Here is a 57,671-nt window from a genome sequence, read left to right as displayed (position 1 = left end):
ATTTCAGTCAGCTGACGCCGCGTGTGATGCTGGAAGCGGTCGGCCAGGCGTTTTTCTCAGTGACCGTCGGCACGGGCGTGATGCTGACCTATGCGGCGTACCTGCCGAAGGAGGTCCCGCTGGCCCGATCGGCCACGATTGCGGCCGGTGCCGACACGCTGGTGGCACTGCTGGCGGGGCTGGCGATCTTTCCTATCGTATTTGCTTACGGGCTGGACCCGGGCGAGGGCGCCGGCCTGATATTTGTCACGCTGTCGGCGGCATTTGCGCAGATGAGTGGCGGGGCCGTACTGGGCACCGTGTTTTTCCTGCTGGTCTTCGTGGCGGCACTGACATCCTGCATAGCGATACTGGAACCAATGGTCGCGCGGGCCGAAGAGATCGGTCACATCAATCGCCCGAAGGCAACTTTGCTGGTCGGCGGGGCAATCACCCTGTTCGGGCTGTCGACAATTTTTTCATTCAACGTCTGGCAGGACTTTCGTCCGGTGGCTGGCCGCAACCTGTTCGAACTGTTTGACTACTTTGTGTCCAATATCTGCCTGCCACTGGGCGGTATGCTCTACGCAATATTCGCCGGCTGGAAACTAACTGCTGAGACCACGCGACAGAGCCTTTCAATGAGTGACGGGTTGCTGTTCCAGACCTGGCGCTTTCTCACCCGTTACGTTGCTCCACTGGTTATCGCTGTCCTGCTTGTTTTTTCACTGACCGGCTGACTGTATGGTTAGCAGGATAATTTCGGGCAAACAGCCCGGAAGCTGCTATGCTTCCCGGATGCGGATCATCACTGGCTTTTGGCTGGCTGTGATGACGCTGGCACCTGCAACAGGGGCCGGCGCGCCCGACTACCTCTCGATAACGGCAAATGGCTGCGGCGGAGTTGTCCGCCTGGTAGCCGATGACGTCCACCTTTCTGCAGTATTTAAGGGTCTCGCCGAAGAATTGGGGTTTGAACTTCACTTCAAGGGGGCAGACAGGCCGATCAGTGCAGATATCGAGCAGTTGCCCGTCGAGCTCATCGAGTCTCTTACCCGCGAGGACAATATTATCGTCAGCACGGTGGCCGACCCCGACTGCGACGGAGGTCGGCGCATCAGCAAGGTGCGGTTTCTGGCCACTGGCGATCCGATTGTCTATCACCCGGTGCGCTCATCCCGCGTCGACTCGCCGGCCCCGACTCCAACCCCGGCAGTAAATAACGGTCAGCCAGAGCTCGATTACGATGAGGGCAAACGTGGCAGACGGCGCTTTATGACGCCGGATGAACGTCGCCTCGACCGAGAGCGTCAGCGTCACAGGGGCGGGTCATGACAAGGTTCATATTGCTGCTTTGCCTGCTTATTCCGCTGCAACTGCTGGCAGAACCGCCACAACGACGTCCGGGACGATTGCCCTGCGACGGAATGGTAAAGCTGTATTACGGCGATGAATTGCTCTGGACCAAGGGGTCCGGCGAAATCCGGCAACTGGAAGGGCTGGTCAAACTCAAGGAACACAAGGGCAAAAGCGGTTTGCAGCTGCGCTCGCTGCTGGCGCTGCAGCCGGATATCGTGGCCGTCGTGCTCGAATCGTGCAAGCCGCGGCAACGCCGCTTCGAGAGAGCCGAACTGGAATCTCAGCGTAGTAGTGGCCTTTATCTGGTTGCAACCAATTATCGTGGATTCAAGTTACGCAATATCGCCGGCGGCCAGAGAGGCCGGGGAATGAAGAATATCGGGCGCATCGTGCTTGTTCCTGCATCACAGGATGAAGGCACGCTGCGCTCTGGCAAGCGTTCGAAATCAGTTCAGCCGGCATCGTGAGCCGGAATACGTGTTGGCAAGAAAGGGAGAAAACAGATGAGCATTCGATGGCTAAGTAGAGCACTGACTGGCGGGCTTGCGCTGCTAATCGCCGGACCGGTGTTGGCCGATCACATCAATTTTACAAATGGCGATGGCGTCCTTTACGAGGTCGATCCCAGCGAAGGAAACATAACCGACTGCGAACCGCCGGGAGTCCAGGATGGATGCAACGACGTCTTTTTCTTGCGCGTCGACGGAATAAATTTCAATGGCGACAGTTCATCAGTCGGATTGAATGGCCGCGAGGCGCTGTCGGGCGTTGATGCCAATCTGACAACGGCGCTGACGGTAACCCGGCGTACCTACGTTCCGGTTGAAGCCAACTGGGTGCGCAGTCTGACAATCCTGGAGAACACCACCGGCGCAGATGTCGCCGTAAACATTCTTCTTGATAACCAGTTTTTTGACAGCACTAACTCGCTAACTTCCGTCGCGAGTTCAAGTGGTGATGACATCGTAGCCCTGGACGACCTGTGGGCAACCTGGCAGACGAACCCGGAGCACGCCCGCCACGGCATGGTGTGGGGCAATGCCGGTGGCACTGCTGTGGACCAGCTCACTTTTGAGGGCGCACCGGCAACGAACCGCGGCGGCGATACGTCGCTGGAACTGGGCTGGTCTGCCGTTACGGTTCCCGCTGGTGAGACGTACATCTTCATGGCGTTTTACACTGCTGAAGTTGACGATGCCGCCGCCCAGGCAACTACAGAAGACCTGTTCAACCTTGTCGATTTTATTGAGCAGTTTGCCGGGATAAGTGATGCTGAGATCCAGCAGATTCAGAACTGGTCATTCCCGGATACGGACAGCGACGGCATGCCGGATTATTTCGAGACCAATTTTGGTCTCGACCTCAATGATCCATCTGATGCGGCAACCGACCTGGACGGTGATGGCCTGACCAACCTGGCCGAGTTCGACAACTCGTCTGACCCGACTGACACCGATACTGACGACGACGGTCTGAGCGATGGCGACGAGGTCAATACCCATGGCACTGATCCGAACAATTCCGACACGGACGGCGATGGCCTCGGTGACGGCGGCGAAATCAACACCGGCGGTGACCCGCTGGATCCTGGCGATGTTTCTGCAACCCTGGCGCAAATCAGCATGGGCGAAGATGCCTGGCTGCCACGTGCTGCGGTGGATTCCCTGGGTAATACCCACGTGGTCTGGATGCAGGATCCGGGGGCTAGCTTCGACGAGGGCGACTTCGAAATCTATTACAGTTTGTTAGGTCCGACGGGTGAGGCACTAATTGGTCCGACCCGGCTTACCGAGAATGTGAGTAGTGATGTCAGACCGCGCATCGTAACTGACGCCTCCAACCGGGCATTTGTTCTGTGGGTACAGGACGGCAATATTTCCAAGCTGGCTCGTTTGGACCCTGAGACGGACGACCAGAATGGTGATGCTGCTGATCCTTTGACGCTGATGGCCGTGGCCGAGACAACAGTGTTGGCCAGCGCGGGCGGTCATTCGGGAATCGCCATTGATGCCGACGGCAACCTGCATTTTGCCGGTCACAACCCCTGTGGCGCTCCGCTGAATTACTCCAAGTTTGATGGCGATGGTAACGAGTTGATCGCCGAGACGACCCTGGTGGCATCCTTCAATGACTGTCACGCTAACCCGGATCTCTCGATCGACAGCGACGGGAACGTGCATATCGTTTACACCCGCGACCCCGTCACCGCACCGATTCGTGGCGGCACCGACGAGGAAGTGCACTACATGATGATCGATGGCGCGACGGGTGCGAAGCTGATCGACGAGACGCTGATTGCGATCAACGACGGGTTCCGATCCAAGCACCCCACGGGTAACTTCGATGCCAGCGGCATCCTGCATGTTGTGTATGGCAGTGCGGTCCCCGAGGGCGGCAGCAACAACGGCAACTGTCAGGATGGTGAAGTTTATCGGTTGGCACTCGATCCGTCGCTCGATGACCAGAGCGGTGACGCAGCCGATCCCGGTGTGATCCGGGTGGTTGGCGAAACAGCAGTCAGCGTCGACGACAGCCGGCACAGCTGGTACACGTGGTCCGGGCTGAATGACGATGGCAACCTGGAAATAACCTGGAACGATGGCGCAACCTGCCGCGACGGTTTTCGTGATCGCGGTCGCTTCGACGAGCTGAAGCGCATGGTCCTGGACACCTCCGGCAATGTCGTCGAGCCTGTGTCGACACTGACTGATGTTGCCACCGGCGGTACCGGTAATCGCTATACCGCCATCGCCGGCGGCCAGGTTTTCTGGTCGGAGTTTATCGACGGCTTTGACACCATAGTAGGGCGCTCGCTGGGTCTGACCAGCGTTATGACCGCGACGGGAACCGGAACGGCAACATTCGAGAACGATATCGGCACTGCCGCTGCGATCGATGTGGCGCTTGTGGCTGATTTGCCCACTGGCGCGCAGGCGACTGCTCCGCGGAACGTCGATTTTGCCGATGGGCTGTTCAGGCTGGTGATCGACAGCGCGCCAGGCGCCACGGTTACAGTCTCTGTCGAGCTGCCCACTGCGCTTGATGCCAGCGCAGTCTACTTCCTGTGGGATGCAGTCAATGGCTGGCAGCTGTTCGACTTCACGGCAGGCACCGATCCGGAGGCAGTCCTTACCCTGGTTGATGGTGGTGCCGGCGATGCCGATGGCATCGTTAATGGCCAGATTGTTCTGCTGGGAGGCCCTGCTGCTGACACCAACACTGCGCCGAGCGTGACCAGCAGCCCGGTTACGGCAGCGACCGAAGACAGTGCTTACAGTTACACGGTCCAGGCAACGGATGCCAATGGCGACACCCTGACGATTTCAGCACCAACGCTGCCATCCTGGCTGACGCTGGTGGACAACGGTGACGGCACCGCAACGCTGAGCGGAACACCCACTGCCGGTGATATCGGAAGCAGTCAGGTTGTCATTATGATCACTGACAACAGTGGCGTTGCAAAGTCGCAGATGCAGAGTTTCAGCATCAACGTGGCCGCGTCGGCAGTGCGGGTGAATATCAGCGGTGACGGCGGCGGCAACGGCGCCACCACACCATGGCTGTTATTGCTCGGTGTCGGGCTGTTCTGGGCCCGTGCGCGCCGGGAGGTGCAATCATGAGGCTGCGTAAAATTCTGTTGGCTTTTTTACCCATGCTCCTGGCGTCAGGGCATGTCAGCGCCGACGTCGAGTTCTATACCGGGCTCGCCATTGGCCAATCCGACTCTGAGGCAAGGGGTTCCGATGTTGCGGCCAGGCTCAGTAGCTACGATGTCGATAGTGTCAGCGTCGATGGTGATGACACCGGCTGGCGCTTTTACGTCGGCCTGACGTTCACGGACATTCTTGCTATCGAGTTTGGCTATGCGGACCTGGGCGACGTGTCGACTAATGTCGCCGCGGATATATCGCCATCAGAAACGGCGCAGTTTGCCACTGATGTGGCCAATGCATTGCCAGTGATGCCCGCCGGGCTGACACTGGCCGGCGTTGCACGCTTTGGTTTTGCCGATATGGGCGCAACTGGGCCATTAGCGCAGAAGCTCAGTGTGGCGCTGAGGCTGGGAATGATCGATGCAGATTCCGATCGCGATGCGACCGGTGCCTCCGGCCGCGATGAGTCGGATGCCTCACCGTACTACGGCGTTTCGTTGGGCATGGATTTCAACGACAACTGGCGTGGCTCGGTGGGTTACGAGGTGTTCAACATGGACGACCGGGCTGGTTTCTGGTCGGCCGGGGTAGAATACCGGATCCCGAAAAACCAGTGATGCAGTAAAGACAATCCCTCCCTCGCTTGCGGGGGAGGGATTTTTTATTGGGTGTTTTCTCTGCCGGGCACAATCGATGTATGATCCGCCGATGTTGATTATCAGGTTCAAGCCCGGTTTTTCGGCCGCGCCATCGCGGGGTGCCCGGAAGAGCGGTGGCCATTGTTGTCTCAGCACGGCAGACCACTCATGGCGGCAGCAGAGAGGTGGCTCGTAATGCGCCTGCTGGTTGTGCTGCTGTTGATGGCTGTGTCGCACGGCGTGCTGGCGGAGTCGAAGGAAGACGCGGATAACCGGCTGGCATGCGATGGCACCGTGGCTCTGTTCTACGGCGAAGAGCTGATATGGCACAAGACCAGCAGTGAGATTCGCGAAATGGACGGGCTCGTGCAACTGCCCGGGATCAGGGGATTTGGTGCGCTGCCGCTGCGATCGCTGCTGCATCTGCGGCCCGATATCGTAGCGATAGAGTTTGAATCATGCCGGCCTCGGCACAAGCGCTTTGAACGCGCCGAACTCGAATCCGGAAAAAACGAGCTATATTTTATCGCGACGAACTATCGTGGTTTCAAGCTGGGTAGCGCATCCGGTCAGGTAGAGCGTGGCAAGGGTATGAAGAACATCGGGCGAATTGTGCTGGTTCCTGCATCGCAGGATGACGGCTCAGCACGACCGTCCCGATCCCGGCGGACCGACAAGCGCGACAAGGCTGGTCGAAAAGACAAGTGATTCCCTTCCATATTGGCGGTTCAGCCGGTGCGTGGTTTTTGCCGCGATACCTGCGACACTGATTGTTTCGAACAACTGCGTTCGCCAGCACCCATGAATCGGAACGTGTGGCTGATGTGACCAGGAACCTCACGGTTGTCTACGAGACCGGCTCATACCCGGTTTGCCACGAGCATGCCCTGGTACTGCATGCACTGAACCTGCCTTACGAAATTATTCAGCTGGATGGCTTTTACGCGCTTGCTGTGGATTCATCGCTTGCCGATGAAGCACGCCGGCAGCTGGCACTGTACGAAAAGGAAAACCGTGGCTGGCCGCCGGTACTGAAACAGCTTCCACGAGTGTCTGGCGGTGTTGTTGGCGCGATGTGCTACATGACGCTCCTGCTGGTGCTGCACTGGATGTCTAATGCGCCGGCGTTTGGCTTCGACTGGTATGTCGAGGGACGGGTGGACGGCCGGCTGATGCGTGCCGGCGAGTGGTTTCGGGCAGTCACCGCATTGATGCTGCACGCCGATGCTGCACACCTGGCCGGTAATGCGGTGATCGGCGCCATCTTTGGCATGTTCCTGGGTCAGCTGATCGGGCAGGGCTTTGGCTGGGGCCTGATCCTTGCTGGTGGTGCGCTGGGTAACATCGTCAATGTCCTTCTGCAGCACCCGATACATCGCGCCGTCGGTGCCTCGACCGCGGTGTTTGCCGCACTGGGAGTGCTGACGGCTTATACCTGGATGCATCGCCGCGATTCGCGGTTCCATGCGGCCTATCGAATTGCACCGCTCATCAGCGGGGCGGTGCTGCTGGCGTACCTGGGCACCGGCGATGAGCGCACCGACATCGTGGCGCACCTGACCGGGTTTGCCGCCGGCATGGGTGGCGGCATTATCGCCGCGCAGCTGCCGCAGGACTGGCTGCATGACGATCGCCGCCAGCTCATTGCGGGCCTGGTAACGCCGGGCGTGTGCCTGCTTGCCTGGATGCTGGCCTTTGCCTGATCAGGCGCGGATCACGCTGCCGACCTGTTCACCATTCAGCGCCGCGGTTACCTGACCGGGTTTCAGCCCGTTGATGATCCGGATTTCCTTAACCTTCTCGGCGCGTGTCATGTATTCCAGCACCACCCGTTCGACGATCAGGTCATCCTGGCCGCTGGCCAGCAGTTCGGCCGCATTGGCTTCGGGTATCAGTTTTGCGTCCGGGTTCTTTTTGGGATCGTCCGTATAAAGACCATCTTCATCCTTGATAAACAGCACACCCTTTGCGCCAAGGAATTCCGCCATCAGGTAGACGCCGGCGTCGGTGCGGTTGGTGGGCAGCAGCCCGACTGATGCAGATTTTTCCCAGAACTCGTTTGGTGGCATACCCGACATGATCGGGATACAGCCGGCATTGAGGAAAAATGGCAGTTTTTCGAAGTCATCCGGGTACATCATGATGCCACCGTCTTTTGCCATCAGCATCTGCAGCATACGGGCGTTTTGCACCGGCACCGAGCTGCCGAGTCGGGCCAGCATCCCGGTGGGCATTTCCAGGTCCAGCCCCAGTGCGTAGACGTGCCGTGCACGCGTGCCGCCACCGGCGCCAATGACAAACTTGGTGCCGTTTTTCTGTGCGGTGCGCAGTTCTTCCAGAATCGGATGAACGGCCTCACCGCCGCGGTCCATGATGCTCTGGCCGCCGATTTTCAGCACCCATACATCAGGTAGTACGTCGACGCTGTGCCTGTCACCGAGCCGCTCGCGGATATCGGTTGCCGCCAGTGTTTCACCGGCCAGCACGTTCTGCATGCCGTCAATCCAGATCTTGCCTTCACGCTTGTTCATGAGCGGTCACCGTCACGGCTTGAATAAATTATGGTCCCGACGGGTTCGCCATCGAGCGCCCGGCCAATGTTTCCTGGCACGAGGCCATTGATTACCTGAACAGAGGTCAGCGAACGGGCGTTTTCCAGTGTCCGCAGCAGCTCGCGTTCTACCGGCATGTCAGGCAGCTTGCGTTCCAGCAGTTCGGCAGCGCCGATTTTTTCAATCAGCGTCGCGCTGTCGTCTTTATGCGGATCGTTGGTGAATACACCGTCTACGTCCTTGACGTAAACCATTCGCTCGGCACCAATTACTTCGGCCTGCAGGAACAGGCCTACGTCGGGGCCGTTGTCCGGGAGCCGGCCGGGTTCTTTCGACGGTGGCTCCCAGAAATGATAGGGCGGCTGCCCGATACAGATCGGGATCATGCCGTTGGCCAGGAACAACTGCAGGTCCTGGAAGTGATCCTTGATAAACGTAATGCCGCCGTGCGGTGCCAGCAAAAACTGCAGGATGTCGCGGTTGTTTTCTTCGACGCCGCCGACGATGCGTGCCAGCCCGCCAAGCGGCAGGCCAAGGTCCAGTCCGATCGCGTAGGTGTGCCGCGCGCGGGCGCCGCCACCGACACCCATGACAATCTTGTGCCGTTCCTTCAGGCCGGCAATTTCGTCAACCAGCGGCAAAATTGCCTCGCGCCCGCGATCCATGATGCTGCGCCCGCCTATGGCGACCATGCAGACATCAGGCACCATGCGCCGCACTTTTTTTGCATCGGTTTCTGCGATCAGCTTGCTGCTGACCAGGCTCTCGCGCATCAATCCGCTGCGCACGTGGGTGCGGCCATCGCCGCTCAATAAATCACTCACTCGGTACTCTCCCCGGAATGACGGTTTTCAATATGTTTGTCGCCCGGGGCTGCATCCGGTAGTCCGCGGTCGACAACCAGCGGGCTGACCAGGCAGCTCAGGGCACCAAAGCCGATCTGCGAAAACAGCATCGGCAGGTAAATCACGAATGCCGTCCATGGCGCGCCGGCAAGCACGATGACCAGGAAGTTCGCTGCAAAGCGACCCAGCCCCAGCACGGCGCCGATGGCGGCGTACTGTACCAGTTGTCCCGGCCGGCTGCGCGCCCGGGCCAGTGGCATCAACAGGTCGGCCAGCAGCCCCGGCACCACGAAATGGCTGATCTCCAGCACGCCGAACTTGCCGTAGCCGAGCAGGAAGGACACGATGCCGGTCGTCAGGCCAGCCGCGGTCGCGCCAAGCGGCATGTGGGTGGCCCGTGCCGCGAACAGCAGCAGCGGCACGATGAGCAAATTCTTGTGCCCGGGTGCAACCGGCAGACCGGGCATGACCTGCAGCACCTTCAATCCCATCACGACGAGGCCAACGGTAAGCACCACCGTAATATCGTGGATACGTCGTTCCGGGAGTTCCGGGTACGACGCCCCTATACGCTGCCGGGCTGCGGCAAACTTCTGGTCCAGCAGCCGGGTAAAAGAGGACAGGTCCCCGGACCGGATACTGGCGAAAGACAATGACGCGGTCTTTTTTCGCCGCTTGCCGCCACCACTGCCATCGCCGCGGCCACCACCGCTACTGACCATGTCCAGCGTGGCATCAACACCGACAGCAACCGTTTGTGGAATGCCTATATGGCGCATTGCCACGACAAAAGCCCCTTTGGGCGAGGTCTCACGTACCCAGGCACTGGTGATCACCATGATCAGCACGCGGATAGACATGAGTGCGGCCAGCTGCAGACCGGCCAGGTTGATTGCCGGCTGCCACGGACCAATTGTGAAGCGGTACCAGTCGGGCTCCGCGGTGCTGATGAACGCGTAGGAAACGAAAATAACCAGAATGAACCAGCGCAGCCGGCGCACCGCACGCCACAGTCCCGACACCGACAATCCGGACATCAACCACAGCAGCACGTGCGCGCCCAGCAGCAGCGCAAGCACCAGCGGGTCACGGGGGATGAACAATGCGACCGCGAGCGCGATGAGATATATTATTTTCAGCGTCACCATCGGCGCGTCGCCCGTATACGGTAAATGCGAATACTAACAAATGCGGTTTTCTGGGCCGTGCTGCTGGGCTGGGCCCAGCTCTCGTACGCAGAACTCGCATCCGTGGCCGTTGCCAGTAATTTCAGCGAAACCGCTAACCTGCTGGCAAAGGAATTCAACCAGAAGACGGGCCACAGTATCCGGGTCAGCGCAGGTTCCTCCGGCAAGCTGTATGCGCAGATCATCAATGGTGCACCATTTGATGTGTTTCTGTCCGCCGACGCAGAGCGGCCCGAGCGCATCGAGCATGAGGGGCTGGCCGTGCCGGGAACCCGCATCAGTTATGCCGAGGGCACGCTGGTGCTGTGGTCAAGGAACAGCAGGTATGCCGGGAAGGACTGCCTGGCGGTGCTGAAGGACCTCGATTTTCGCCACCTGGCTATCGCCAATCCGCTTACCGCTCCCTACGGGGCGGCGGCAAGGCAGTGGCTGCGGAGCCTCGGCCTGTGGGAAAAGCTGCGGAAGAAGATCGTTACCGGCGAAAACATCGGCCAGGCATTTCATTTCACAGCGACCCGCAACGCCGATCTCGGTCTGATAGCGGCCGCGCAGCTTGTCGACGAACGGATCCCTGAGGGAACCTGCAGCTACGCGGTGCCGCCTGCCGGACATGCGCCGATTCTGCAGCAGGGTCTTTTGTTACAACGGGCTGAGACTAATAAGGCAGCGCGGGCGTTTCTCGCCAGCCTGCGTACCGATGCTGCGCTGGAGATCATCCGACAGCGCGGTTACCAGCTGCCCAGGTGAGCGAGCGGGTAGGCAGTAATGACTGACGGCGTCGGGCTCGATGGCTGGCTGCCGCATTTCCCCGGTGCCGGCCCGTTATGGCTGACGGCGCAGCTGGCCGGTATCACGACAGTCATTCTGATCGTGCTGGGTACGCCTCTGGCCTGGTGGCTGGCGCGCACCCGCGGTGCGTGGCGCGCACCGGTTGAAGCCGTCGTGGCCATGCCGATCGTGCTCCCGCCCACAGTGATGGGTTTCTACCTGCTGATACTGCTGGGGCCGGCGGGCCCGGTGGGTCGCTTCTGGGTCTCGCTCACCGGCGAGGCGCTGAGTTTTTCGTTTACCGGACTGGTGATCGCATCATGTGTGTACAGCCTGCCGTTCGTGGTGCAGCCGCTGCAGAATGCGTTCCAGTCGGTGGGCGAGGGTACGCTGGAGGCCGCCGCAACGCTCGGTGCCCGGCCGCTGGATGTGTTTTTCTCCGTGGCGGTACCGCAATCCGTGCGTGGGTACCTGACGGCCGCAGTGATGGGTTTCGCACACACCCTGGGCGAGTTTGGTGTGGTGCTGATGGTCGGCGGCAACATTCCGGGTGAAACGCGGGTGATATCGATTGCCATTTACGATCATGTCGAGAGCCTCAACTACGAAAGCGCCCACGTGCTGTCAGGGATCCTGCTGTCATTCGCTTTCGTGGCGCTGCTGTCGCTTTACCTGATCAACCGGCCGCGCCGTCATGCCTGAGCGTCTCGGCCGTTGCGATATCGAACTGAAGCGGCCGGGCTTCCGGCTGCAGGCCGGATTTGACCTGCCGGCACGGGGCATCACCGGCCTGTTCGGGGCCTCCGGCAGTGGCAAGACCACGGTGCTGCGTTGTCTGGCGGGCCTTGAGCGACACGCAGGCGGCCGCATCGAAGTTGGCAGTGCTACCTGGCAGGACAGCAGCGCGAAGATTTTCGTTCCGCCACATCACCGGGAAGTAGGTTACGTGTTCCAGCATGCACGGCTGTTTCCGCATCTGGATGTGGCAGGCAATATCGACTACGGGTTGAAGCGGGCGTCACAGCGACCTGAACCGGGCCGTGAACAGGTCTGTGAACTGCTCGGCATCAACCGGCTGGTCGGGCGGCCGACTGCCCAGCTGTCGGGTGGCGAGCGCCAGCGGGTGGCAATCGCGCGGGCGCTGTTGCGAGCACCGCGGCTGCTGCTGATGGATGAGCCGCTGGCGGCGCTGGATAGCGACAGTCGACGCCAGATCCTGCCATTCCTTGATCGGCTGCATTCGGAGCTGGCCATTCCGATCCTGTATGTCAGTCACAGCGTGGACGAGATCACCCACCTCTGTGACCATCTGATCGTGATGCGTGACGGCGTCATCACTGCGGCAGGCAGCGTCGCGGCACTGCTGAGCGACCCGGCCATTTTCGGCAGCGATGAGACGGGCGTATTTATCGACGCAATGGTGGAAAGCCACGATCCATCAAGCCAGGTAACAACGTTAACCTTTGAGGGCGGTACGCTACGCGTGCCCGGCGACCTGGTTGCCGCAAACGGCCGGGTCCGGGTTCGTGTGCTGGCCCGTGATGTCAGCCTGTCATTGCAGCAGCCCGGGAGCAGTTCGATTCTCAACCAGCTCCGGGCAACTGTGAACTGTGTCACAGACACTGGCGGGCCGTACGTACAGATTGAACTTATTGTCGGGGGAAAAGCTCGCCTGTTGGCGAATATCTCCCGTATGTCACTTCATGAACTCGCGCTGGCCGAGGGCAGACAGGTTACGGCTCAGATAAAAGGCGTCGCCGTGAAACCTTTCGGGCAGGTTCGTGAAACGTTGTGATATCTGTATAACTTAATTATGGTTACGTCCGTCCGAGACAGGTCAGCGGCAATGACGCGCGCGTCCAGGCGCGCTGACCAGGCAACCAGGAGAACTTGAATATGCCGATCTCTCGCCTCTTCAGAACCTTTGTTCTGTTTCCGTTTTTTGCGCTGGCCGCATTTCCCGCCTTCGCCGATATCGATCTCGTTAACGACGCTGGGTTCACCTACGATATTAATGAGAACGAAGGCGGTCTTGATGATGGTCGGTGGACCGATGGTGTCGACTCACTGAGTGATGCCTGCGATGACTGCTGGGACATGCGTATCGACGGGACCCGGTACGACCCACCCGGTACACCGGAATTCGACGAGAGTGGTCGGGAAATTACGTTTCCTGTGCAGTCCATGTCGGGGCTTGATGTGGTTCGCAGGGTCTTTGTGCCGCAGGAAGTCAATTTCGTCCGATACATCAACACGCTGACGAATCCCGGGACGGAAGCGATCACGGTGGCCGTGTCTAATGAAACCGACCTCGGGTCAGACAGCCGTACAACCATCGTTACCAGCTCGAGTGGCGACGCGTTAGCGACTACTGAAGATTCGTGGATAGTCACTAACGGTGACACCAATGACCCGATCGTGACGCATGTCTGGGACGGTACCGGCGGCGCGGATACGGCGGATGTCGTTTCAGTACCACTGGGCGGCAACGATGATGTCGACTGGACCTGGGACAGCGTAACGGTGCAGCCGGGTGAAACCATCACTTATATGACGCTGGGGGCGATGGATGTAACTGCGGAAGACGCAACAACCTCGGCAAATGCGTTGGCCAATCTGGACTATCCGCAGATCTATCTTGGCCTTGGTGCGGTTCTCGGGCAGATTCAGAACTGGAATTTTGCAGATGACGACGAGGATGGTCTGCCTAACGTTTACGAGACGCTATTCGGCCTCGACCCGAATAACATGGCCGATGCCGCAGGCGACCTCGACGGCGACGGTCTCACCAACCTGGAAGAATATAATCTTGGCACGGATCCCACCGAGACCGACACCGACGGTGACACTCTCGGTGATGGAGATGAAGTCGCATTGGGGACAAATCCAGCCAAGTCCGATACAGATGGGGACGGTGTGTCCGATTCGGGCGAGGTTAATAGTGGCCTGGATCCACTGGTGGCGAATGCGGGCCTTGCACCGCTGCTGCTAAGCGAGGGGCTCGACAACGCACAAATACCGGAAGTCTGGGAAGACGCTGCCGGCAAATTGCACATTGTGTATACCGCACGGGAATTGAGCCCGGAGCGTGGCGGTTCAGGCGAAGAGGTTTACTACACGCTGCTCGACAGTAATGGCAGCATGCTTATTGCGCCAACACAGGTCAGCGCGACGGGCGTTGGCGGCCCCGGCACGGGTCAGAACGTCCGGGCGCAGGTGGCGGCCACAGATGCCGGTGTTGTTTATGTCGTGTGGCAGGAGAATGGTAGCAGTGTTCCGAAGTTGCACCTGAAGGTCCTGGATATTACTGCTGATGACCAGGATGGTAGTGCGGCTGACCTGATGGTCATTGGCCCCATCGCCGAGCGCCCGCTCAATTCATCACTGTTTCTGGCCCACAGCGCGATGACGCTCGATGCCGACGGTAACGCGCACATCATGGCTGGCGAGAGATGCAATGGCACGCGCACTATCAGTTATTTCAAGGTTGGCCCTGACGGCGCGGACATTTTTCCGGAGGTTTCCGTTATCAACGACCTGGACTCCTGTCACCCGACAATTGGCCTGGGCGTAGACAGCGCTGGTGACGTGCATTACGTCTACAGCAGCGACTACGATGATTTCCCGGTACGCTTCCGGCTGTACTACGGCATGCTGAGCGGTGCAGATGGCTCGACCCTGATCGCGCCGACTCCCGTGACGCCGGAAGGCAGTCTCAGCGGTGCCAAGCACAGCACCTTGTCGGTTGACGCCAATGATATCGTGCATATTGTTTTCGGTTTTGGCGACGACACGCCCCCGGAAACCCGTGGTGGCAGCAACTACCGCTCTTTCGCCGCAATAACCTACATGGCGCTGGATCCATCACTTGACGACCAGAGTGGCGATGCGGCATCGGCCGAAGCGATTACCGCAACCCCGATAACCATGCTTACCGAGCCTGATGGCAGTCATCCCTGGTATGTGGAGTCACGCATGAGCGCCACGCCGGGTGTTATTGATATCACCTGGAACGAGGGTGGTGGCTATGGCTCGGCGCCGGTGTATTTCATGTCCTACGATACGAGCACTGGCACAGCATCGGAGCCGATCCTCGTCTCGGAAACCGCCGAGAGCCGAACGGGTAATAACTACGTGCCACTGGACGGCGGGCGGGCTCTGCTGCAGGAGCGAGCCGACCATGAGGAGGCGACTGGCGTCCGTAGTATCGTTGCGAAACGCGTTTCCGCGGCGCCGGTCCAGACTGCGACCGACACCGGCATCGCCACGATTGGCGCTGCGGGCGGCGTTGCATTTTTCCTTGAGGCGCTCGGGGTAGACCAGTTGCCGGCATCGGCACAACCGGGCGTACCCGCAGGTGTTGATTTCATAGACGGCTTTTTCCGCGCCATCATCAATGGTGTCGAAACCGGCGGTGCAACGACGTTAACCTTGACGCTGCCGTCTGAATACGATCCTGCGATGGACTTCCTGTTCGTCTGGAATGCCGCCGATGGATGGGTGTCGCTACCCTTTACCTTGGGCGGGACACCAAATGAGGTGATCATCATGCTGGAGGATGGTAATCCCGGTGATGCCGATTTCGCCGCTAATGGCCAGATCGTAGTGCCTCTGGGTTTGGCAAAGAATTCGAACATTAGCGCGCCGGCATTTACCAGTTCGCCGCCGGCAGCTGATGCAATTGTCGGTCAGCCGTTCAGCTTTACCATCACCACCACCGATGCCGATGGTGGCAGCATCAGCTTTGAGGCATTAATGCTGCCGTCGTGGCTGACCCTGACTGACAATGGCGATGGCACTGCCACTATCAGCGGTACCCCCGGTGAAGGTGATATCGGTTCCAACCAGGTCAGCGTCCAGGCTGCGGATAACGGCTTTGTACCGCAGCAGTCGGTGCAGAGCTTCGCAATCACAGTAGATCCGGGTACCGTCGTTACCAACCTCGTCGGTGATGGCGGTGGCAACGGTGCCACGGCGCCGTGGCTGCTCATCTTCGCCAGTTGGCTGTGGTTTATGCGCGGCCGTCGTATCCAGAAAGGAGCCTGAGTGATGAAGAAACTGTATGGTTTAGTAATCTTGCTGGCGTCAGTTGTTATTGCCGGGCCGGCCGCGGCTGAACATGAGTGGTATGGCGGCATCAGCGGCGGTGAATCCGATGCCGATTCGAACGCCGCTGCACTGGTCAGCGGGTTGGTGGCGAAGGGTTATGACGTAACCAGCGCCACCATTGACGCCGAGGACAGCGGCTGGCGCTTTCATGTTGGTCTCAGGTTTACCAGCCTGTTTGCTGTAGAGCTGGGCTGGGTCGACCTGGGCGAAGTGAATTCGTCTGTGACGGGAAACATCGCACCGACTAGCGCGGCCCAGTTCACGCAGGACGTCGCGGACAGCCTGCCCGTAATGCCGCGCGGCATCACCCTGGCGGCTGTTGCCCGCGGTACGCTGGCCAGCATGGGCATGCAGGGGCCGGCTGCCGAGAAGTTCAGCGTTGCTGCCAAGCTCGGCATGATCGATGCCGATTCAGAACGCAAGGTCAACGGCGTTCGCGGCAAGGATGAAGTCGAGGCCGATCCGTACTACGGTTTTGCCGTCGGCTGGGACTTCACTCCGCAATGGCGCGGCGTTCTCGGTTTTGAAGTGTTCAACCTGGCCGACTCAACAAGCTACTGGTCAGCCGGTGTGGAGTATCGCTTCGCAGCGGGCCACCAGTAAACGTAAGCTGATGCATCAGAGGCCTGCGTAGCAATACGCAGGCCTTTTTTTATATGCGTGCAGGAAACAGCACACGGCGCACAGCGACTTCGTGGCCAGGACATCCCGGTCAGGAAATGAAAACGAGGGCATGGATTGCTTATGGCCGGTGTTGGTAGCGCCGCTTTGCCAACGTTCGATCTATGAAGCTGCACCACTCCTGAGAGCCGCGAGCGGGTACGCCCGGGTTTTCCCGGATCCCGAGCCTGAACTCCACAACGGAGCGCCATTCCATGGATCCGACATCCGGACCGTGCCCCTGACCATCACCGGTTCCCAACAGAGTCTCCACTTCGCGATTCCACTCGGACGAACAGGGTGTCGACTTTGTCCACTCGTTGACAGCGCAACCGCTCAGCAGGGCCAGGCCAGTGGCAAGCCATGCCAGAGGCGCCACTAGTGACCGCGGTCTGCCTGCGGTAGTACGAACCTGCCGTTGTCGTTGTTCCATTCGCTGCATGGCCAAACCGATGCTGTGCAGACTATTCGGGCAGGCCCGCAATAGAGTCGGGCCTACCGGCCGGATTTGTCGGCGCCCATCATGCGGGCGGCCTGCGGGCCCAGGATTTTGAAAAAAAGCTCGGGGGCGAAGCGCTTGAAGCGGTAAAACCAGCGCGCCTCGGCATGCGGAATGATCATGAATCGGTTCTTCTGCACGCCTTTGAAGATATCTTTGGCCACGTCGTCAGCCGTTACAGAGGCCCGGTTGACCAGCTTGTCGGCCACATCACGCAGCCTGGGATCGGGGCTGCGGAACTGCTCAAGAATATTGGTCTTGAAAAACGACGGACAGACCGCCGATACGCCTACCCCGTGTGGCTGCATCTCGGCCCGCAGGCTCTCTGACAGGCCGATGACGCCGATTTTCGCCACGTTGTAGCCAGCCATGGCGGGTGCCTGCGCTATGCCTGCAAACGAGGCGATGTTGACGATATGGCCGCTGCGCTGCGCGGCGAGGAGTGGGGCGAACAGATGGCAGCCACGGACCACCCCCATCAGGTTGATATCGAGTACCCATTCCCAGTCTTCCAGCGGGGTATCGATAACGGTGCCGGCGCTGCCCACGCCGGCGTTATTGACAATAACGTCGACACCGGCCCATTCCTGCTGCAGCCGCTCCCGGGCTTGCTCCATGTGGTCAGCGGAGCGCACGTCACACTCAGCCCAGAAGCCGTCGCCGCCACAAGAGCGTACTTCTTCCAGCGCCGTGCGAGCCCGGGCAGGGTCAACGTCCGTGACCGCCACGCGCCAACCATTGGTGGCGAACTGTCGTGCTATGGCCAGGCCCAGGCCGCTGCCGGCACCGGTAATGAATACGCGTTTTTGCGGGAAGCGCTCAGCCATAACTGGCCGGCAGTGTAGCGCGACGGCAGAGGTTTGACACGATCACGGCAGGTCTCTACCGTGCGGTTTTTGCCCCGGGAGCAATATATGGCCGGCCTGTTTGATCTTAACGGACGTGTTGCCGTGGTTTCAGGCGGCAGCCGCGGAATCGGCCAGGCCATTGCCGGGCTGCTTGCGGCCCACGGCGCCCACGTCGTAGTCAGCAGCCGCCGCCAGGAAGGCGTAGAAGCCGTTGCCGCGGCAATTCGCGCCGACGGTGGTTCAGCCGAGGCTGCTGTCTGCCATGCCGGCAGCACCGACGACATCGACCGGCTCGTGGGCGAAGTAACTTCGCAACACGGCAGGCTCGATATTCTGGTGAACAATGCCGCCGCCAACCCGTACTTCGGACCGGTGCTGGACACCGACATGGGTTCGGTAGACAAAACCATCGAGGTCAACCTGCGCGGTTTTTTCTATTTCAGCCGTCAGGCCGGCTGCTGGATGCGGGAACACGGTGGTGGCGCGATCGTGAATATCGCGTCAATCAATGGCGTGCGCCCGGCGCCCTGGCAGGGCATCTACTCGGTGACAAAGGCAGCCATCATCAACATGACGCAGTCCTTCGCCAGGGAGTGCGCAGCCGATGGTATCCGCGTTAATGCCGTGTTACCCGGCCTGACCGACACCAAATTCGCGTCTGCCATCACGCGCAATGAACAGGTTCTGAAAACAGTGCTGCCGCTGATCCCGTTGGGCCGCATCGCCAGACCGGAGGAAATTGCGCCGGCCGTGCTGTTCCTGGTATCCGATGCTGCATCTTACGTGACCGGGGCCAGTCTGCCTGTCGACGGAGGCTTCCTGGCGTGAAGCCGCTCGTGGCATTGTGCTTTTTACTTTCCCTGGCCGGATGCAATGGGTCAGCGCCTGAAAGTGCGTCACGACCCACCGTGCTGGTAACGCTGGCACCGGTCGCGTTCCTGGTTCAGCAGATTGCCGGTGACCGGCTCGATGTGGTGACCATGGTCGGCGCCAACCAGAACGCTGAACACTACCAGCCGCAGCCACGTCAGCTTGCCGATGCCGATCGCGCCGCCATTTATTTCAGCCTGGGAATGCCATTCGAGAGTGTCTGGCTGCCCAAACTGACCGGTCTGTTGCCGGATGTAAAAATCGTCACGCTGCACCCGGCCGGGGACGACGGCGATCCTCACCGCTGGACAGACCCGCAGCAGGCCATTGTGATGAGTGACATCATTCATGCGGAACTGGTGCAGTTGCTGCCTGCTGCGAGGGCCAGGCTGGATGAAAATCACGCGATCCTGGTAGCCAGTCTCACCGCGTTGGACAACAGTATCAGCCTGCTGATGGCCGAACAGGAACGGCGCCGGTTTCTTGTCTACCATCCGGCCTGGAGTCATTTTGCCGCGCGTTATGGATTGCAGCAGGTGGCGGTCGAGCACGACGGCAAGGAGCCTGGCGCCCGTTCGCTCGCCGGACTGCGCGAACTGGTTGCCACCGGTGGCGGCCGCTTTATGCTCGTGCAGCCGCAAAGTTCGGCCGAGCATGCGCGCCGCTTTGCCGCTGATCTCGGCGTGGAGCTGGTAACAGTTGACCCACTGAACGGTGATTACATAAACAACCTGCGCCAGGCGGCGCAGGCGATTGCCGGAGTATTGTGGTGACCGAAGTGCTGGTTTCATTGCGCAACGTTTCGGTTTCGTTGTCCGGCGCGGCCGTGCTGCGGGATGTCGATCTGGATATCCATGCCGGCGAGTTTCTCGGGGTCGTTGGACCGAACGGCAGCGGCAAGACCACGCTGCTGCGTGTAATCCTCGGGCTGGTGACTCCTGTCGCCGGCAAGGTCAGCGTGATGGGGCAATCACCCGGCCAGGCGCACGGAGCTATCGGCTACGTGGCGCAATTCGCGACGTTTCGTCGGGATTTCCCTATTTCGGTCGAGCAGACTGTATTGCTGGGCCGGCTGCAGCCGGGCATGACGCCTGGCCGTTACTCGGCAGTGGACCGCGCAGCTGCACAGCAGGCGCTCACGCAGGTTGGCGTCTGGGGCCTGCGGGCAAAACCGATCGGCGATCTGTCCGGAGGCGAGCTGCAGCGAGTGCTGATTGCACGAGCCCTGGCAGGCCAGCCGCGTATCCTGTTGCTTGACGAGCCGACGTCTAATGTCGATGTGGCGGCAGAAGAGGGCATATTCGGACTCCTGCGCGAGCTGAGCGAAACCATGGCAGTCGTCCTGGTGTCGCACGATCTGGGCTTTGTTTCCGCCTATGTCTCGCGAGTGGCCTGCGTCAACCAGACGGTGGCCTGTCATCATACTGCCGAAATTACGCCGGAAGTGCTGCATGATCTATACGGGCACGGTGTGCGCGTTATTGATCACAGTGCTGCTGGCGGAGACCTCGTATGAGCGACTTTGCCGCCGCACTGGTAAATCACAGCTTTCTGCAGTACGCGCTGGCGGGCGGGCTGCTCGCCAGCCTGGCATGCGGCATCATCGGCCCCTATGTTCTGGTCAAGCGTCTCGGTTTGCTGGCCGGCGGTATCGCTCACGCGCTGCTGGGTGGCATGGGGGTGGCGTACTTTTTCGGCCAGAGCCCGCTGCTGGGCGCACTGGTGGCCGCGGTAATTGCCGCACTGATCATTGGCTGGGTACGGCTGCGCTTTGGCGAGGAAGAGGACACAATAATTGCTGCCCTGTGGGCTGTAGGAATGGCTGTCGGTGTGTTGTTTATTTCGCAAACGCCGGGTTATACAGCCGATCTCATGGGCTATCTGTTCGGCAATATCCTGCTGATCAATCGCGCCGATCTGATTTTCCTGGCTGCGCTCAACGCAATTATTGTTGTAGTGGTTCTGCTGTTCTACCGGCAATTTCTCGCGGTAGCTTTCGATGAGGAATTCGCGCGGGCGCGCGGGTTGAACGTGTCGTTCTACTACCTGCTGCTGCTGGTGCTTGTCGCGCTCACCATCGTGGTGCTGATACGAGTAGTGGGGCTGATCCTGGTTATTGCCCTGTTGACGCTGCCGGCGGCAATCGCACGCCAGTTCAGTTCGACCCTGTCGGGAATGATGGTGCGGGCCTCGATCATCGGGGCGCTGCTCACAATTGCCGGGCTGGCCTTGTCGTATGGCCCGGACCTGCCGGCAGGTGCGACAATTATTGTGCTGGCGGGGCTGGGTTACCTTGGAGTACTGTTAGTTGGCCGCCAGCGGGACAGGTAGAATGACAACGGAAGACAAAAAAAACGACGGTACTGACGAGCCCCGGGGCGACGAAGACGTACAAATCGGTGCACTGGTGACAGCGGTTGCCGCTGCCATGACCCAGAGCGCGCTGCAGCTCGCTTCACGCACCAGCGAGGTGCCACTGCGTGTGGCGCGGGCAGTGCTGGCGGAAAAGCGCGAACCCGGTGAGTTCCAGCCTGATCATCTGAAAATGATGTACGACGCAGGCCGCTATCTGCGTGACCTGCGCGAGGTTGCCGGGCTGACCGTCAAGGACCTGGCCAGTGCGCTGGATATGCGCGATGCCAGCCTGCTCGAGGCGGTAGAGTCGGGCACCGCAACGCTGCCTTTCGAGACGATCCTGCGCATGGCTTCCCTGGTCGCGCGCAACGACCCGGTACCGTTTGTGCTGCGGATGTTGCGTACCTACAACCCTGAGGCCTGGGGCGTGCTGCAGAACTGGGGCATAGGTCGTCTGCCGCTGCAGCTTGAGCGGGAACGCCAGTTCATCAACGTCTATCGCAGCAATGATGATGCACGCGAGCTGAGCGATGAAGCCTACGCAAGAGTGCTCGAGTTTACCCGAGGGGCCTTTGAAACAGCGCTGCAGTTTGCCCGCGAAAACGGCGGGCTGAAGTCAGGGGACTAGCCGCACTCCGCAGCCATCTCGTAGCGCGCGCCGTCATCAGAGGTCTCCAGGCGTACCGGAAAGCCCCACAGACGGTGCATGTGGCGCATCATTTCTGCCAGCGTGTCGTCGTTCAGCGGGCGGCGCTGGTACTGGTCGTGACGTAGCGTCAGGGAGCGGTCACCGCGATGCTGTACTTCGTACACCTGCACGTTTGGTTCGAGGCTGTGCAGGTTGTGCTGGTCAGCCAGTGCGGCGCGCAGGCGGCGATAGCCTTGCTCGTTGTGTATTGCCGAAATCTCCAGTTCCTCTCGCTGATCATTGTCGAGCACGGCGAAAAGCTTCAGGTCGCGGATTACCTTTGGCGACAGAAACTGGGCAATAAAGCTCTCATCCTTGAAATTGCGCATGGCGAAATCGAGTGTTTCGTTCCAGTTGGTGCCGGCGATATCGGGAAACCAGTATCGGTCTTCGTCTGTCGGGTCTTCACAGATACGACGAATATCCATCATCATGTGAAAGCCCAGTGTGTAGGGGTTCAATCCACTGTAGAACGGGCTGTCAAAGCCGGGCTGCGATAACACATTTGTATGTGACTGCAGAAATTCCAGCATGAAACCTTCGTCGACCAGGTCGCGATCGTACAGTTCGTTCAGCAACGTGTAGTGCCAGAAACAGGCCCAGCCCTCGTTCATGACTTTTGTCTGGCGCTGCGGATAGAAGTATTGCGCCACTTTGCGCACGATGCGGACAATCTCACGCTGCCACGGTTCCAGCAGCGGTGCGTGCTTTTCAACAAAATAGAGCAGGTTTTCCTGTGGTTCCGCCGGGAAGCGTGCTTCCTCGGCCAGCTCTTCATCCCGCATCCGCTGTGGCACGGTGCGCCACAGCTCATTGACTTGCGACTGCAGGTACTCTGCCCGGTCACGCTGTTGCTGCTGTTCCTCGCCCAGCGACAGCGGGGCAGGCCGCTTGTAGCGGTCAACGCCCTGGTTCATCAGCGCGTGGCATGAATCAAGCAGCTTCTCGACCTCGTCAGTGCCATAACGCTCCTCGCACTGCCTGATGTAGTTGCGGGCAAAGACCAGGTAATCGATGATCGCATCCGCCGAAGTCCAGGTGCGGAACATGTAGTTGCCCTTGAAAAAAGAATTGTGGCCGTAGCAGGCGTGCGCTATCACCAGCGCCTGCATCGCCATCGTGTTTTCCTCCATCAGGTAGGCAATACACGGGTTGGAATTGATGACTATTTCAAAAGCCAGGCCCATACGGCCGCGCCGATAGGTCTTCTCTACGTTCATGAACTGCTTGCCGTACGACCAGTGATGGTAGCCAATCGGCATACCTGATGACGCGTAAGCATCCATCATCTGCTCGGCAGTGATTATTTCGATCTGGTTCGGGTAGGTATCCAGACCGAACTCCGCGGCGATTTCGCCCAGCTTTTCGTCATAGGCCATCAGCAGCGGAAATGTCCACTCGGAGCTGGTGGAAATGTAGCTGTCCCGGCTCACGATTCGACCCGCTTGAACAGCTCGCGAAATACCGGGTAAATATCGCCGGCGCCGTCGATTTGCTGCATGGCGAAATTCGGGAACGCGTCAGCAATTTTCTGATACTCGTGCCACAGCAGCTGGTGCCGGAGCGGTTTTATCTCGACATACGAGAAATACTGCACCAGCGGCATCAGGTCGCTGACCAGAAGATTGCGGCAGCCGCGACAATCGTCGCGCCAGTTGTCGCCGTCGGACGCCTGTGCGGCATAGATGTTCCACTGCGAGCTGGGGTAGCGTTCACGCACGATGTCATGCATCAGGTGCAGCGCACTGGACACCACCGTGCCACCGGTCTCACGGGCGTAAAAGAACTCTTCCTCATCGACCTCGTACGCCACGGTATGGTGGCGCACAAAGACCACATCGATCCGCTCGTAGTTTCGCTGGAGGAACAGGTAGAGGAGAGTAAAGAATCGCTTGGCGAGATCCTTGCGTTCCTGGTCCATTGAGCCGGAAACATCCATCAGGCAGAACATTACTGCCTGCGTGCTGGGCTGCGGCTGCTGGATCCGATGGTTGTAGCGCAGGTCATACGTATCGATAAACGGCACCGCCCGAATGCGGCGCTTGAGCGTATCTACCTCTGCCCGCAGCGTGGCTGTATCCTCGTCTTCGCTGTCTTCGCCGGCTATGACCAGCTTTGCTTCAAGCTCTCGTTCAGCCTGGCGCAGCCGTGCCGTTGGCCCAGCCGTCAGCGCGATGCGCCGGGCCAGGGATTGCTGCAGTGAGCGCACAACATTGATATTGCATGGCATGCCGTCGCTGGTGTAGCCGGCTCGTACTCGCTTGAACTCCGGGTCACGTGCCAGCTGGCGTTTTACCAGGTTTGGCAACTCCAGGTCCTCGAACAACAGATCGAGAAACTCGTCGCGTGACAGTTCAAAGACAAACTCATCTTCGCCCTCACCGGAGTCGCTCGCCTCGCCGTCACCACCGGAACCTCCGCCACCCTGTGGCCGCGCGACCCGATCGCCCTGGATAAACTCCTTATTGCCCGGGTGGATGTTTTCGCGGCTGCCACCACGCCCGTGGCTGAAAATAGGCTCGGATATGTCGTCGGCAGGAATCGTAATCTGCTCACCGCGATCCATGTCGGTAATACTCCGCTTCGCGGACGCATCAGCCACGGCCTGCTTGAGCTGCTTCTTGAACCGGCGCAGAAAGCGCTGCCGGTTTGCAGCACTCTTGTTGCGCCCATCGAGACGCCTGTCGACAACGTGTGTCACCCGGTGCTTACCACTCAGGATGCTTTACGGACGCGCAGGTACCATTCGGACAGCAGCCGAACCTGTTTGGGTGTATAGCCTTTCTCAACCATCCGATCGACAAAGTCGCGATGTTTCTTCTGGTCGTCTTCAGACGACTTCGGGTTGAATGAGATAACCGGCAGCAGGTCTTCGGTCTTCGAGAACATCTTCTTCTCGATGACTACCCGCAGTTTCTCGTAGCTGGTCCAGTTGGGGTTCTTGCCGGAATTCTTGGCACGGGCACGCAAAACAAAATTGACAACCTCGTTGCGGAAGTCTTTGGGATTGCTGATGCCGGCTGGTTTCTCGATCTTCTCGAGATCCTCGTTGAGAGCCTTGCGATCGAGCAGCTCGCCGGTATCCGGATCGCGATACTGCTGGTCCTGGATCCAGAAATCCGCGTAGGTCACATACCGGTCGAACAGGTTCTGGCCGTACTCGTGGTATGACTCGAGATAAGCGGTTTGCAGCTCCTTGCCGATGAATTCCGCATAGTTGGGCGCAAGGAATTCCTTCATATAGCTCAGGTACCGTTCCTCGACCTCTGGAGGAAACTGCTCGTTGGCAATGCGTGTCTCCAGGACGTACAGCAGATGCACGGGGTTGGCCGCCACTTCGGAATGATCGAAGTTGAAAACCTTGGAAAGCACCTTGAAGGCAAAGCGGGTGGACAGACCATTCATACCTTCGTCGACGCCGGCATAGTCGCGGTATTCACGAATAGACTTGGCTTTTGGATCGGTGTCTTTCAGGTTCTCGCCGTCATACACACGCATCTTTGAGTAGATGCTGGAGTTTTCTGGTTCCTTGAGCCGTGAAAGGACCATGAACTGCGACAACATCTTGAGTGTATCGGGAGCGCACGGTGCCTCGCACAGGGAGCTCTCACGCAGCAATTTCTCGTAAATATGAATTTCATCTGTCGTACGCAGGCAGTAGGGCACCTTGACGATGCAGACACGGTCGAGAAAAGCCTCGTTATTCTTGTTGCCCTTGAATGCCTGCCACTCTGATTCGTTGGAGTGGGCAAGAATTATTCCGTCAAACGGTATGGCGCCCATGCCCTCGGTGCCGCAGTAGTTGCTTTCCTGCGTTGCGGTGAGCAACGGGTGCAGAACCTTGATCGGGGCCTTGAACATCTCGACGAATTCCAGCAGGCCCTGGTTGGCGAGGCACAGGCCGCCCGAATAGCTGTAGGCGTCGGGGTCATGCTGGGCAAAATGCTCGAGCTGGCGGATATCCACCTTGCCGACCAGCGAGGAGATATCCTGGTTGTTTTCGTCTCCAGGCTCGGTTTTCGCAATGGCAACCTGCTGCAGCCGTGACGGATAGCGCCGCACGACCTTGAATTTTGTCACGTCCCCGTTGTGCTCCTGCAGGCGCTTGACGGCCCACGGCGACATGATCGATGTGAGATAGCGACGCGGTATACCGTAGTCTTCCTCGAGGATCGCGCCGTCTTCATCGGGGTCAAACAGCGCCAGCGGCGTTTCATTTACCGGTGATCCCTGCAGCGCATAAAAGGGCATTTCTTCCATGAGCGCTTTGAGTTTTTCTGCGAGGGAAGACTTGCCGCCGCCTACCGGGCCAAGGAGGTAGAGAATCTGCTTGTTTTCTTCCAGGCCCTGGGCCGAATGACGCAGGTACGACACAATCTGTTCGATCGTGTCTTCCATACCATAAAAATCCTTGAACGCAGGGTAGAGCTTTATGATCTTGTTCGAAAAAATGCGACTCAGGCGGGGGTCTTCACGCGTGTCGACCAGCTCAGGTTCGCCGATCGCAGCGAGTAATCGTTCGGCAGCGTGCGCATACACCATGCGATCGTCGCGACAGATGTCGAGATATTCCTGCAGCGAGATGACATCTTCCTGCGTCCGTTCATAGCGTGCCAGATGGCGGCTGAAAATATCCTTTGCCGATGATTTTGCCGTTGGTGCGTCAGTCAACATGCCTGGTTACCCCTGCGTCTGCTACGTAGCTGCGGACGACACGGCCCGTGTGTCATCCATCAGGCCAGAGAGGTTCTCTGGCTTTACATAAATTACCGTCCGGCTGCGGCTGCATTCCGTGACCAGAGTCACGGTTTAACCACCGGAAAAAGCTGCTTTGGCAGCACGATTCCACCGGCCTGAAGGCTGTCTGGCACCGCAGAAGGCGCCTGCAGCGGGCCTTACCGGATTAGAACGGGAAAAGCGGACCCGTGTTCCGGCGTCATTGCGCCAGAAAGCCGACACTTCTGTGACACGGTGGGGTCGAACCGGGCAGGTTCAGAAATGGTTCAGGCGGGCGGTTGATCCAGCTGGCTGTCGATCCATTGACCAGCTTGTGTGGCGAGTTCCGCCAGCGCATCGGCATTACTGCGACCCGACCGTTTCAGCATGGCGAACGAATGATCCGCATCTTCGATCACGTGCAGTGTGGCAAAGGAGCCCAGGTCTGTAACGACGTTTCGCATCAGTCCGATATCAGCCAGCCGGTCGCGGCTGCCCTGCAGAAACAGCATGGGTGTATGGACCTGTGCGAGATGATCTGCCCGGGTTTTTCCGGGCTTGCCCGGCGGGTGCAGCGGAAAGCCAAAGAACACCAGTCCCTGAACGCCTTCCAGACCGTCCTCCGCCAGCTGTAACGAGGTCATGCGCCCGCCCATGGACTTGCCGCCCGCAAAAAGCGGCAATGCACCTGCGTGTTCGCGTGCCGCGGATACGGCCGCTTTTACCGTATCGGTCAGGACGCGGGTGCGGTCGGGGCGCTTGCCGCCGTGTTCTTTGTACGGGAAGTTGTAGCGCAGGCTTGCAACGTCTGCTGCTGCCAGCAACTGAGTGAGAGAGTCGAGGAATGCATGAGTCATCCCCGCGCCCGCCCCATGCCCGATTACCAGCATTGATCGGGCGTTCTCCGGCCGCAACACCAGGCCGCTTACATCCACTTCCTGTTCGGGTAAGTGGATCTTTATGTCGTGCACGGGCAGCTGCATGGATCCGGTCCTTGCGGAGACAATCAGGCTGGCAGAGCCTACGGCAAAGCAGGATGGATTTCATGCTGCCATGCACGCTGCTACAGCGGTGTGTAAGCTATGACGCTCGGAGCAATCGCTGGAAGTACCCTTGTTGCCACGCACGCCTGATTTCCTGATCGCCGGTGCCGCCAAGTGCGGCACGACTTCGCTGCACCGATACCTGAGTGAACACCCGCGGGTGTTCGCAACCCGGCACAAGGAGCTGAACTACTTTGCGCTCGACGATCCGGTTGTTGCGGCGGGCTGGCCAGACCTGCCGTTCCCGATTCGATCGTGGGAGGAATATTGCGAGTGTTTCGCTGCAGCCGGCGATGATCAGCTGGCATTCGAAGCATCACCAATTTATTTTGATAGCCCGATGGCGCCGGCCAGGATCGCCGAGAAATTACCGAGCGCAAAGATCCTTGTTTCGCTGCGGGACCCACGCGAACGCGCCTGGTCCGGCTACCTGATGCACATCCGTGAGGGGGAAAAACCGGTCGCTGAGAAGGATTTCGTTGATCCAGCAGCACGCTATATTTCCGGTGGCTTTTACGCTGACAAGCTAGGCGCTTACCAAAGCGTATTCGGCGATCGACTGAAAGTTGTGTTTTTTGATGACATCAAGTCCGATATTGAAAACGTAATGCGTTCGATTTTCGATTTTATCGGTATTGAGCATTTTGTTTCGGAAAGTTATGCCCGGCGTCACAACGTAGCGAGCTATCCACGCTTCAGGCCACTCAATATTGTATTGACCAGCAAACTCATGCGCCATCGCGTGTCGGCCTTTGTCCCGCGACCTGTACGCCGGCTTGGGCACTGGATGTTGGCGGCCAACAGCCGGCGGGCTCCGGTTATGCAGCCGGAGCTGCGCGCCAGGCTGGGAGAATTGTATTGCGATGATATTGAGCGGGTCGCGGCGATGACCGGACGCGACCTGTCCGGATGGCTCGGCTAGTCTGCAGTCTGTGGAACGTAATCCAGAAAGCGCCGCGCGCGATAGTTTTTCAGATAAATCATCGTCGCCTTGGTCATGTTGCGCAAACCATGCTGGCGCTTGTATAAATCCCGGAAGTAAATCTGCTTCAGGTCTTCGATACTGATACTGGTGCCGATGTATTGATTGAGCTTGTCGATCGTGTCCTCCGGGTGCACGATCAGGTCCTCGTAAATGATAGGCAGGTGAGATAATCCGTGCCGGTCAAAAAACGCCTGAATGGCACGCCTGACGCGATCGTTGTAAACGGCGTGGTAGCGGTAGGTCTGGATTTGCCGGCGCAGGGTCGAAGAGATCCAGCTCTGACCCAGCTCCCGGCTTATCATGAGAAAGCGCATGTTTTCCAGATCGAGCCATCGTGCCCAGGTTTGCATGGTCAGGTTGAGGCGCGGATCCTTCCAGATCCACGGCCCGTTGCGATCACATTCTGCGATGAACTCCAGGAACGGTCCTGCGTCTATCTTGTCTGCCTTGTGCTGCAGGGCGTCGATCACCCAGCCGGGAAAAATTTCAGTGTAATTGCCATCAAATCCAACTTCCTTGAATAACGACTGGTTCAGCTCGATCAGCCGATGATTTTCGTAGGTGTTGTAGTCGGCCTTCCTGAAAGTCTCGCGACCGGTCCAGTAGCCTGCCCGGGCTACCAGCCCGGTAAGGACAGAGCTGCCCGCCAGACCGGCGGTCATGATAATGACGTTGGACACACTGTCTCCCTGCTTCTCGGCAGCCACACTATGCCCGTGCCGTAGCCGCTTTTGAAGGACCTGGTTCGCGCCTCAGGGGCGGGCACTGAGAGACGACATATTTACCCCGAGGGGGCCGCGCGGCAGGTAAATTACCTCGGTTTGTCCGTTGCGCAGCACCTCGACAGGGACCACGCTGCCGGCATCGCCGCGGCTGGTTTCACGGCGAATTTCGGACGGCGAGTAAACCCTGTTGCCGTTGTAGCTGAGAATCGCGTCCCCCGGCTGCAGCCCGGACGTATCGGCAGGCGATCCCGATAGAACCGAGCTGATCACGATCCGGTTGGGGCGACCGAGCGCGTAGAGGTAACGATCGTAGTCTGCCGGACTGAGGTCCTTGCGCAGGTCCTCCTGCCGCTGGTTGAGCGCGCGAAGCTGTTCGCGGTAGCGGCTGGAATTGAGCCAGCCTTCACGCACAGCCTGGTCGCGAAGAAACAGCCGGTCCAGCGCAATCTGGTCCATATCACGCTTCAGACGCTGCGCCACATCCGGGGCAAATCCGGCCGCCTCGAACCGCGCTGCATCGACTTCCCCGGGGACCCGACGCTCGACGGGTTTCGGGGCGGCGGACCGGGTGGTGGAAGTTTCCGTTTTCGCCGCCGCCTGGCGACGCTCCGCGCTTTCACCCACCAGGCCGGCAACCTTGTCATTCAGGTTCGACAGTTGTTCCTCCAGCCGGCGTCTCTCCGCGACTTCGAGGTTAACGATCTCGGTGAGCGATGTGATCATCGTTTCCAGCCGCTGGTAGTCGGCTGCGTGATCGAAATCACGTGCGGACTGCGGGACCGGTTCAGCGGGCTCACGTGCCCACGCGCCCAGGACAATTCCCGCAACGAAAACGGGCAGAAAAAAGGCTAATTGTCGCAACATCGATGCCTCCCGGCTGGCGAGGTATCAATGATAGAGCGTTTCAGCCGGATTTGGTTCGCTACAGCAGCTTTCAGACCGGCGGGTTACTCAGCAGGAATAGCTCCCAGCCGATAAGCGTCACGTAGCCGACGAGGATCCATTGCAGCAGCGTCTTGACGCTCATTCCCATGAATACACGGAAATTTTTGTGTATCACCAGCAGCGTGACGCACAGGCAGGTCAGGGCGATTTTCGCGTTGACGAAATTCTGGATATCGGTCTCGATCAGGCGGGCCATGAGGACGTTCAGTTCCACAGCGCCTGCCTGCATCAGGTTGATGGTGAAAAAGGCATCCAGGCAGGAGCACAGGATGATGGCGATACCGAGCAGCGCCAGCTGCGGCTCATACCAGTCGACGTAGCCGCCGCCGTTTTCCTCGGCCCGACGCGGTGACTGGCGCCGTCCCTGCAGCCCAAGATGCCGCAGATTAACCGCCTGGAGGGATAGACGGCGATCATCGGCAAAGCGTCGCCCCGAAGCTAAGTCACTGGCTTGTGGTCTGTTCATGCCCTGAATGGAGCAACAAACGTGCCAGCAAGCTTTATAAGCCCGTTAATTCAGAGGCTTATATAACTTTCTTAAAGTCAGCTTTATAGCGTGCTGTAAGATTTCCCGACGTCAGAACAGACGGCTGGCGACCGCGCCGGTGATTATGACAAGGACCCCGAAGCAGACCGCCCAGGCCGTGGCGGGCTGCTGCCAGCGAACCAGTCGCAGGCTCGCCAGGGAGCCCGCCAGCGGAGGTAACACTGCAACCACGAGCGCGGTTCCGGTCAGGGCGCCAAAAGAGGCCCCGTCCCATACCCGCTGCAGGTACAGCATCAGCACCGAGCTGCACAGAAGGGCCAGGGCGATTGCGAAGAAAAACAGGATGCTGTGGGTGTAGCGCGTCATCGGGCAATTATGCCACTACGGCCTGAATCCCGTCAGCGTCCGCATTCTGCGGTAAATGGGCTTGAGCCGGCTGTACAGCGGCAGGTAGGTTTCGCTGTACAGTGCCTGGTACAGCTCGCTGGTATTGGGCTGTGGGTCGAAAACATCACCCGTCCGGGTCATCGCGGCAACAGCCTGGCGAAAATCCGGGTAAATGCCTGCACCAACCGCGGCAATGATTGCCGCTCCAAGCGCTGATGTTTCACTGGTATGCGGACGGGCAGCCGGCAGGCCAAAAATATCAGCAGTCAGCTGCATAACGCTGTCGCCGCGAGACCCGCCGCCGGCAACATGCAGGCGATCGATCCGGCAACTGGCGCGACGCTCGATGCGTTCCTTGCCCTCGCGCAGCGCATACATTACGCCTTCCAGCAGCGCACGATAAATATCGGCGCGCGTATGAACCGCAGAGAATCCGACAATTGCGCCACGTGCTTCCGGACCGGGCGAGCGCAGGCCCGGCGACCAGTACGGCTGTGCCAGCAGCCCCATGGCACCGGGCACCGATTTGTGGAGCAAATCGTCCATCAACACTTCGGGTGCGACCCCAATTTGCGCCGCCCGCTCTGTTTCCGGTTGCCCGAATTCAGATTTGAACCAGCTCACCAGCCAGAAGCCACGACTGATCTGGATTTCCAGGTTCCAGGCGTCAGGTAATGCAGCCGGATAAGGGGGTACCAGTGGTATCGGCTCAACGTACCTGGTCGATACAACATTTACGGTCGCGGCAGTGCCATAGGACAGGCAGGCAACATCGCCTTCAATCGCGCCGGTGCCAAGCACTTCGCATGCCTTGTCACCGGCCGCTGCGATCAGCGGCGTGTCCTGCGGAATCCCGGTGGCGGCGGCTGCGATGGCATTGACCGGTCCAATCGTTTGCCCCGGATGAACCAGTTCCGGCAGCAGGTCCGGGTTTAACCATGGCAATGCGCGCCATTTCCAGCTTGAGCTGCGTGCCCAGCGGCGCTGGCGAAAATCGAATGGGACATAGCCGACCTGCGCCGCGCTTGAGTCACGAAACTCGCCGGTCAACCGACGCACGAAGTAACCGGACAACATCAGGTAGCGCGCCGTGCGCCGCCAGTTATCGGGCTCATGAGTTGCGAGCCAGTTTGCCTCCGCTTCGGCCTGGAAATAGGCAACCGTATCGGCCACGCCGGCCAGTCGCAGCCCAAGCCCCTGCAGCCCGCCGACCGGTGGCACGCCGCGGGTGCGTCGCTGGTCGGGCCAGGCGATGACTGGCCGCAAAGCGGTCCCGTTAGCATCAACCGGTACCATGCTGGCACGCATGGTGGCCAGGGCGACGGCTGCGACACGGCTTTTGTACGACGGCTCCTGCCATACCCCCTGGCAGGCGCTGCACAGTGCATCCCACAGATAGTCGGCATCCTGTTCGGCGTAACCGGGTTGCGGTGCATCCGGCTCCTTGATCGCTACGGCAGAAGTGGCATGTTCGTGTCCGTGGGGGTCGAACAGGATGGCACGGACGCTCTGGGTGCCGAAATCAATCGCGAGCAGCAGCGGTTCAGTGCTGGTCAATTCGGTGCCTGGTAGATGCACACGCCATTGACCCAGGTTTCGCTGACCCGGGCCTGCCAGATCTGCGCTGCGGGCAGCGCAAATATATCGCGATCCAGCAGCACAAAGTCAGCGCGCTTGCCGGGTTCGAGTGAGCCCAGGTGTTGTTCCTGGTGTGCGGCATAGGCAGCATCGAGGGTAAACGCGCGTAGTGCTTCTTCCAGGGTCAGGGCCTGCTCCTTGTACCAGCCACCCGGCGGCTGGTCGTCACGGTCCTGGCGGGTGACTGCAGCATGCAGCCCGTAAAGGGGTTGCTCCGGTTCAACAGGAAAATCAGATCCGGCTGCAATGCGTGCGCCGGCATCGAGCAGGCGGCGCCACGCATACGAACCAAGTATGCGTTTGCTGCCAACCCGATCCTCGGCCATGTTCTTGTCACTTGTTGCATGTGTCGGTTGCACTGACGCAATAATGCCAAGCCCGGCAAACCTGGGGATATCCGACAGCGCGATCACCTGCGCATGCTCAATGCGATGGCGCAGGGCGGTGGCAGCGGGTGCCGCGGCAAACCCGTCCAGCGCAACGCGGTTTGCTGCATCGCCGATGGCGTGAACGTTTACCTGGAAACCCCGCTCTTGGGCCGCGATGACCAGCCCGGCAAATTTGTCTGTCTGACGGAACAACAGTCCGGTATTGTCATTGGCATCAGAGTAGGGTGCGAGCAGGGCAGCACCGCGACTGCCCAGGGCGCCATCGAGGTAGACCTTTATGCTGCGTATCGTCAGGAATCCACGTCCATCGTCGACCAGTGGCGCGCCAAAACCCTCAGATACCTGCTCACTCAACATGGCATAAACACGTATCGGCAGTTCTCCCGCCGCTGCCATCTTTCGGTACAGTCTGGCGGTTGAAAGATCTATCCCGGCGTCGTGTACTCCGGTCAGTCCGACACTGGCTAACTGCTGCAAGGCCACCTGCAGCGCCTTGCGTTGCTGCGCTGGCGTCGGGGCGGGAACCGCTGCATCGACCAGGGCCTCGGCGTTATCGATGAATATGCCCGTTGCGCGTCGCCGGCTGTCACGCAGGATGCGGCCGCCATGCGGGTCAGGGGTACGTTTCGTAATGCCTGCGGTTTTCATCGCCAGGCTGTCAGCCCAGGCGGCATGACCGTCGATCCGCTGCAACCAGATCGGTCGGCCCAGCTGCAATTGATCGAGGTCGCCGGCATTGGGGAACTTCCGCTCCGGCCACAGCTCCTGGTTCCAGCCGCGGCCGAGAATCCAGGGAACATCGGGATGCTGCCTGGCATAGGCGGCAATGCGCTGGAGCGCTTCAGACAGTGACTTTGAACCGGTCAGGTCGACCCGGCTGCGCAGCAGACCAAGGTTGAGTACGTGCCCGTGTGCATCAATGAGCCCTGGTATCAGCGTGCGTCCGCCTCCGTCCAGCATTGCCGCACCGGTGTCGGCCGGATGCTGGCCGGCAGCGTAAGTGGCGGTTACCGCACCGTCAGCGTCAAAGCGCAATGCGCCAAAGCGCTGCAAAGCGCCGTCGGCACTCCAGGTATACCCATTAACGTTTACCAGCAGGCTGTCGGCCAGCGCCGGGATTGCGGCCAGCATCAGCGTCGCCAGGAGCAGTATCGAGCGGGGTCTGCCTGTCATGTCGTTGTGACTCCAGCCGGGTAGCGTAACCATAACAGGCAACTCGCCGGTGAAAAACGGCGGGAAAAGCACACATTTATGCCAAACCGCCTGCGAATCGACCGCCTTGCCCTGCTAATATAGATGCAGCGGCGACAAGACAACAAACCCGCGAGGATCATGTACCTGGAACACTTCAATTTGAGGGACCATCCGTTCCGGCTGACTCCGGATGCGGAATTCCTGTATCTGTCGGAGCAGCACGGCCGTGCAAAAGCGGCTATGGAACAGGCATGGGCCAGACGTGACGCACTTGTTGTTGTCACCGGCGACGTCGGTTGCGGCAAGACGACGTTGGTAAATCGCGTGCTTGCAGGAATGCCCGATGACGCGGCGGTCGCCCGGCTCACGCTGACAAATCTTGATTCGCAGGAGTTTCTGCAGTCGGTATTGTCACAGTATGGTTTTGAACCGTTCGAACGAAGTCGCGACCGGCTGATGGGGTTACTCGATAACTTCCTGTTTGCACAAAATGTGCGCGAGCGTCCGGTCGTACTGATCATCGAGGAAGCGCAGAACCTGAGCAAGGCTGTGCTCGATATTGTTCTTGACCTTGTCGATGTTGATGCTGACAGCGAAAAGCTGATCAGTGTCATCCTCGTCGGGCAACCTTCGCTGACTGAACGGCTGCGGGACAGGGAGCTGAAGCTGCTGGCAAAGCGCGTTACGTGCAGCGCGCACCTCGAGCCGCTGGACCAGAAAAGCACCATACGGATGATCCGTCATCGGCTGGAGGAGGCCGGCTGCCCCGAGTCGCCGTTCGATGATGCTGTTTATCCCCTGATCTACAGCCACACCGGTGGCGTGCCACGACTGATCGTCAATCTTTGCGACACCGCGATGACGGCAGCCTACGTCGAGGACAGTTTACGTATCACGCCCGAAATACTGGCAACGGCTATCGAGGAGCTGAAGCTGGAGCACGTGGCGGAAGCCGACCCGGATCTGGTCGACATTGACGAACAGGCTGACGATACTGCTGGTGTCCGGCTGAGCCTGTATGAAAGAGGCCAGCCTGCCGGCGAGATCGCCCTGGAAGATACACGCGTGATGATCGGGCGTGATTCGGATAACGACATCACCATCGTCAGCGAGTACATCAGTCGTCATCATGCGCAGGTTGTGATGGACCATGACAGCCGCTATTGGGTTAAGGACCTCAACAGTACCAACGGCGTATACGTCAACCGGCACAAGATCCAGCGCTGCATGCTCAACGACGGTGATCGCATTGCGCTTGGCTATCATGAGCTGGTATTCCACGACCGCAACAGCCGCGTTGAGGCTCATGAACCAGCGGAACTTTCCGAGTGGCGGGATACCACGGTGCTGGACCAGCCTGTTGAGGACGACCAGGCAGACTCGGCCTGATTGAGAACCAGCTAGCTGTCTATCGGCCAGTCGCTTACCGGCAGGCCGCTGTGTGACAGATCCACATAGCGTGAAAGCATAACGGCCAGAGCGTCGCGCCGTTCCATATTACTGTCCAGTTTTTGCAGTGTGCGTTTTTGCCACCGCGATGCTGTCTGCCCGCTACGCACCCGTTCCTCGATTACCGCAATCAGGGTTTCGGCTTCCTGCGAGTCGACGCCCAGTTGCGACAGCCCCTCCAGGGCAACTGGCAGCATTTCCATGACCAGGTCTCCCGCGCCGATCTGTCGTGGTGAAATTCCGTGTTCCTTCGGCCACAACAGCTGTGCCTTCAGCCCGTCCTGCGAGGCACGATAGAAATTGTACTCGGCGTAACGGAACGGGAAGGCGGGCAGCAACGATTCGATCTGGCCGGACAGCCCAGCGGTCAGGCCGACAATAAAGGCGGTATTCGCCATCATATCGAGAGGCGTGGGTCCGGACGGCAGCGCGCGAAACTCGATGCGCAGGTGGCCGCCTGAGGCCGGATCGTAAACGGCCCGATTCCACTGCCATACGGTGCCCTGCTGCAGCCGCAATTCAGCCAGTCGCGGTATGCGCCCGGCTTTCACTGCCTCCAATGGGTCTTCGTCGTCGCAGACAGGCAGGATTGGCGGATAAAGCCGCACTGCCTCGGCGAGCAATTCAAAGGCACCAGATCTAACCCAGCCGTGCCCGAATGGAACCCGTGCTGCACGACGCCATTCGCCGGTGCTCGCACTGCGGGCGTCAACGGCCTGTTTGAACAGGGCAACACGAGATTCCTCCCACAGTCGATGCTCGAGAAATATCGGCGAGTTTCCGCTGACCGCGACAGCCAGCGCAGTAGCCAGCTGGGCAGCGTTGTAATAGTCGGCAAAATCAGCCGGGTTGACCCGCAGATGAACCTGGAAGGACGTGTTGGCGCCTTCCACAGTGACGTCATCACAGGTGACATCGAGTGGCTCGTCACCATCGATGCGGATTCGGAATGGTGCCCGGCGTATTCGCCGCAAGCCCGAAGACAATGCCCGGTAGCGTGGCAGGTCGGTGAGGGCGGAACTCTGCAACTGTTCGAGACGCAGTGTTGGCAGTATGCCTATGGTCACTACGCGACCGCCGTGCTCAGCTACCGGCCGGTCGAGCGAGCTCAGTGCGAGCTCCATTTCCTGTTGAATGGCGCCAAAGGGTTTGCCAGCGGAAGGCACGGGCGAGAGGTTGTACTCCAGGTTAAAGCGGGTGAGCTCCAGCTGCAGCCGCTCGTCTATATGTTCAGACAAGACTGCGCGATTGACTGTCAGCGGCGCGCCGTCGGAATCAATAAGGTGCAGCTCCAGCTCAGCACCGATCGATGATTCGCCCTCGCCGAAGCCATCGCGCTGCAGCAACAATTCGAGGGCTTCGAGGTTCTCGTACAGCCGACGCTCGAAACGGTCAAACTCCCATTCCTCGAAACTGTCTTTTTCTATTGCCAGTCCCATAAGCGCCCAACTTTACTGTCGTGTTGCAGCTGTGGCCAGCTTACCGATGGCCCCCCAATCGCCGGTCGCAACCAGGTCACGCGGCGCCAGCCATGATCCACCGACACATACGACATTGTCCAGTGCCAGGTAATCCTCCATGTTCGCAGGCTTGATGCCACCGGTCGGGCAGAACCTGCTGTAAGGAAATACAGCCGCATGACCGCGTAGCAGCCTGGCGCCACCCGCGGCTTCGGCGGGAACGAACTTGAGGTATTCGAAGCTCTGTTCGCTGGTTTCCATAAGCCTGCTCGTTTACTGCCTCATCCGACTGATGGGTACATATCTTCGAGAACAGATAATGCACCACTTTCGGCATCACTGGTGGCACTGCGGAAAACCTGGAACAGCTCGCGGCCAAGGCCGCCGGCCGGCTGCGGCACCGTTGCAGGCTCGCGCTGTTCCAGTTCGGCATCGCTGACCCGTACTTCCAGACTGTCGTTGCGGGCATCAACGCGAATGACGTCACCGTCACGGACGCGCTGCAGCGGGCCACCGGCTGCGCACTCGGGAGTCAGGTGAATCGCGGCGGGGAATTTTCCGGAGGCGCCAGACATGCGCCCGTCGGTAACCAGTGCAACCCGCAACCCGCGTTCCTGTAGCGCGCCGAGTGGCGGCGACAGCTTGTGCAATTCCGGCATGCCGTTGGCAGCGGGGCCCTGAAAGCGAACGACGATGACTACATCCTCGGTAAATTCACCGGCGGTAAATGCCGCAATGACATCTTCCTGACGATCGAATACCCGCGCGGGTGCTTCAACAACGTTTCGGTCCGGCGGAATGGCCGACGTCTTGAAAATCGCGCGGCCCAGGTTTCCGGTCAGCAATCGGATACCCCCGGTGGAATCAAAAGGTGTTGTGATGCTACCTATAATATTGTCATCCAGCCCCCTGGCCGGGGACTCTCGCCATGCTAGCGTTTCATTGTCCAGCACCGGTTCACGGGCATAGTAGTCGAGCCCTTCACCCATGACCGTGTTTACATTGGCATGCAGCATGCCCGCATCCAGCAGCTGGCGAATGATGCAGCCGAGTCCGCCGGCAGCGTGAAAGTGGTTTACGTCGGCCTTGCCATTCGGGTAGACACGGGCCAGTAACGGGACGGTGTCTGACAGCTGTGCAAAGTCGTTCCAGTCAATGCGGATGCCGGCGGCTCGCGCTATAGCTATGAGGTGCAGCGTGTGGTTAGTCGACCCGCCCGTTGCAAGTAGTCCGACAATGGCATTAACAATGCTACGTTCGTCAATTATCTTCCCGACCGGACGGTATTCATCGCCGAGAGCAGTAATCTCGATGACGCGCTTTGCAGCCGCTGCATTCAGCGCTGACCGCATTGGCGTATGTGGGTTGAAAAAGGCCGCGCCTGGAATATGCAGCCCCATAATTTCCATCAGCATCTGATTGCTGTTTGCGGTGCCATAGAACGTGCATGTGCCGGCACTGTGGTAGGACTTTTCTTCTGACCTCAGCAGTTCCTCGCGGTCGATTTTGCCCTCTGCATATAACTCGCGGGTATGCGCTTTCTCGCTGTTGGATATTCCGGAAGTCATCGGCCCGGCCGGCAGAAATATCACGGGCAAATGGCCGAAGCGAAGTGCAGCAATCAGCAGGCCCGGCACGATCTTGTCGCACACGCCCAACATCAGAGCGCCGTCGAACATCTCGTGCGACAGCGCTACCGCGGTTGCCATTGCAATGACATCACGACTGAATAATGACAACTCCATTCCCGGCTGACCCTGGGTCACACCATCGCACATCGCCGGCACGCCACCGGCAAACTGCGCCGTTGCGCCATTTTCCAGCAGCGTCTGCTTTATCTGCTCGGGGTAATCTCGCAGCGGTTGGTGCGCCGAGAGCATGTCGTTGTAAGCCGATACGATGGCAACATTAGGATGCTGCCTGAGTTTGCGTAGCAGCTCCTTGCTGCCGGCATCTTCTGCTGCATAGCCATGTGCAAGATTGGTGCAGCCGAGGATGGCACGGCGCGGACCACGTCGGCGCCAGCCATCGATATGCTCGAGATAGCTGGTACGCGCCTTCTCGCTACGCCTGCAGATTCGGGTCGTCACCTCCGCAACGGCGGGATTCAGCGATGCCATAGTCGGGATCTCCAGCTCAGGGGATGTGCATCATGATACCTGCTGCGGCCTCGCCGTTGCTGGCGGGATTGCCAGCAGTCGGTATACTTGCGCCACCACCACGGCAGGGGATACCGGTTTGAACGAATCTTTGCAGGAATTTGACATGGTCATATTTGGCGCTACGGGCGACCTGGCCATGCGCAAGTTGCTTAAAGCCCTGTATTACCGCTGCCGCGATGGCGAGCTGCCAGCCGGCCGCATTTTGGGTGCCTCGAGATCAGAGCTCGATCGCGACGGATTTATCGGCATGGTCGAGGCAGCTGCTGAACGATTCATCCCCGCAGCGGACCGGGCGGGTCCTGAGTGGCGGGAATTTCTCGAGCGTATCGACTACTTTACAATTGATGCTTTCAAGAAGGACACCTACGCCGGTCTGGCAGAAAAGCTGGCGGAGTACCCGGACCGGGTACGAATTTATTACCTGTCGACCGGTTCACGAATTTTCGCTCCCATCTGCGAGACGCTGAGGGACGGCGGCCTGATTACAGACCAGTCACGCGTTGTGCTGGAAAAACCGCTGGGTCATGATCTGGAAAGCGCGCGGGCTATTAACGAACAGGTGTTGACCTGCTTCGATGAAAGCCAGGTATTTCGTATCGACCACTATCTGGGCAAGGAGCCGGTGCAAAACCTCATGGTGCTGCGATTCGGCAACACCATGTTTGAATCGCTGTGGCATTCGACTTATGTCGATCATATCCAGATAACTGTCGCTGAAAATATCGGAGTCGGCACGCGGGCCGGCACCTATGACAATACCGGCGCCCTGAGAGATATGGTGCAAAGTCACCTGCTGCAGTTGCTGTGCATTATCGCGATGGAGCCGCCGCCGAGCATCGAGCCCAACGTGGTGCGTGACGAAAAGCTCAAAGTGATTCGTTCGTTACGCCCTATAACAGGTCGTGATGTCGACAAGTACGTTATTCGTGGCCAGTACCAGGCGGGCGCCGTTGACGGGCAGCCGGTGCCGTCATATGTCGACGAGGTCGACGTTGACGATGCTTCAACGACAGAAACATTTGTCGCGATGAAGGCCTATATAGATAACTGGCGCTGGGCGAAGGTGCCGTTTTATCTGCGTACCGGCAAAAGGCTGGAACGACAGGTGTCCAAAATTGTTGTGCAGTTCAAGGATGTGCCGCACTCGATATTCGGCGCGACCGATATCCCGGCCAACAAACTGACGATCAGGTTGCAACCGAAAGAAGAAATTCGATTGCAGCTGTCAGGAAAAAGAATCGGGACGGGGATGGATGTGCGCGATTTGTCGCTGCACCTCGATGAAGATCAGCGTGGCGTGGATCATGTGCCGGACGCTTACGAACGTCTGCTGCTCGATGCCGTGCGCGGACGGGCCACGTTGTTCGTTCGTCGTGACGAACTCGAAGCCGCCTGGGAATGGGTTGAGCCGATTACAGACCGCTGGCGTAAGCAGGGACGCAGCCCGGAACGCTACGTTGCCTCGACCTGGGGGCCGACTGAGGCGGCTTCGCTGCTGGCACGTGATGGACGCGAATGGGATGCGGGATCACGCTGATGACCAACCAGCTGCAGGTAAACAGCGAAAGCAGGTTCGCGCATTTTGACGAGCTTACGGTTGCCCTGGCTGCGCAGCTGTGGGACCTGGTTGAAACTGCCGTAGAGGAGAACGGTAGCGCCGCAATAGTCTTGTCCGGTGGCAGCACACCCGTGCCGTTGTATAACGTCCTGCGCGAGTTGCCGCTGCCCTGGGAAGCGCTGCAACTATGCCTGTCGGATGAACGCTGGGTGGAGCCGAGCGATGACGCCAGCAACGAGGGAATGTTGCTGCGCGAACTCCTGCCGGCTGAGCCGCGCGTCGCAATGGTTTCGATGGCAAAGTCTGCCGACACTATCGCCGCCGAGGCAGACCGGGTCAGTAGTGAGTTGGACGAACTGAATTCCCGCTGGGACGTAGCAATCCTGGGTATGGGAACAGACGGTCACACGGCTTCGCTGTTCCCGCATGCCGATGGTCTGGATGAGGCGATGACGGGAGACCGTAGCTGTGTGGCAGTAGCACCCACCGGTGTGGAGCAGGCCAGGTTGACCTTGTCATTGCGGCAGCTGTTGAAGGCCCGAAGAATTGTTCTCCTGTTACGTGGCAGCGCGAAGTGGCAGGTATACCAGGAAGCACTGGCCGGGGATGATCAGAAAGCAATGCCGGTAAGGGCGATACTGCATCAGCGGCAGGTACCCGTTGATGTTTATTGGGCGGCTGACCAGTGAACGACGAACAAGCAAAAATAGATTTGAGACCCACCGAGCCGGCAATGGACGCGGGTGGTCTGCGCGAATCAATTATCGGTGAGCTGAGCCGGATGGGCCTGAGCGCCGCTGCGGCCAGTGACCGGGATTGGTACAACGCCGTCACCCGGGCGCTGCGTGATCGAATCATGATGCGCTGGCTGCGCACTCAGAGGGCTTATGACGAAGCAGACTGCAAGCGAGTCTACTATCTGTCGCTGGAATACCTGCTGGGGCGCAACCTTGCCAACGCGGCGCTGAACCTGAACATGGAAAGCGAGCTGCGTGCCGCATTAACGCACCTCGGTCGCGAGCTGGAAGAGCTGTGCGCCGTGGAACCGGATGCAGGGCTTGGAAATGGCGGGCTGGGCCGGCTTGCTGCCTGTTTTCTCGATTCGCTGGCAACAATGCAGTTACCGGGCTTTGGCTATGGCATACGTTACGACTACGGCATTTTCAGCCAGGCATTCGGTCCTGATGGTGAGCAGATCGAACGCCCCAATAACTGGCTGCGTTATCAGCACCTGTGGGAACTGGCGCGGGAGAACCTGCGCTATCCGGTTCGTTTCGGCGGGCGTGTCGTAGCGCGTGACGATGCCGATGACGCCGGTCGTGACTGGGTCGATGCACACGAGTTCATCGCGGTTGCCTACGATCTTCCGGTGCCGGGCTATTCCAGCACCGTAAACCACCTGCGGCTGTGGTCAGCCCAGGCGTCGAGCGATTTTAATCTGTCCTTGTTTAACGCCGGGCAACATGCCGAAGCCATGTCGGAAATGAATGCCGCCGAGCACCTGTCGCAGGTGCTCTATCCGGATGATCGCACCGAGCAGGGCAGGGAGCTGCGTATCCGGCAGCAGTACTTTTTTGTCTGCGCGAGTTTGCAGGACATCCTCGGTCAGCATCTCGCCCGGCACCAGAGCCTGGACAACCTTGCCGACAAGGTCTCCATTCAGCTGAATGATACGCATCCGGCGCTCGCCATACCGGAGCTGATGCGCATCTGTATCGATGAACACGGATACAGTTGGGAACGCGCCTGGGAAATAACCACCGCCGTGTTCAGTTACACCAATCACACCCTTCTGCCGGAGGCCCTGGAGGCCTGGCCAGTGGCAACCTTCGAGAGATTGTTTCCACGCCATATGGAAATAATATTCACGATAAACCGGCATCTGATGGAGGATGTGGCCGAAAAGTATGACCATGACACAGAGGTCATGAACCGGATGTCGTTAATCGACGAGGCTACCCGCAATGTTCGCATGGCCAGCCTGGCAATCGTCGGCAGCCATACAGTGAACGGCGTTGCCGAAATTCATTCGGGCCTGATGCAGAGCTCCGTCTTTGCTGATTTCCATGCCTACTACCCCGGTAAGTTCACTAATGTAACCAACGGTATTTCGCCGCGCTGCTGGATGAATGAAGCAAACCCCGAACTTGCCGAGCTGGCGGGCACCCGGGTGTCGGGTTGGGAGCGCGATCTGAGTCGCCTGAAGAAACTGGAGCCGCTGGCGTCCGACCCGGAATTTTGTGCGCAGTTCGCCGCAATCAAGCATCGTAACAAGGAGCGTCTTGCCCGCTATTTAGATGACACGCTGGGAGTAACCGTGCGCACGGATTCCATGTTCGATGTGCAAATCAAGCGTATTCATGAGTACAAACGCCAGCTTCTCAATCTGCTTTACGTTGTTACGCGATACCAGCGCCTCAAACAGGATCCGGCCGCGTATCGGATACCGCGCACGGTCATTATTTCCGGCAAAGCGGCCCCTGCTTACATGGTGGCGCGGCAGATTATCAAGCTGGCAAACAACATAGCTCGTGTGATCAACAATGATTCGGACACGTCCGACATGTTGAAGCTGGTGGTTGTCCCGGACTACAGCGTGACAATAGCGCAGAAAATTATCCCGGCAGCCGAATTGTCCCAGCAAATCTCAACCGCAGGAATGGAGGCTTCGGGAACCGGCAACATGAAGCTGGCCCTGAACGGCGCATTGACAATCGGCACCCTCGACGGCGCGAATATCGAGATCATGGATGCGGTTGGCGCAGACAACATCTTTATCTTCGGTATGACGGCTGCCGAGGTACTTGCGCAGCGCGAAGCAGGCTACCGTCCGGCAGAAATCGCCGCCCAAAATGCGGAGCTAAGCGCCGCGCTGGAGCTGATTGCATCGGGCTATTTCAGTCCCAACCAGGCGGACGAGTTTCGCGGCCTTATCGATCAGTTGCTGCACGACGGCGAACATTTCCTGGTGTTGGCAGACTATGAGGCTTACGTACGGAGCCAGAACGAAGTAGACGATCTTTACAGCAATCCCGACGAATGGACGCGCAAGGCTGTTCTCAACATGGTAAATATGGGGCCATTCTCCAGTGACCGGTCAATCGCCGAGTACGCCAGCAGGATCTGGAAAATAGCGCCCGTCGTCCCGGAGTAACACGATGACCGGCCCGGAACTCAGCAGCGATGATATTGAACGTATTGTCAGCAGCAGTCATGCCAATCCCAGGTCTGTGCTTGGTTTTCACGAAATTGGGTCGGGAGATGACCAGCGCTGGGTAGTCCGGATCTTCGAACCCGAAGCCGAGGACGTCAGCGTGGTCTGGGACGGAGATGGTGAGCCACTGCCAACGCGCAGGCTGCACCCGGCAGGGCTTTTCGAGCTGGTGGTCGAGCCGTCACCGCCACTTAGGCCCTACCAGCTGCTACTGACCTACAAGAATGGCCGCTCCGAGCAGCGCTACGATCATTATTACTTCGCACCGGAGCTGGGCGAGCTCGATTTGTACCTGTTTGGTGCCGGCAAGCATCACCATATCTACAAGAAGATGGGAGCACATCTGTGCGAGCGCGAAGGCGTGAAGGGCACGCTGTTTGCGGTATGGGCGCCGACAGCGCGTCGGGTCAGCATCGTCGGAGACTTCAACTTCTGGGACGGGCGCCGGCATGCAATGCATGCGCGCGACAGTAGCGGAGTCTGGGAGCTGTTCGTCCCGGGCGTCGATGCCGGCGAGAAATACAAATTTGAAATACTGGGTTTTGATAACCAGATTCGCGTCAAGTGCGATCCGTACGGATTCGGTATGGAGGTGCGTCCGGGAACCTGTTCAATAGTCACCGACCTGGAGGGCTATGAATGGGATGATGCGGACTGGATTACGCGGCGCGAAGAATCCGATCCGCTGAAGGCAGCAGTAAATATCTATGAGGTACATCCGGGGTCATGGGGCCGGAATGGGAGCGAGTTTTTCTCATGGAACGAGCTTGGCGACCGGCTTATTCCATATGTGCGCGACCTGGGATACACGCACATTGAGCTGATGGGGCTGGCAGAGCATCCGCTGGATCTCTCGTGGGGCTACCAGGTGACGGGCTATTACGCCGCCAATTCGAGATTCGGTTCTCCGCATGAGCTGATGCGCTTTATCGATCGCTGCCACCAGAACGACATTGGCGTGATAATGGACTGGGTACCGGGGCATTTCCCGCGCGATGACTTTGCACTTGCCCGCTTCGATGGAACCTATCTGTACGAGCATTCAGATCCGCGCCGCGGCGAGCACGTCGAGTGGGGCACAAAGGTGTTCAATTACGGACGCAACGAAGTGCGCAATTTTCTCGTCGCGAATGCGCTTTTCTGGCTCGAGTACTATCATATCGACGGGCTGCGCGTGGATGCTGTTGCGTCGATGCTCTACCTCGATTACAGCAGACCGGCTGGCGAGTGGATACCGAACCAGTACGGCGGCCGCGAAAACCTCGAGGCCATCGAATTTCTGCAGCAGTACAACCAGGCTATATTCCGCTACTACCCCGGCATCCTGTCGATAGCCGAAGAATCGACGGCATTTCCTGGCGTAACCAACCCGCCCGACGCCGGCGGCCTGGGTTTCAACTTCAAATGGAACATGGGCTGGATGAACGACACGCTGAGGTTCATCGCTGAAGACCCGATACACCGAAAGCATCACGCCTCACTGCTGACCTTCGCCATGGTCTATGCCTGGTCGGAGAACTTCATCCTGCCGATCTCCCACGATGAAGTGGTGCACGGCAAGCAGTCCTTGCTGGGCAAAATGCCGGGAGATGAGTGGCAGCAGCGGGCAAACCTGCGGTTATACCTCAGCTTTATGATTGCGCATCCTGGCAAGCAGCTGTTGTTTATGGGTCAGGAGTTCGGTCAGATAGATGAGTGGCGCGAGGACCGGTCGCTGGACTGGCACCTGTTGGAACAGGATGGCCACCTGCAATTGCAGTCTCATTGTCGCGAACTGAACCGGTTTTATCGCGACCATCCGCAATTATTCGTCGGCGATACTACGCATGATGGCTTTGAATGGGTGGAGTGCCAGGATGCTGACAACAGCGTCTACGCGTTTCTGCGCCGCGACCCGTCAGGCAGCAATCCGCCAATCCTGTGCGTTTTCAATTTCACGCCAGTGCCACGACCCGGCTATCGGGTGGGTGTCCCGCAGGCAGGGCAATGGCAAAAGCTGTTTGACAGTGACGCGACTGAGTTCGGGGGCAGCGGCAGCAATAGTCAGGCGCATGCCACGAGCAGCCCCGTATCAAGCCACGGGCGCGAGCATTCACTGGCGCTCGACCTGCCACCGCTTGCTTTCACTGCCTGGCTGCCAGTTTGAGTTACACAAACCAAATCGGTCCGGGCCAGCCACTGCCGCTCGGCGCTCATTGTGTCGTGAACGACAGCGGAATCGGAGTCAATTTCGCCCTGTGGTCGGAGAACGCCGAGCAGGTAGAGTTGTGTGTTTTTTCCGGCGACGAGGAAACCCGTTATGCCTTGCCTGAATGCCACAATGGCATCTGGCATGGCTTCTTGCCCGGCGCCGGGGCCGGCCTGGTTTACGGTTACCGGGTGCACGGCGCTTACGAGCCGGGGCAGGGGCATCGCTTCAATCCTGCCAAACTGCTGATCGATCCGTACGCACGGCAGCTGCAAGGCGCGCTTGTGGCAGACGAGCGGCTGATGGATTTCGAACCCGATGCCCGCTCGTGGCGACCAGACCCGCGCGACAATGCGGCGGTCATGCCAAAAGCGGTCGTAGTCGAAAGCCAGTTTGACTGGCAGGGTGTCTCAGCACCCGCCGTGCCGCTGCAGGACAGCGTTATTTACGAGCTGCACGTACGTGGATTCACTGCGCGTCACCCGCAGGTGCCAGAGCAGCTACGCGGGACCTATCTTGGACTGGCACAGCCTGTCGTGATTGAGTATCTGCAGCAGCTCGGCGTCACCGCCATCGAGTTGCTGCCGTGCGCCAGTTTCGTGTCTGAAACTCACCTGCTCGAACGTAATCTGACGAATCACTGGGGCTACAATCCTTTGTCGTTTTTCGCGCCGCACGCGGCGTATTCCTGTGGCGACCCGATTGGCGAGTTCCAGTCCATGGTTCGTGCAATGCACGATGCCGGTATCGAAGTGCTCGTCGATGTTGTTTACAACCACACGGCCGAAGGGGGCGCGCGCGGGCCTACCTATAGTTTCCGCGGGATAGACAATGCAGCCTATTATTCACTGCGGCAGCATGACCGGTCAGCGTATGTCAACAATTCCGGCTGTGGGAACTCGCTCAATACTCACCACCCCGCAGTGTTGCGGCTGGTGCTGGACAGCCTGCGCTTCTGGGCCGAGGTTTTGCACGTCGACGGTTTTCGCTTCGACCTGGCACCGGCGCTGGCACGCGTGCACGGCGAGTATGACTATCACGCGCCATTCCTTCAGGCGCTTTACCAGGATCCCGTCTTGTCGAAGAAGAAACTGATTGCCGAGCCCTGGGATGTGGGGCACGCCGGTTACCGGCTGGGCCAGTTCCCGCCGGGCTGGAGCGAGTGGAATGACCGCTATCGCGCCACCGTGCGGCAGTACTGGCGCGGCGACCAGGACCTTATCGGGCGAATGGCTTCGAGACTGGCTGGCTCGAGCGATATTTTCTCCCGGCGTGGACCTGTTGCGGGCATCAACTACGTGGCCGCTCATGACGGTTTCACGCTGGCCGATACCGTCAGTTATGAAGAAAAACACAATCTGGCGAACGGCGAAGATAACCGCGACGGCGAGCAGCACAACAACAGCTGGAACAATGGTGTCGAGGGTGAAACTGACGATCCCGGGATTTTACTGAAACGTCAGCGTGATGTGCGGGCAATGCTGGCGACGCTGATGTTTTCGCAGGGCATACCAATGTTGCTGGCCGGTGATGAACTGGGTCGCAGCCAGCGCGGTAATAACAACGCCTACTGCCAGGATAACGAAATCAGCTGGCTCGACTGGGAAAACGCCGATTGGTCGCTGGCGCAGTATGTGGCCCGGCTGATCGCTTTGCGGCGCAACCACGCCGTATTTCGCCGGCGCGAATTCCTGGTTGGTGCCTTTCCTGGTGGTGCGGCGGTGCATGATGTGCAGTGGCTGACCCGCTCCGGAATGCCGATGCAGCTGGCAGACTGGCGTGACGAGGCTGACCGTTGTTTTGCAATGTTGTTGCGTGGAGATCTCGCGGCAGACGCCATCAGCCCACGCTACCGGCTGGATGCGGATGACGCGTTGCTGCTGTTCAATGGCGCCGATACCGACACAGTTTTTGACATGCCCATGGGCACCGGGCCATGGCAGGTTGCTGTCGAAAGCATGCCGGCAGCGGCGCAGCCGCAGGGGAGCTACCGGCTGTCACCACGCAGCGTGGTTTTGCTGCTCAGCCCGAACGGCTGAGCGCCCTTTGCTACAATGCCTGCCACCCGGGACCGGCCCCGGGCACGCAGCAAGGAAGACCACCGAATGGGCGACACACCAGCCCTCGATCAACTCGCGCAGAAAGCGGGTGTGGAAACCGGTTACTACGATTTCCGTGGTGAGCATCGTACGGTGCCGGCATCGTCATGCCGCCATATCCTTGCGGCGATGGGCTTCGACGATCGTGATGCGGAAAGCCAGAGCGCGGCAATTCTGGGACTGGAAGACGACAGCTGGCAGCGGCTGATTCCACCGGTCTGCATCGTGCGCGAGAATGGCAAACGGGCTGTTCCGCTGCGCATGACCGAGCGGCAGCTCGAAACCAGGCTGCACTGGCGGCTGTGGTACGAAGACGGGCGTTTGCTTACCGGGCATCTGCAACCGGACACGCTCGGGCAAGCGGGGCAACGCGACATTCAGGGCACCCGCTATGTTTGTTGCGAATCACCGCTGCCTGCCGATCTTGGTCCGGGTTATCACGAACTGGTAATCCATGCCCCCGGGCGCAGCGAAGGCTGGACTTGCAGGATTATCGTGGTTCCCGCGCGCTGTTATGAACCGCCCGCAATTACCGGCGGCGAAAACGCGTGGGGTATCGCGGTACAGCTGTACAGCCTGCGTTCCGGGCGCAACTGGGGTATCGGTGACTTTGGCGATCTCAAACGGCTGGCCTGGAAAGCAGGCAGGGCAGGGGCGCAGGCGATCGGCCTGAATCCGCTGCATGCGGCTTTTCCGGCGCACCCGGAAGCTTACAGTCCTTACCGTCCATCCAGCCGTTCATTCCTGAACGTGCTGTACATCGACGTGCCCGGCGTGCCGGAAGCACCGGGGTGCGCCGCTCTCGAGCAACTGGTGCGCGATCCGGCATTCCGTGCGCAAATCGAATACCTGCGTGATGCCGATCGCATTGATTACGCGGCAGTAACCGAGGTGAAACTGGCTGCACTGCGTTTACTGTACGAGGACTTCCGCAGTAATCACCTGCGTCAGGCAACGGCGCGCGCGCGCGAATTCCAGCAGTTCGTCACAGAGGCAGGCCCACCGCTGGAAACACATGCGCTGTTTGATGCCCTGCATGCACATTTCGCGCGGCGCAACGGCGGTTCAGCCGGCTGGCACGACTGGCCAGCGGATTACCAGGATCCGTGTTCGGATGTGGTGATGCGTTTTGCCCTGCGGCATCGCGATGTAATCGATTTTTACCAATACCTGCAATGGATAGCCGATGCCCAGCTTGCCGAGGCGCATGCCGCGGCGCTGGATGCGGGTATGACCATCGGGCTTTATCGTGACCTGGCGGTCGGGGTTTCGCCGGACGGATCAGAAACCTGGGCCAATCAGCGGCTTTACATTGCTGATGCGACCGTTGGTGCGCCACCGGACGCGCTCGCGTTGCGAGGACAGGACTGGGGGCTGCCGCCACTGCATCCAAAACGCCTCGAACAGCAATCCTATGCCGAGTTCGTACACCTGATCCGTAACAACATGCGTGATTGCGGTGCGCTGCGCATCGACCACGTGATGGGCCTGTTACGCCTGTGGTGGGTGCCATCGGGCGCAGATGCGACAGAGGGCGCTTACGTCTATTACCCGTTCGAGGACCTGCTGGGGATCGTGGCCCTGGAAAGCCAGCGAGCCCGTTGCCTTGTAATCGGCGAGGACCTGGGTACCGTTCCCGAGCAGATTCGCGATGTACTTCCGGCCAGCGGCGTCTATTCCTATCGTGTTCTGATGTTCGAGAAGGACCAGGCGGGCACCTTTGCAGAGCCACACGCGTACCCGCGCCGGGCAGTCGCAACGGCCAGCACCCATGATCTGCCGCCGCTTTACAGTTTCTGGGACGGGTCTGATATTCGGCTGCGGCAGCAGCTGAGCCTGTATCCGGACGAGCAGACAGCCAATCACACCGTTGCCGGGCGCAGCCGCGACCGGGCGTCGATCGTGCAGGCGCTGCGGCAGCAGGGACTTGCTGTAAACGAAACGGACAATATGAACACCGAGCTGATGTGCGCGATCCACGCTTTCCTGGCGCGTAGCCGGGCTGCCATGGTGATGTGCCAGCCTGAGGACTGGCTGGGAATGACCGAAGCGGTCAATATTCCCGGAACAACATCGTCGACCTATCACAACTGGCGGAGGAAGCTGTCGCAGGACATCGACAGCATGCTGGAGCATCCTGCTGCGCAGCAGTTATTTACGGTCTTGAACGAGGAACGAAGCCAGACTTCGGCTCAGCCGGCCGCCTGATCATCGGGTTCGGGTTCTGGCAGCAGGCTGGAAAACAGTTCTTCGTACAGCAGCACCTGTCGCTCCCACGAAAAATCCTGCCGCATTCCATTGACCATCAGTTTGCGCCAGTGCGCCGGTGTTGCGTACATCTCCAGAGCAGTTTCCAGCGCCCAGCGTAAGCCCGCTTCGTCCGCATGGTCGAATACAATGCCGTTGCCGCCTGCCGCGGTATGCGGGATCACGGTATCGGCAAGTCCTCCGGTCCTGCGCACCACCGGCACCGTTCCGTAACGCAGGCTGTACATCTGGTTTAAACCGCAAGGCTCGTACAGCGACGGCATAAGGAACATGTCGCTGCCCGCTTCGATCAGATGAGCCAGCGGATTGCTGAAGCCACGCCAGAATCCGGCGCGCTCGGGAAATTCCTGTGCCAGCCAGGAGAAAAACTCTTCGTACCGGTATTCACCGCTGCCCAGCACCGCCAGCTGGATTCGGCCGTCACGCAGCAAGTCGGGAAGTACATTGTAAGCAAGCTCGAAACCCTTCTGGCTGGCCAGTCGCGATACGATGCCAATCAGGGGAGCGGCCGGATCAGGTGTGAGACCAAACCGGTTTTGCAGTGCTGTCTTGTTCTGGTTCTTGCCCTGCAGATTGCTGGCGTTGTAAGGATGCGGGATCAGGGTGTCGTGGCCCGGGTCCCAGATGTCGTAATCCACACCATTGAGAATGCCGTGTAAATCCTCCCGACGCTGCTGCAAAAGGTGTTCCAGACCCATGCCGTATTCGGGTGTACAGATTTCACCGGCATAGGTAGGGCTGACGGTCGTGATCTTGTCGGCATGCAGGATTCCCGTTTGCAGGAAGTTGATTCTTCCCTGCGCCAGTTCATTCTGGTCAAGCAGATGCTGATGATCGGCCAGGCCGGCAGGTTCGAGTATGTGGCTGCCAAAAACACCCTGGTAACCGATATTGTGAATACTGACCACGCTGCTGGTGGCGGCAAACAGACTGTCCCACGCATAGACCGACTTGAGATACAGAGGCGTCAGCGCGGCTTGCCAGTCGTTGCATACGACAAGCTCCGGCGACCACGCCATGCGCTGGCAGCACTCCAGCGCTCCTCGTGAAAGCATGACGAAGCGCAGGAATTCATCCTCGTCAGCGGTATAAAGGTCCGTCCGCCCGTAGAGGGCGGGGCAGTTGATAAAATACAGCCACATGTCGTCCTGTTGTGGTCCGGTATGTACCGAAAACCCGAGCCCGCCGTCGCCGACCTGGATTTCGAGATCCTGCAGGAAATCGACCGGTACGATTGCATCGCGTCGTTCGCTGATGCTGTTGTACAGCGGCATGAAAACGCGGACATCGTGGCCATTGCGATAGAGCCGCGACGAAAGCGCGGCAACGGCATCACCCAACCCGCCGGTCTTGGCAAAGGGGGTAAATTCCGAACTTATCAGGCAAATTCGCATTTTCTTGCTTCGCTAGCGCCACCCGGTACTATAAAGACGACGTTTAACCGGCGCAGGGAACTGCCCGCGGGCGCAACAATGGTCTTGTTTGTTGCCGGCCGTGTCAAACCGGGGTAACGCGCTACGCCGACTTTAAGTCTGGAATGGAGTAATTGATGAGTACCCCCGCGAGACAAACACCCAGGTTTGTTAGCCGTCTGACGAAGGACACGCTGGCACTGATCCTTGCCGGCGGTGGTGGCACCCGACTGCTGGACCTGACGCGCTGGCGGGCAAAGCCTTCAATGCCCTTTGGTGGCAAATTCCGCATAATCGATTTTCCCCTGTCCAACTGCATCAACTCTGACCTGCGGCGGATTGGCGTGCTCAGCCAGTACAAGGCGTACTCGCTGATCCGGCACATTCAACAGGGCTGGGGCTTCCTGCGTGCAGAGCTCAATGAGTTTGTCGAGTTGTTGCCCGCCATGCAGCATCTGCACACTGGCTGGTATGCCGGCACGGCTGATGCTATCTACCAGAATATCGACATAATCCGCCGTCATAACCCGCGCTACGTTTTGATACTCGGTGGCGACCACATCTACAAAATGGACTACGGTAATCTGCTGGCATTTCATGCCGAAACAGGTGCCGACATCACTGTCGGGTGCATCGAGGTGCCACTGGAGGATGCCAAGGGTTTCGGGGTGATGCAGACCGACGGGCAAAACCGCGTTACGGCATTCCAGGAGAAGCCGGCTGAGCCGCAGCCATTGCCGGGCAGCACCACCCATGCGATGGCCTCGATGGGTATTTACGTGTTCGAGACAGGGCTGCTGTGTGAGCTGCTGGCCAGTGATGCTGATGATGGCGATTCCAGTCATGACTTTGGCAAGGACATCATTCCGTCCTGTATTGACCACTATCACGTCGCAGCCTTTCCATTCCGCGATCCGGAAACCGGCCAACGTGCTTACTGGCGGGATGTCGGCACGGTAGAGTCCTATTGGTCCGCAAATCTTGAGCTGCTCGGTGTCACGCCGGAGCTAAACCTTTACGACCATGACTGGCCGATATGGACTTACCAGGAGCAACTGCCGCCGGCAAAATTTGTATTTGATTTTGAAGACAAGCGCGGCATGGCGCTCGACTCGATGGTATCTGGCGGCTGCATTGTGTCAGGCGCTACGGTCAGCCGTTCGCTGCTGTTTTCAAATGTGCATATCGAAAATCATACTGTCGTGGAGGATTCGGTAATCCTGCCCGACGTGCGCATTGGTGCGGCCTGCAAGATAAACAAGGCCGTGATAGACAAGGGCGTGGTTATACCGGATGGGACAATTATCGGTTATTACCCCGACGAAGATCGCCAACGGTACCGGGTGACAGACCATGGTGTGACGCTGGTCGTTCCCGAAATGCTCGGGCAGGAACCGAATCACCTGAAGTGAAAAAACTGACCAGTTGCACGGCCTGGCGCGAGCTTGGTGAGTATCGCCGCAGTTTCGGTGCCGTTCACATGCGCGAGCTGTTTGCGGCTGATCTACAGCGTGCGTCGCGCTTCAGCAGCACCTTTGAGGGCCTGTTCCTCGATTACTCAAAGAACCGCATTGACGATGATGGCCTGGCGCTGCTGCTGCAGCTGGCGCTAGAGCGCGATATCCCGGGTGCAATCGCAAAGAGTTTTACCGGCAACCGACTGAACGTTACCGAGCAGCGGGCAGTCTTGCATACTGCCTTGCGCGCGCCGGCCACTGAACGCGTTATTCTGGACGGCACTGATGTTGTGCCGGCCGTACACCAGGTGCTGGGTCGCCTGGCGGTATTCAGCCAGAAGGTACGCGATGGAAGCTGGCTGGGCTTTAGCGGGCTGCCGATACGCGACGTCGTCAATATCGGTATCGGCGGATCACACCTTGGTCCGCAGATGGTTACGACCGCGCTACGTGACTTTGCCGATGGCCCGGCGGTACATTTTGTTTCCAATATCGACGGCGCAGATATCCATTCCCGGCTGCAGACCCTGAACCCGGCATCGACGCTGTTTATAGTGGCGTCAAAAAGTTTCGGTACGCAGGAGACAATGACAAATGCTGCCACGGCCAGATCATGGCTGCTGGATGGCGGGGCGACGGCCGCCGATGTCGAACGACACTTTGTTGCTGTTTCAACCAATGCTGAAAAGGTCGCTGCATTTGGCATCGATACCGAGAACATGTTCGGCTTCTGGGACTGGGTTGGTGGTCGCTACTCGCTGTGGTCTGCAATCGGCTTGCCGATTATCCTGAGTGTCGGGTTCGAGCGATTCGAGCAGCTTCTGGCCGGTGCTCACGCTATGGACAGACATTTTCGCGACAGCGAGTTGCACGAAAACTGGCCCGTGCTGATGGCACTGCTGGGCGTCTGGTACAACAATTTTCTCGGCGCCGAAACCTGCGCGGTTCTGCCTTATGCAGAACAACTGCGCTGGTTGCCGGAGTATCTGCAACAGGCCGATATGGAGAGCAACGGCAAACACACGACTGTTGATGGCGATCTGATCGACTACCACACCGGGCCGGTGGTTTGGGGTAGCCCCGGGACCAACTCGCAGCACGCCTATTTCCAGCTGTTACACCAGGGTTCGCGGCTGGTGCCGGCAGATTTTATCGCCGTGGTGAATCCCGGGCATCCGTTGCGCGAGCATCATGACCTGCTGCTGGCAAACTGCTTCGCCCAGAGTGAGGCCCTGATGCTGGGCAGGAGTCTTGAGGAGACCCGCCAGCACAGCAGCGCTGAACTCGCACCACACCGGACGTTTGCCGGCAACCGGCCCAGCAATACGATTCTTCTGCAGCAGCTCGATCCGCGGGCCCTGGGCAGCCTGGTTGCACTGTACGAACACAAGATCTTCGTGCAGGGCATCATCTGGGGAATCAACTCTTTCGACCAGTGGGGTGTCGAGCTGGGCAAGCAGCTGGCAGGCGAGATCCTGCCCGGTCTTAACCAACCGCTGGGCAGCTCACGTAACCCTTCAACGCTACAGCTGCTGGATTATTGCCGAAATAAATCCAAAAAAAACAATAACTAAGAAAGACTATTTAATCTATAGTCTGGATTCAACCGCGCCCTGGACCCGGTGACGCAGCGCGCGTGCGGCAACCGGCCGTTGCAACACGTCTGACACCCCGGCACGCATGGCAGCGACGGCTTCAGGGACATCAACCCGGTCGCATACCAGTATCAACGCAAGGCGATGCTGGTTGCTGCGCAGTTGTTCCAGCATCGTCAGTGCAGCCTCGCCGGGCGAGTCCACGCTGGCCACCACGCAGCCGCGCGCTGGCTCAACGAGGGAATCAAGCAGTGCGGCAAAGTCAGGATAGCGGTGCACCGGCCACGGCAGCCCGTCAAAAGCCGAATGAGTCGCTTCGCTAGGGTTTTCTTCGACCACGAATACCGCGGCGTCCTGAATTGTGGCGGGGCCCACGTTGCTACCAGCGGTTGTTGTATTGCGGCCATAATCCGCCCCGATCAGGAAACGGTAAATAGGGGGTACTACTTATCGAGGATTCCGGCCTGCTGTACGAGCTGAGCAATTGAGCGGGCCTGCATTTTTTCCATCACCCGGGCACGATGAATCTCTACCGTGCGCTGGCTGACACCGAGATCCTGCGCAATGACCTTGTTGGCATTGCCCGACACGACCATCGCCATTACCTCACGTTCACGCGGCGTCAGTCGCAGGTAGTTGTTATGCACTGCATTACGCAACTGTGCTGCGCTTCGCTCTGTGGCGTTAAGCTCCAGGGCCTGCTGGATCCGGTCGAGCAATGCCTCATCTGCGAAAGGCTTCTGGATGAAGTCCACAGCGCCATGCTTCATCGCGTCGACCGCCATTGGTACGTCACCATGGCCGGTAATGAAGATTATCGGAAGCAGTGCATTGCGGCGGTGCAACTCATCGCGCAGCTCCAGGCCGGTCATTCCCGGCATCCTGATATCAAGGACCAGGCAACCTGGCTTGTTCACTGACCGGTTTTCCAGAAAGTCATTGGCAGTGGCAAAACACTCAAATGGCAGCGATGCCGCTTCCATTAACAGGCTTAACGAGTCGCGGACAGCCTCATCGTCATCCACGATGTATACAGTTGGCTGCTCAGTCTGCTGCATTTTTTTCATCTATAGCGGTGGGTAACACCACAGAAAACGTCGCGCCACCGGTCGAACTGCTGCTCGCCTCCAGGCGTCCCCCGTGGGCTGCGACGATCGAGCGGCTGATGGACAAACCCATACCGGTCCCCTGTTCCTTGGTAGTGAAAAACGGATTGAATATTTCCGATAGTAAGTCGGCTGGTATCCCGGGTCCATTATCGCTTACTTCGACCGTTATCTCTTCAGGCTTTGTGCTGTAAACGCGCACCAGCAGCTGGGTTGGCGGCGGATCAGTTTCTACCGCGTTGTGCAGCAGGTTGAGCAACACCTGCTGGATCTGAACGGAGTCAAGCCAGGCCTGCGGGCGGTGCTTTTCGTCGCGGCGCAACAATGCCACTTTCTGCAGCCTGCTGTCGGTTTCCGCCAGCTGCAGGGCCTCATCCACGACCGTGGCCGCGTCGCGCAGTTCCCGGGCTGCCGGTCTGTTGCGCGCCATCTGGCGGATCCGGCGAATCACCTCGCCGGCGCGTACTGCCTGATTGCGGGTCTTGTCGAGTATCTCCAGCAGACGTTCCTCCTGCAGCTGTCCGCTGACGATCATGCGTCGCGCGGCCTGTGAGTAGGTCGAGATAGCCGTCAGCGGCTGGTTGATTTCATGGGCGATGCCAGCAGCCATTTCGCCAAGCGTTCCCAACCGCATCACCTGGTCCAGTCGCTCCTGCTGTTGTCGCAACAGGCGGGCGGTTTCCTTGCGTTCGGTGAGATCACGGATGATCCCGACAAACTTCGGCTCGTCACCGTGGTGTATTTCTCCCACTGACAACTCGATAGGGAATTCCTCGCCATTCTTGCGCCGTGCACTGACTTCGCGACCGATGCCGATGACCTTTCTCTCGCCGGTCTGCAGGTAGTGCATGATGTAGCCGTCGTGCTCCTCCCGGTAAGGTGCCGGCATCAGCATGTTGACCTTTTTCGCGATGACCTCGCTGGCCGAATAACCGAACAATATCTCCGCGGCACGATTAAAAGTCTCAATTATGCCGTTGGCGTCAATCACCAGTATGCCGTCGACTGCCGCGTCGAGCAGCGCGAGAAACCTCGCTTCAGAATTGCTGTCGCTGATAGTCATACTGGCAAATTCGAGGGTGGCTGCCTGTCCTGAGAAAATTCGATCGTGTACAATTCTGCCGCAGACGGCGGCCAGTGCACAGTATGTACAGCTCGAGCCCGCGGTCTGGGGAGCAACGACC

At 59.1% G+C, this 57,671-nt stretch carries 48 protein-coding genes (1 of these 48 only partly in view); 27 read left to right on the top strand and 21 right to left on the bottom strand.

Translation table 11 applies throughout. From position 1 onward, the window contains the following. From HKN06_11265 to HKN06_11235, 7 genes are all read left to right on the top strand, one after another. Positions 1 to 719, top strand: partial view of a sodium-dependent transporter gene (locus HKN06_11265; protein NNF61892.1) — the 3' portion only. Its footprint begins 649 nt before the window's first position; the window shows 719 of its 1,368 coding nt (coding positions 650-1,368); the start codon falls outside the window, past its left edge; its stop codon occupies positions 717 to 719. Between the two features lie 91 nt (positions 720 to 810). Continuing rightward, the gene (locus HKN06_11260) at positions 811 to 1,314 is read left to right on the top strand and encodes a hypothetical protein (GenBank protein NNF61891.1); all 504 of its coding nucleotides are present in this window, start codon (positions 811 to 813) and stop codon (positions 1,312 to 1,314) included. Beyond that, positions 1,311 to 1,805, top strand: a complete 495-nt coding sequence (locus HKN06_11255) for a hypothetical protein (protein NNF61890.1) — start codon at positions 1,311 to 1,313, stop codon at positions 1,803 to 1,805. The genes HKN06_11260 and HKN06_11255 overlap by 4 nt, the downstream gene beginning before the upstream one ends. Positions 1,806 to 1,841: 36 nt before the next feature. Then, positions 1,842 to 4,958, top strand: a complete 3,117-nt coding sequence (locus HKN06_11250) for a hypothetical protein (protein ID NNF61889.1) — start codon at positions 1,842 to 1,844, stop codon at positions 4,956 to 4,958. Next, entirely contained in the window at positions 4,955 to 5,608 is a 654-nt protein-coding gene (locus tag HKN06_11245) for an outer membrane beta-barrel protein (GenBank protein ID NNF61888.1), read from the top strand. The genes HKN06_11250 and HKN06_11245 overlap by 4 nt, the downstream gene beginning before the upstream one ends. Positions 5,609 to 5,824: 216 nt before the next feature. Then, a complete protein-coding gene (locus tag HKN06_11240; protein NNF61887.1) occupies positions 5,825 to 6,337 on the top strand; it encodes a hypothetical protein in 513 nt (170 codons plus the stop codon). A gap of 62 nt (positions 6,338 to 6,399) precedes the next feature. Continuing rightward, positions 6,400 to 7,332 carry a rhomboid family intramembrane serine protease gene (locus HKN06_11235; protein ID NNF61886.1) on the top strand — a complete coding sequence of 311 codons (933 nt, stop codon included), beginning with the start codon at positions 6,400 to 6,402 and terminating at the stop codon, positions 7,330 to 7,332. On the opposite strand, the gene HKN06_11230 is transcribed toward HKN06_11235, so the two are convergent. From HKN06_11230 to HKN06_11220, 3 genes are read right to left on the bottom strand one after another with little or no spacing between them, the layout of a single operon-like run. Next, positions 7,333 to 8,160, bottom strand: coding sequence for a uridine kinase (locus HKN06_11230; GenBank protein NNF61885.1), 828 nt, complete (start codon positions 8,158 to 8,160; stop codon positions 7,333 to 7,335). Further along, entirely contained in the window at positions 8,157 to 9,005 is an 849-nt protein-coding gene (locus HKN06_11225) for a uridine kinase (protein NNF61884.1), read from the bottom strand. The genes HKN06_11230 and HKN06_11225 overlap by 4 nt, the downstream gene beginning before the upstream one ends. Continuing rightward, positions 9,002 to 10,174, bottom strand: coding sequence for a hypothetical protein (locus HKN06_11220; GenBank protein NNF61883.1), 1,173 nt, complete (start codon positions 10,172 to 10,174; stop codon positions 9,002 to 9,004). The genes HKN06_11225 and HKN06_11220 overlap by 4 nt, the downstream gene beginning before the upstream one ends. A 24-nt stretch (positions 10,175 to 10,198) precedes the next feature. Between HKN06_11220 and modA the strand changes: the two genes are divergently transcribed. The 5 genes from modA (at position 10,199) to HKN06_11195 (ending at position 16,693) form a co-directional block, all read left to right on the top strand. Then, the gene (gene modA / locus HKN06_11215; GenBank protein NNF61882.1) at positions 10,199 to 10,960 is read left to right on the top strand and encodes a molybdate ABC transporter substrate-binding protein; all 762 of its coding nucleotides are present in this window, start codon (positions 10,199 to 10,201) and stop codon (positions 10,958 to 10,960) included. Between the two features lie 18 nt (positions 10,961 to 10,978). Beyond that, positions 10,979 to 11,683, top strand: coding sequence for a molybdate ABC transporter permease subunit (gene modB, locus HKN06_11210; protein NNF61881.1), 705 nt, complete (start codon positions 10,979 to 10,981; stop codon positions 11,681 to 11,683). After that, positions 11,676 to 12,776, top strand: coding sequence for a molybdenum ABC transporter ATP-binding protein (modC, locus tag HKN06_11205; protein NNF61880.1), 1,101 nt, complete (start codon positions 11,676 to 11,678; stop codon positions 12,774 to 12,776). The genes modB and modC overlap by 8 nt, the downstream gene beginning before the upstream one ends. Before the next feature lie 101 nt (positions 12,777 to 12,877). Further along, positions 12,878 to 16,027, top strand: coding sequence for a hypothetical protein (locus tag HKN06_11200; GenBank protein NNF61879.1), 3,150 nt, complete (start codon positions 12,878 to 12,880; stop codon positions 16,025 to 16,027). Then, positions 16,028 to 16,693 (top strand): outer membrane beta-barrel protein, encoded by a 666-nt coding sequence (locus HKN06_11195; GenBank protein ID NNF61878.1) that lies wholly within the window; start codon positions 16,028 to 16,030, stop codon positions 16,691 to 16,693. Between the two features lie 552 nt (positions 16,694 to 17,245). On the opposite strand, the gene HKN06_11190 is transcribed toward HKN06_11195, so the two are convergent. Continuing rightward, a complete protein-coding gene (locus HKN06_11190; protein ID NNF61877.1) occupies positions 17,246 to 18,076 on the bottom strand; it encodes an SDR family oxidoreductase in 831 nt (276 codons plus the stop codon). An 87-nt stretch (positions 18,077 to 18,163) separates the two neighbouring features. Here HKN06_11190 and HKN06_11185 point away from each other — a divergent pair, with 87 nt between their 5' ends. Genes HKN06_11185 through HKN06_11165 form a run of 5 tightly spaced genes read left to right on the top strand, consistent with a single transcriptional unit; the run spans position 18,164 to position 21,950 of the window. Further along, entirely contained in the window at positions 18,164 to 18,925 is a 762-nt protein-coding gene (locus tag HKN06_11185) for an SDR family oxidoreductase (GenBank protein ID NNF61876.1), read from the top strand. Beyond that, on the top strand, positions 18,922 to 19,740 hold the full coding sequence (locus tag HKN06_11180; protein ID NNF61875.1) for a zinc ABC transporter solute-binding protein: 819 nt from the start codon (positions 18,922 to 18,924) through the stop codon (positions 19,738 to 19,740). Before HKN06_11185 ends, HKN06_11180 begins: the two co-directional genes overlap by 4 nt. Beyond that, a complete protein-coding gene (locus HKN06_11175; protein NNF61874.1) occupies positions 19,734 to 20,483 on the top strand; it encodes an ABC transporter ATP-binding protein in 750 nt (249 codons plus the stop codon). The genes HKN06_11180 and HKN06_11175 overlap by 7 nt, the downstream gene beginning before the upstream one ends. Further along, positions 20,480 to 21,298, top strand: a complete 819-nt coding sequence (locus tag HKN06_11170) for a metal ABC transporter permease (GenBank protein NNF61873.1) — start codon at positions 20,480 to 20,482, stop codon at positions 21,296 to 21,298. The genes HKN06_11175 and HKN06_11170 overlap by 4 nt, the downstream gene beginning before the upstream one ends. Before the next feature lies 1 nt (position 21,299). Continuing rightward, the gene (locus HKN06_11165; GenBank protein ID NNF61872.1) at positions 21,300 to 21,950 is read left to right on the top strand and encodes a hypothetical protein; all 651 of its coding nucleotides are present in this window, start codon (positions 21,300 to 21,302) and stop codon (positions 21,948 to 21,950) included. On the opposite strand, the gene HKN06_11160 is transcribed toward HKN06_11165, so the two are convergent. The 4 genes from HKN06_11160 to HKN06_11145 form a co-directional block, all read right to left on the bottom strand. Continuing rightward, positions 21,947 to 23,443 (bottom strand): SpoVR family protein, encoded by a 1,497-nt coding sequence (locus tag HKN06_11160; protein NNF61871.1) that lies wholly within the window; start codon positions 23,441 to 23,443, stop codon positions 21,947 to 21,949. The two genes, HKN06_11165 and HKN06_11160, sit on opposite strands and share 4 nt — an antisense overlap. Beyond that, positions 23,440 to 24,711, bottom strand: a complete 1,272-nt coding sequence (locus tag HKN06_11155; GenBank protein NNF61870.1) for a YeaH/YhbH family protein — start codon at positions 24,709 to 24,711, stop codon at positions 23,440 to 23,442. Before HKN06_11155 ends, HKN06_11160 begins: the two co-directional genes overlap by 4 nt. A 14-nt stretch (positions 24,712 to 24,725) precedes the next feature. After that, entirely contained in the window at positions 24,726 to 26,684 is a 1,959-nt protein-coding gene (locus tag HKN06_11150) for a PrkA family serine protein kinase (protein ID NNF61869.1), read from the bottom strand. Positions 26,685 to 27,013: 329 nt separating this feature from the next. Beyond that, a complete protein-coding gene (locus tag HKN06_11145; protein NNF61868.1) occupies positions 27,014 to 27,709 on the bottom strand; it encodes an alpha/beta hydrolase in 696 nt (231 codons plus the stop codon). Positions 27,710 to 27,839: 130 nt separating this feature from the next. Between HKN06_11145 and HKN06_11140 the strand changes: the two genes are divergently transcribed. After that, a complete protein-coding gene (locus tag HKN06_11140) occupies positions 27,840 to 28,691 on the top strand; it encodes a sulfotransferase (GenBank protein NNF61867.1) in 852 nt (283 codons plus the stop codon). Here the strand turns inward: HKN06_11140 and HKN06_11135 are convergent. The 6 genes from HKN06_11135 to HKN06_11110 form a co-directional block, all read right to left on the bottom strand. Further along, positions 28,688 to 29,434: a hypothetical protein gene (locus HKN06_11135; protein ID NNF61866.1), complete on the bottom strand. Its 747-nt coding sequence runs from the start codon at positions 29,432 to 29,434 to the stop codon at positions 28,688 to 28,690. The genes HKN06_11140 and HKN06_11135 overlap by 4 nt on opposite strands. A gap of 72 nt (positions 29,435 to 29,506) precedes the next feature. Continuing rightward, a complete protein-coding gene (locus HKN06_11130) occupies positions 29,507 to 30,343 on the bottom strand; it encodes a PDZ domain-containing protein (protein NNF61865.1) in 837 nt (278 codons plus the stop codon). Between the two features lie 70 nt (positions 30,344 to 30,413). Then, on the bottom strand, positions 30,414 to 30,890 hold the full coding sequence (locus HKN06_11125; GenBank protein NNF61864.1) for a hypothetical protein: 477 nt from the start codon (positions 30,888 to 30,890) through the stop codon (positions 30,414 to 30,416). Positions 30,891 to 31,001: 111 nt separating this feature from the next. After that, on the bottom strand, positions 31,002 to 31,277 hold the full coding sequence (locus HKN06_11120; protein ID NNF61863.1) for a hypothetical protein: 276 nt from the start codon (positions 31,275 to 31,277) through the stop codon (positions 31,002 to 31,004). 15 nt (positions 31,278 to 31,292) lie between these two features. Further along, a complete protein-coding gene (locus HKN06_11115) occupies positions 31,293 to 32,855 on the bottom strand; it encodes a carbohydrate kinase (protein NNF61862.1) in 1,563 nt (520 codons plus the stop codon). After that, positions 32,852 to 34,498 carry an amidohydrolase gene (locus tag HKN06_11110; GenBank protein NNF61861.1) on the bottom strand — a complete coding sequence of 549 codons (1,647 nt, stop codon included), beginning with the start codon at positions 34,496 to 34,498 and terminating at the stop codon, positions 32,852 to 32,854. The genes HKN06_11115 and HKN06_11110 overlap by 4 nt, the downstream gene beginning before the upstream one ends. A gap of 123 nt (positions 34,499 to 34,621) precedes the next feature. Here HKN06_11110 and HKN06_11105 point away from each other — a divergent pair, with 123 nt between their 5' ends. Next, entirely contained in the window at positions 34,622 to 35,908 is a 1,287-nt protein-coding gene (locus HKN06_11105) for an FHA domain-containing protein (GenBank protein NNF61860.1), read from the top strand. A gap of 11 nt (positions 35,909 to 35,919) precedes the next feature. On the opposite strand, the gene HKN06_11100 is transcribed toward HKN06_11105, so the two are convergent. The 3 genes from HKN06_11100 to HKN06_11090 are packed head-to-tail and all read right to left on the bottom strand — an operon-like array spanning position 35,920 to position 39,548. After that, positions 35,920 to 37,407 carry a glutamate--cysteine ligase gene (locus HKN06_11100; protein NNF61859.1) on the bottom strand — a complete coding sequence of 496 codons (1,488 nt, stop codon included), beginning with the start codon at positions 37,405 to 37,407 and terminating at the stop codon, positions 35,920 to 35,922. A gap of 12 nt (positions 37,408 to 37,419) precedes the next feature. Beyond that, a complete protein-coding gene (locus tag HKN06_11095) occupies positions 37,420 to 37,689 on the bottom strand; it encodes a hypothetical protein (protein NNF61858.1) in 270 nt (89 codons plus the stop codon). A 20-nt stretch (positions 37,690 to 37,709) separates the two neighbouring features. Next, the gene (locus HKN06_11090) at positions 37,710 to 39,548 is read right to left on the bottom strand and encodes a phosphogluconate dehydratase (GenBank protein ID NNF61857.1); all 1,839 of its coding nucleotides are present in this window, start codon (positions 39,546 to 39,548) and stop codon (positions 37,710 to 37,712) included. Positions 39,549 to 39,693: 145 nt separating this feature from the next. Between HKN06_11090 and zwf the strand changes: the two genes are divergently transcribed. The 6 genes from zwf (at position 39,694) to malQ (ending at position 50,857) form a co-directional block, all read left to right on the top strand. Continuing rightward, a complete protein-coding gene (zwf, locus tag HKN06_11085) occupies positions 39,694 to 41,127 on the top strand; it encodes a glucose-6-phosphate dehydrogenase (protein ID NNF61856.1) in 1,434 nt (477 codons plus the stop codon). Beyond that, the gene (pgl, locus tag HKN06_11080; protein NNF61855.1) at positions 41,127 to 41,837 is read left to right on the top strand and encodes a 6-phosphogluconolactonase; all 711 of its coding nucleotides are present in this window, start codon (positions 41,127 to 41,129) and stop codon (positions 41,835 to 41,837) included. The genes zwf and pgl overlap by 1 nt, the downstream gene beginning before the upstream one ends. 44 nt (positions 41,838 to 41,881) lie before the next feature. After that, positions 41,882 to 44,302 (top strand): glycogen/starch/alpha-glucan phosphorylase, encoded by a 2,421-nt coding sequence (locus HKN06_11075; protein NNF61854.1) that lies wholly within the window; start codon positions 41,882 to 41,884, stop codon positions 44,300 to 44,302. Positions 44,303 to 44,306: 4 nt separating this feature from the next. After that, positions 44,307 to 46,508: a 1,4-alpha-glucan branching protein GlgB gene (gene glgB / locus HKN06_11070; GenBank protein ID NNF61853.1), complete on the top strand. Its 2,202-nt coding sequence runs from the start codon at positions 44,307 to 44,309 to the stop codon at positions 46,506 to 46,508. Continuing rightward, positions 46,493 to 48,589 carry a glycogen debranching protein GlgX gene (gene glgX / locus HKN06_11065; GenBank protein NNF61852.1) on the top strand — a complete coding sequence of 699 codons (2,097 nt, stop codon included), beginning with the start codon at positions 46,493 to 46,495 and terminating at the stop codon, positions 48,587 to 48,589. The genes glgB and glgX overlap by 16 nt, the downstream gene beginning before the upstream one ends. Positions 48,590 to 48,655: 66 nt before the next feature. Further along, entirely contained in the window at positions 48,656 to 50,857 is a 2,202-nt protein-coding gene (gene malQ, locus HKN06_11060) for a 4-alpha-glucanotransferase (GenBank protein ID NNF61851.1), read from the top strand. Here malQ and HKN06_11055 read toward each other — a convergent pair. Then, the gene (locus HKN06_11055; protein NNF61850.1) at positions 50,842 to 52,311 is read right to left on the bottom strand and encodes a glycogen synthase; all 1,470 of its coding nucleotides are present in this window, start codon (positions 52,309 to 52,311) and stop codon (positions 50,842 to 50,844) included. The two genes, malQ and HKN06_11055, sit on opposite strands and share 16 nt — an antisense overlap. A 155-nt stretch (positions 52,312 to 52,466) precedes the next feature. Here HKN06_11055 and glgC point away from each other — a divergent pair, with 155 nt between their 5' ends. Together glgC and pgi are read left to right on the top strand one after the other, a co-directional pair. Next, positions 52,467 to 53,741 (top strand): glucose-1-phosphate adenylyltransferase, encoded by a 1,275-nt coding sequence (glgC, locus tag HKN06_11050; protein NNF61849.1) that lies wholly within the window; start codon positions 52,467 to 52,469, stop codon positions 53,739 to 53,741. 5 nt (positions 53,742 to 53,746) lie between these two features. Further along, positions 53,747 to 55,360 carry a glucose-6-phosphate isomerase gene (gene pgi, locus HKN06_11045; protein ID NNF61848.1) on the top strand — a complete coding sequence of 538 codons (1,614 nt, stop codon included), beginning with the start codon at positions 53,747 to 53,749 and terminating at the stop codon, positions 55,358 to 55,360. 15 nt (positions 55,361 to 55,375) lie between these two features. Here the strand turns inward: pgi and HKN06_11040 are convergent, their stop codons facing one another. The 3 genes from HKN06_11040 to HKN06_11030 form a co-directional block, all read right to left on the bottom strand. Then, positions 55,376 to 55,756 (bottom strand): hypothetical protein, encoded by a 381-nt coding sequence (locus tag HKN06_11040; protein ID NNF61847.1) that lies wholly within the window; start codon positions 55,754 to 55,756, stop codon positions 55,376 to 55,378. Positions 55,757 to 55,824: 68 nt separating this feature from the next. Continuing rightward, entirely contained in the window at positions 55,825 to 56,439 is a 615-nt protein-coding gene (locus HKN06_11035) for a response regulator transcription factor (protein NNF61846.1), read from the bottom strand. Further along, positions 56,426 to 57,550 carry a PAS domain S-box protein gene (locus HKN06_11030; protein ID NNF61845.1) on the bottom strand — a complete coding sequence of 375 codons (1,125 nt, stop codon included), beginning with the start codon at positions 57,548 to 57,550 and terminating at the stop codon, positions 56,426 to 56,428. The genes HKN06_11035 and HKN06_11030 overlap by 14 nt, the downstream gene beginning before the upstream one ends. Between the last annotated feature and the right edge of the window lie 121 nt (positions 57,551 to 57,671).

The sequence above is a fragment of the Gammaproteobacteria bacterium genome, assembly GCA_013003425.1.
Lineage (GTDB): Bacteria > Pseudomonadota > Gammaproteobacteria > Steroidobacterales > JABDKV01 > JABDJB01.
Note: the sequence above shows the minus strand (reverse complement) of the source record. Positions and strands in the feature narration are given on the sequence as shown.

Coding starts and splice junctions, on each gene's coding strand:
- HKN06_11260 (NNF61891.1), top strand. CDS start 811: ATGACGCTGGCACCTGCAACAGGGGCCGGCGCGCCCGACTACCTCTCG.
- HKN06_11255 (NNF61890.1), top strand. CDS start 1,311: ATGACAAGGTTCATATTGCTGCTTTGCCTGCTTATTCCGCTGCAACTG.
- HKN06_11250 (NNF61889.1), top strand. CDS start 1,842: ATGAGCATTCGATGGCTAAGTAGAGCACTGACTGGCGGGCTTGCGCTG.
- HKN06_11245 (NNF61888.1), top strand. CDS start 4,955: ATGAGGCTGCGTAAAATTCTGTTGGCTTTTTTACCCATGCTCCTGGCG.
- HKN06_11240 (NNF61887.1), top strand. CDS start 5,825: ATGCGCCTGCTGGTTGTGCTGCTGTTGATGGCTGTGTCGCACGGCGTG.
- HKN06_11230 (NNF61885.1), bottom strand. CDS start 8,160: ATGAACAAGCGTGAAGGCAAGATCTGGATTGACGGCATGCAGAACGTG.
- HKN06_11220 (NNF61883.1), bottom strand. CDS start 10,174: ATGGTGACGCTGAAAATAATATATCTCATCGCGCTCGCGGTCGCATTG.
- modA (NNF61882.1), top strand. CDS start 10,199: ATGCGAATACTAACAAATGCGGTTTTCTGGGCCGTGCTGCTGGGCTGG.
- modB (NNF61881.1), top strand. CDS start 10,979: ATGACTGACGGCGTCGGGCTCGATGGCTGGCTGCCGCATTTCCCCGGT.
- modC (NNF61880.1), top strand. CDS start 11,676: ATGCCTGAGCGTCTCGGCCGTTGCGATATCGAACTGAAGCGGCCGGGC.
- HKN06_11200 (NNF61879.1), top strand. CDS start 12,878: ATGCCGATCTCTCGCCTCTTCAGAACCTTTGTTCTGTTTCCGTTTTTT.
- HKN06_11190 (NNF61877.1), bottom strand. CDS start 18,076: ATGGCTGAGCGCTTCCCGCAAAAACGCGTATTCATTACCGGTGCCGGC.
- HKN06_11185 (NNF61876.1), top strand. CDS start 18,164: ATGGCCGGCCTGTTTGATCTTAACGGACGTGTTGCCGTGGTTTCAGGC.
- HKN06_11170 (NNF61873.1), top strand. CDS start 20,480: ATGAGCGACTTTGCCGCCGCACTGGTAAATCACAGCTTTCTGCAGTAC.
- HKN06_11165 (NNF61872.1), top strand. CDS start 21,300: ATGACAACGGAAGACAAAAAAAACGACGGTACTGACGAGCCCCGGGGC.
- HKN06_11150 (NNF61869.1), bottom strand. CDS start 26,684: ATGTTGACTGACGCACCAACGGCAAAATCATCGGCAAAGGATATTTTC.
- HKN06_11145 (NNF61868.1), bottom strand. CDS start 27,709: ATGCAGCTGCCCGTGCACGACATAAAGATCCACTTACCCGAACAGGAA.
- HKN06_11130 (NNF61865.1), bottom strand. CDS start 30,343: ATGTTGCGACAATTAGCCTTTTTTCTGCCCGTTTTCGTTGCGGGAATT.
- HKN06_11125 (NNF61864.1), bottom strand. CDS start 30,890: ATGAACAGACCACAAGCCAGTGACTTAGCTTCGGGGCGACGCTTTGCC.
- HKN06_11120 (NNF61863.1), bottom strand. CDS start 31,277: ATGACGCGCTACACCCACAGCATCCTGTTTTTCTTCGCAATCGCCCTG.
- HKN06_11110 (NNF61861.1), bottom strand. CDS start 34,498: ATGACAGGCAGACCCCGCTCGATACTGCTCCTGGCGACGCTGATGCTG.
- HKN06_11105 (NNF61860.1), top strand. CDS start 34,622: ATGCAGCGGCGACAAGACAACAAACCCGCGAGGATCATGTACCTGGAA.
- HKN06_11100 (NNF61859.1), bottom strand. CDS start 37,407: ATGGGACTGGCAATAGAAAAAGACAGTTTCGAGGAATGGGAGTTTGAC.
- HKN06_11095 (NNF61858.1), bottom strand. CDS start 37,689: ATGGAAACCAGCGAACAGAGCTTCGAATACCTCAAGTTCGTTCCCGCC.
- HKN06_11090 (NNF61857.1), bottom strand. CDS start 39,548: ATGGCATCGCTGAATCCCGCCGTTGCGGAGGTGACGACCCGAATCTGC.
- zwf (NNF61856.1), top strand. CDS start 39,694: ATGGTCATATTTGGCGCTACGGGCGACCTGGCCATGCGCAAGTTGCTT.
- pgl (NNF61855.1), top strand. CDS start 41,127: ATGACCAACCAGCTGCAGGTAAACAGCGAAAGCAGGTTCGCGCATTTT.
- HKN06_11075 (NNF61854.1), top strand. CDS start 41,882: ATGGACGCGGGTGGTCTGCGCGAATCAATTATCGGTGAGCTGAGCCGG.
- glgB (NNF61853.1), top strand. CDS start 44,307: ATGACCGGCCCGGAACTCAGCAGCGATGATATTGAACGTATTGTCAGC.
- malQ (NNF61851.1), top strand. CDS start 48,656: ATGGGCGACACACCAGCCCTCGATCAACTCGCGCAGAAAGCGGGTGTG.
- HKN06_11055 (NNF61850.1), bottom strand. CDS start 52,311: ATGCGAATTTGCCTGATAAGTTCGGAATTTACCCCCTTTGCCAAGACC.
- glgC (NNF61849.1), top strand. CDS start 52,467: ATGAGTACCCCCGCGAGACAAACACCCAGGTTTGTTAGCCGTCTGACG.
- HKN06_11035 (NNF61846.1), bottom strand. CDS start 56,439: ATGCAGCAGACTGAGCAGCCAACTGTATACATCGTGGATGACGATGAG.
- HKN06_11030 (NNF61845.1), bottom strand. CDS start 57,550: ATGACTATCAGCGACAGCAATTCTGAAGCGAGGTTTCTCGCGCTGCTC.